This window comes from Pseudomonas sp. TE3552 (assembly GCF_056278945.1).
Genome location: NZ_JBWBQJ010000001.1, coordinates 3,383,253 through 3,439,424, shown reverse-complemented (window position 1 = coordinate 3,439,424; position 56,172 = coordinate 3,383,253). Strand labels below are relative to the sequence as shown.

The window sequence follows — 56,172 nt, the reverse complement described above, 5'->3', positions numbered from 1 at the left end:
GCATTGATGTACCGAGTGGCCGGCGACCGACGGCGCATTGCCAAGCGCAATCTTGAGCTGTGTTTCCCTGAAAAGTCCGCCGATGAGCGCAAGCGCCTGCTCAAGGAAAACTTCGCGTCCACCGGCATCGCCTTCTTCGAGATGGCCATGAGCTGGTGGTGGTCGCGCAAGCGTCTGGCGAAACTGGCCCATGTCGAAGGCCTGGAGCATTTGAAGCAGGCCCAGCGCGACGGCAAAGGCGTGATTCTGATGGCTGTGCATTTCACCACGCTGGAGATCGGCGCGGCGTTGCTCGGTCAGCAGCACACCATCGATGGCATGTACCGCGAACACAAGAATCCACTGTTCGACTACATCCAGCGTCGTGGCCGCGAGCGGCACAACCTCGACTCGCTGGCGGTGGAGCGCGACGACGTGCGCGGCATGCTCAAACTGCTGCGGGCCGGCAGAGCGATCTGGTACGCACCGGATCAGGACTACGGCGCCAAGCAAAGTATCTTTGTGCCGCTGTTCGGGATTCAGGCGGCGACCGTTACCGCCACCAGCAAATTCGCCAGGCTGGGCAAAGCGCTGGTGGTGCCGTTCACCCAGGAACGCCTGGCGGATGGCAGCGGTTATCGGTTGGTGATCCATGCGCCGCTCGAGGGCTTTCCCGGCGAGACGGAAGAAGCTGACTGCATTCGGATCAACCAGTGGGTCGAAAGTGCTTTGCGTGAGTGTCCGGAGCAATACCTCTGGGCGCATCGCCGCTTCAAGAGCCGGCCACCGGGCGAGCCGAAACTGTACGCCAAACGCGGTTGAGTCACCGACCCCTATAAGCACCATGGAGCGTTGCAATGAGTTCTGCTGAACCGGTTACAGGGTTGATTCTTTCCGGCGGTGGGGCTCGCGCGGCCTATCAGGTGGGCGTGCTGGCGGCGATTGCCGAACTGCTGCCGATGGGGGCGGCGAATCCGTTCCCGGTGATCGTCGGCACCTCGGCCGGTGCGATCAATGCGGTCAGCCTGGCCAGTGGGGCGATGGATTTTCGGGGCGCGATTGAGCGTCTGACGACCTTCTGGCAAGGTTTTCGCAGCCATCTGGTATTACGCAGCGATTGGCCGGGGGTGATCCATCAGGCCACCCGTTTTGTCAGTCACAACCTGATGGGCATTGGCTCGCCGGTGCCAGTGGCCCTGCTCAACAGCTCGCCGCTGCGCCGTTTACTCAATCACAAACTGCACATGCCCGGGATTGCCGAAGCAATTGCGCAAAAGCAATTGCAGGCGGTGGCGGTCACGGCGTTCGGCTATGAGTCCGGCCAGGCCGTCACGTTTTATCAGGGCGGCGGCACCATCGAGTCCTGGTTGCGCCATCGGCGAATTGGCGTGCCGACACAATTGAGCGTCGACCATCTGCTGGCCAGTTCCGCGATTCCGTTGCTGTTCGCGCCAGTAAAAATCGGCGAAGAATATTTCGGCGATGGCGCGGTGCGTCAATCGGCACCGATCAGCCCGGCCCTGCACCTGGGCGCCAACCGCGTGCTGGTGGTGGGTGTCAGCGGCAACCCGCGCGGGGTCGATCCGCAACAACCGCTGCAACGCGCCTATACCGGTCAGCAGCCGACCCTGGCGCAAATCGGTGGGCACCTGCTCAACAGTACGTTCATTGACAGCCTGGAAAGTGACATCGAGTTGTTGCAGCGTCTGAACCAGTTCAGCCACCTGCTGCCCGACGGCACATCGAGTCGTGCATTGGGGGCGGCGCCAGTGGAAGTGCTGGTGATTTCGCCGAGCCAGCCGATCGATGAGATTGCGGCGCGGCACCGGCAGGAGTTGCCGGCGGCATTGCGTCTGTTTTTGCGCGGGCCGGGGGCGACGAAGACCAGCGGGGCGGGGGTGCTGAGTTATCTACTGTTTGAGGCAGGGTATTGCAGCGAATTGATTGACCTGGGGCGGCGCGATGCGTTGGCCAAGCGGGATGAGTTGTGTCGGTTTCTGGGGTTGGTGGAGCCTGCGGTTCCGGCTTGAGATTTGTGGTGCGGCTGTTCGCGGGCAAGCCTCGCTCCTACAGGATTTGCGTCGTTCACATGGCCGAAGAACGACAAAAAACCTGTAGGAGCGAGGCTTGCCCGCGAAGCTTTTACGATCAGAAGTGGAACTTCACCAGCAAGCTCGTATTGCTCTGATCTGTCTTGAAGGACTGGCTGTCCTTGATCCCGTACTTGTCTGACCAGTAGTCGTACTCGACACCCACATACAACTGCTTCTCGCCAATGTTCAACGCTTTACCCAGGTCATATTTGATCTGCGGGTTGAAGTGCAGGTTGGCGTGGTAGGTGCCTTTGCTGTTCTGGTCGTTGTCGACCACCCAGTCCATGAACCCGTCGATCAGGATGTTCGAATCGCCCACGGGAATGGTGTAGGACCAGACCGGCGTGATCTGCCAGACGTTGTCACCGGGGCGGCTGCCTTCGGTGTGACGCTGGTAGAAGTTCAGCTGGAAGTAGTCGAAGCCGGGAATCGCCAGGTCGAAACCCGGACCGATCAGGTAGGACTCGGTATCGCCCTCACCAAACTCGTACGTCATGGCCAGCAGCACGTCCTTGACCGGGCCAAATTCCAGTTTCTGGTCGAAGATCTTGCCAAACGACAAGCGCGGGCTGATCTCGCCGTAATAGGTGTTCGAACCGACGCCGCTGTCATCCTTGCCGTTGTAGAAAATCTTGTCGACGAACACGAAGTTGTCGCCGTACTTCCAGGCATCGGCGTGCTCGAAAGTGACGGTTTGCTGAATGCGCGGGTTAACCTGGAAGTCCTTGCCATAGAGGTAGGTCAGGCTGTTGTTCTGCCATTGCAGCAAGTCGCCGGCCATGGCCTGGCCCCCGGCCAGCAAGGATCCCGCGAGCATCAGGCTGGTGCACGTACGTTTCATTCGGTTGCTCCCAAAAAGTAGGTGGTTCCACGTTATTTTTCTAAGGTCGGCGCTCTGGTGTGGCGCCTTTTCTTGCTGCTGTAAAAAATCATCCATCCGGTCAGCTTTGGTGCTGTTAGCAAGAGCTGAGCCAAGGCTTTCAAAAAGCCAAAAAACGCCCATTCGGCTGTTCGAAAACAGTCGATTGAGCGTCATTTCGGGGTGCCTTGGTACTGTCCAGAGCCTGGATAAGTTGTCTTTCTGGTCAGGAATTAAATCCGCGCTTTTTTTTAGAGCGGATTCTGGTGGCCGCGGAGAATACTGACTCCTTGGACAGGTCTCAAGTGCCCCGCAACAGAGCGTCGGGGACAGGTTTGGGGCGCGGTTGTCAGCGGTCAGCCTGGTGTCGCTAAACGACAGGCTTTTCTGGTCATGAATCATCTGTTGCTCCCTTTTGTTTTTATTGTTTGAGGCACAGGTAGCCACTCCTGTGGGAGCGAGGCTGCTGGCGATGGCGTTGGTTCAGTCAACATTGATGTTGAATGTCATACCGTCATCGCGAGCAGGCTCGCTTCCACAGGGGGTGTGTCTTTTAGTGGGTCAGTGCGGGTGGGCGTGGCAGCCGGCTTCCTGAAGAATCTTGATCCCGGTGGCGGCGACCATGCCGAACTTCGCAATCGCCGTGCCGCCCACCGAAGGTGGAATCGACGCCGCCAGGAGCGCCGCTTTCGGCAGTTGCAAGAGGGGTAAACGTTGAATGGCGGGTGCGTCGGGGATGCGGGCTTCGGATAGCTCGGACATGCAACACCTCGGATCTTTTTTATTCTTGTGATTTGTGTATCAGGTGGACCTGTGACGGGGGGGCTTGCTGTGGCCATAAAAGCCCCCTCGCCACAACGGTGTGTTGCTTATTGGGTTTGGGCTCCCTGAACAATCCACGCGCCGATCAGGTCACGTTCCTGCTGGGTCATCTGGGTGATGTTGCCCAGTGGCATGATCTGGCTGGTAACGGCTTGAGCCTGGATGCGGGCAGCGTTTTGGCGGATCTGTTCTGGCGTATCGAACATCACGCCAGCCGGTGCTGCGCTGAACAGTGGGCTGGTGGGTTTGGCCGAATGACAGACGGCGCACCGTTCCTGAATCACACTGTGAACCTTGTCGAACGTCGGGCCCTGATTCGAGGCCTGAGCCTGAGCCGGTGCAGCGGCAGGCGCAGCAGGTTTCACGGCTTCAGGTTTGGCACCACCACCCAAGGCAGTTTCCGGCAGCGGCTGGTACTCGATGGTGCCTGGCGCCTTGGCCACTTCAGGCGCGCTGGACATCGGCGTCGGGCCGGTCACGTATGCGAGGCAAATCATGCCGACCGCCGCAACGGGCAGGGTCCAGGCGAATTTGTGGCTGTCGTGACGGGTGTTGAAGTAGTGGCGCACCAACACCGCCAGCACCGCGATCCCGGCCAGGATCAGCCAGTTGTATTGGCTGCCGTAGGTACTCGGGAAGTGGTTGCTGATCATGATGAACAGCACTGGCAAGGTGAAGTAGTTGTTGTGCCGCGAACGCAGCAAACCTTTGGCCGGCAGCGCCGGGTCGGGCGTGCGGTTCTCGGCAATCGCCGCCACCAGGGCGCGTTGGGCCGGCATGATGATGCGGAACACGTTGGCGACCATGATGGTGCCGATGATGGCGCCGACGTGCAGGTACGCACCACGACCGCTGAACACTTTGCTGAAGCCGTAAGCGGAGCCGATGATCAGCACGAACAGAATTGCGCCGAGCAGGGCAGGGCGTTTGCCCAGGGCAGAGTCGCAGAGGAAGGAGTAGATGAACCAGCCGATGAACAGCGAGCCGAGGCCGATGGCCACGCCTTCAGGGCCGCTCAGGGTGCTGCCAGGTGCCAGCAGGTACAGCGTCGGGTTGGAGTAGAACACCACGCACAGCAGCGCGACCCCTGACAGCCAGGTGAAGTAGGCTTCCCATTTGAACCAGTGCAGGTTGTCCGGCATGGTCGGTGGAGCCAGTTTGTATTTTTCCAGGTGGTAGATACCGCCGCCATGGATCGCCCACAAATCGCCCGCCAGGCCGTTTTTCGGGTTGACCCGGTTGAGGTTGTTTTCCAGCCAGACGAAATAGAACGACGCACCGATCCAGGCCACGCCAGTGATCATGTGAACCCAGCGCACGCTCAGGTTCAGCCATTCCAACAGATGTGCTTCCACAGTCTTTACCTCTCGCCTGTCACTCTGTCGTCGAGTGATCAGACCTTCTCTTATTGGTGGGGGGCGAGGATCAAACACTCATCCTCTTTGAAAAAATGCTCATCGCAGTTATTGCCTGTGCCACTGCGATCAACCACCAGGAAGTCATCCCGCTTTTCGATCGTCAGCACCGGGTGGTGCCAGACGCCGCGATGGTAATTAATGCCCTGCCTGCCGTTGGTGACGAAGGCGCGGACCAAGCCTGATACAGGTTCATCGCCAAGTGGCGCGACCACGATCAGAAAGGGGTTGCCGAGCAGCGGAATGAACGCCTGGCTGCCCAGCGGATGACGCTCCAGCATGCGCACGGTCAGCGGCATGTCCTGCGCGTCGGCGCGGAAGATGCTGATGATCGCCTTGTCCTCTGGCGTAGCGGTTTCCACCGTCGCCAGTTTATGGAAGCGCATGGTTGAACCGTTGTTGATCATGAAGTGATCGCTGCCGTCGGTTTCGATCACGTCACCGAAAGGGGCGAAGGCTTCTTTGGTCAGCGGTTCAATCGTCAATGTGCGCATGCTGGTCTTCTTATCCAAAATTCTGTGTTGTTTGTTGTGGCGAGGGCGCTTGCTCCCGCTGGAGTGCACAGCACTCCCGATTCTTTTTAAACAAAGAGCGGGGCCGCTGCGCAGCCCAGCGGGAGCAAGCTCCCTCGCCACAGGTTCAGCGCTTATTTTGCTACCTTGCCGAGGACGCGCAGGCGGCTCACACCACCATCCGGGAACACGTTCAGGCGGATGTGGGTGATCGGGCCCAGTGCCTTGATCTGCTCGGCGAAGGTATGTTCGGCGTGCATTTCCAGCTTCTGGCTTGGCAGCAGTTCGCGCCAGAACAGCGATTGGGTTTCGATCTGGCTGTCGGTGCCTCCCTTCACGAATGCGCCCTGGATCGAGCAGCTGTCCGGGTAGTTGCCCTTGAAGTGCAGGGTGTCGACGATGACTTTCTCGACTTCACCCGCATGGCCCAGCGCGACGATCACCCAGTCATTGCCTGGCGTGCGACGACGGGCGGTTTCCCAGCCATCGCCCATGTTGATGCCACGGCCCGGATTGAGGATGTTGCTCATGCGGCCGAAGTGTTCGTCGGAGCAGGCCAGCGCCCGGCCGCCGTTCAGGGCTGCAGCCAGGTCGACCTGTTCGTTGTCGCCAACAGCGGACCAGTCGCGGAACGGAATGCCGTACACACGCAAACGGGCCACACCACCATCCGGGTAGATGTTGAAGCGCAGGTGGCTGAACGCCTGGTCGTTGTTGATTTCATAGTAGTGGTGGCTGTTGCCCTGCAGCTCGACGGCCGACAGCACTTCAGTCCACTGGGTGTTTTCGTCCGGCTCGCCCGAGGCCAGGAAGCAGGCTTCCAGGGAGGCCGATGGCGGGTAGTTGCCGGTGAAGAATGAAGTGTCGATGTCCACGCCCTTGATTGAGCCTGGTACGCCCAGGCGGATCACCGCGCTGTCGTAGCCTTCGAAGCGCTTGCGGCGCGACTCCCAGCCGTCCATCCACTTACCGTTGTCATCGAACACGCCCTCCTTCCACACGGCCGGGGTCGGCTGGAACAGACGGTTGGCGTCGGCGAACCAGTCATCGGTGACCGAGATGATTTTGGTGCCCAGGCGGGCGTCGGCCAGGTTGACGAACTTCTCGAAAGGTACAGCGTAAGCTTTCATTCTTCTTGTCTGCCTTTAATAAGTTGGCTTGGGATGCTTGCAGGGCCCGGAGCGTTTTTTGCGTTCGTCAACGTCGGGCCAGGCTTGCTATAGGGTCAGTAATCGGAACAACGCGATCTTGTTGATCTCTGCCAGCGCGCATTTGAATTCGGTGTCGACCGAGTTGTGGATGCGCGTTTCGAACGCCGCGAGGATCTGATGCCGGTTGCTGCCTTTTACCGCCATGATGAAGGGAAACTTGAACTTGGCCTTGTAGGCGTCGTTCAGCTCGGTGAAGCGTTCAAACTCATCGCTCGAGCATTGGTGGATACCGGCGCCAGCCTGTTCGTTCGTGCTGGCTTCGGTCAGTTCGCCCTGGACGGCCGCTTTGCCGGCCAGGTCCGGGTGCGCGACGACCAGCTCAAGCTGGCTTGCGTGATCGGCGCAGAGCAGGATGTCGCTCATGCGCTGGTGCAGGGTTTCGATCTCGTCGATCGATGCGTCCTGGCCCAGGTCGAAGGCCTTTTCGGCCACCCATGGCGAGTGTTCGTAGATGTCGGCGAAGGCGGCGACAAACGCGTCGCGGTTCAGGCTCGACGGTTTGATGGTTTGAAAGGTGCTCATTTCGCGGTCCCTTGGAACGGGTGGGTTTCGTGCCAGTGACGAGCGATGTCGACGCGGCGGCTGAACCACACCTGTTCATGACTTTTAGCGTATTCGATAAAGCGTTTGAGCGAGGCCAGACGCGCCGGACGGCCGATCAACCGGCAGTGCAGGCCGATCGACAACATTTTCGGTGCTTCGGCTCCTTCGGCGTACAGCACGTCGAAAGCATCTTTGAGGTATTCGAAGAAATCATCGCCCTTGTTGAAGCCCTGGACCTGGGTGAAGCGCATGTCGTTGGTATCCAGCGTGTACGGGATCACCAGGTGCGGCTTGCCGGTCGGGTTGTTCGGTTCCCAGTAGGGCAGGTCGTCGTCGTAGGTGTCGCAGTCATAGAGGAAACCGCCTTCTTCCATCACCAGCCGACGGGTGTTCGGGCCGGTGCGGCCGGTGTACCAGCCCAGTGGGCGCTCGCCGGTGATTTCAGTGAGGATGCGGATCGCTTCGAGCATGTGCTCGCGTTCCTGCGCTTCGTCCATGTACTGGTAGTCGATCCAGCGATAGCCGTGGCTACAGATCTCGTGGCCGGCTTCGACCATCGCGCGGATCACGTCCGGATGGCGCTGGGCGGCCATGGCTACGGCGAAAATGGTCAGCGGGATGTCGAATTCCTTGAACAGTTTCAGAACCCGCCAGACGCCGGCACGGCTGCCATACTCGTAAAGGGATTCCATGCTCATGTTGCGCTCGCCTTGCAGAGGCTGCGCCGAGACCATTTCCGAGAGGAAGGCTTCGGACTCTTTATCGCCATGAAGGATGTTGCGCTCGCCACCTTCCTCGTAGTTGAGCACGAAGGACAGGGCGATGCGGGCATTGCCCGGCCAGTGTGGGTGAGGAGGGTTACTGCCGTAACCGATCAGGTCGCGTGGGTAGTCAGCGCTCACTGCAGTCTTCCTTCTTGTTCGTGTCGACTTATTCAAGGTCAGGGTTGTGTGGCGGCCTGGCGATGAGATGACAGCCTGGCGTCACAGCGATGGAGTGATTGTATACAACTTTATGTTAACTTTGTAAGCCTGTTTTTTTGCCTTTTTTGCTCACTGTCCTCTTCGGAGGATACTGCAAGAAACCTGCCTGACTGGTCAGCTAATGGATAAGAGGTCCTTTGATCTTATGGTTTGGCGCAAGATTCGCTGGTAATCCCTGAATGGTGCTGGTGGTGGTAAAAATGTCGTTTTTATTGTGTACAATTTTTTTAAAAAGTGTCTTAATCAGTCGCTCGCCGCAGCTTTTCGTGCTCCGAAACGGTGCGGTCTCCTTTTCAACTGACTTCGGGAGGCGCGAGGTCTGACTGCTCCACGCAGGCAGGCGCGCAGAATCAATGGGACGTTTGACTACACACGTTTTGGACGCTGCACACGGTTGCCCGGGCAGTTCGATCAAGGTCGAGCTGTACCGCGTTGAAGGCTCGCAGCTGGAACTGGTTGCCACTGCAATTACCAACAGCGATGGCCGGGTCGATTCGCCGTTGCTGCAAGGCGATGATTATCGGTCCGGGGTCTATCAGCTTCAGTTTCACGCGGGTGATTACTACCGTGCCCGTGGGGTTCAGCTGCCTGAGCCTGCGTTCCTGGATGTGGTGGTGCTGCGGTTCGGCATCTCTGCCGAACAGGATCACTACCATGTGCCGCTGTTGATTTCGCCCTACAGCTATTCGACCTATAGAGGAAGCTAGGACTTTCCCCCCAGAATCCTGCGCATAAGCTTCTTTGGTCTTTCGCCCGCTCACACTGCGGGCTTTTTTTGCCCTGAGGAATGTGGTGCTTGGGAGGGACCCTTCGCGGGCAAGCCTCGCTCCTACAGAGTGGATGTCGTCCATGTGAACGACTCAAAACCTGTAGGAGCGAGGCTTGCCCGCGAAGCTCTTAGCGACTCAACAACGAAGCCGCACCAGCCCCGCTAAACAATCCCGCACTCACCCGGTTAAACCAGCTCTGCCCCTTGCCGCTGCGCAGATATCGCGCGGCACCATGAGCACCCAGCCCATAAGCCAATTTGCACAGCAAATCCAGCACGGTCCAGGTGGCAATCATCACCAGCAACTGCGGCAGGAAGGGCTGCTCGGCACTCAGAAACTGCGGCAGGAAAGCTGCAAAGAACAAAATGTCTTTTGGATTACTCGCGCCGAGCATGAACGCGCGCCCGAACAGTGCACGAAAGCGCGGTGCTGGCGCGGCCTGGGGCACTTCGGCGCCCTGGGATGGCTGGCGTGATTGCTGCCAGCTCTGCCAGGCGAGGTAGAACAAGTACAGCGCGCCGACAATTTTCAGGGCGCTAAACAGCTGTTCCGACGCCAGCAACAATGCGCCCAGGCCCAAAGCCGACGCACTGAGCAGGCAGATCGAGGCAAACACGCCCCCGAGAAACGCCGGGTAAGAACGGCGCAAACCGTAATTCAAACTGTTGCTGATCATCAGCAAAGACAGGGGCCCCGGGATCAGGATCACCACCAGTGCGGCACCGCTGAACAGCAGCCAGGTTTCCAGACTCATCACTTTGCTCCCTATATGCAAAAGCCTCACCCGACGGGGTGAGGCTGTTTTGAAACACTGTTTTTGAAACGTAGACGGCTTACAAGAAAACGAACTTGGCGATGAAGATCGCGCAGAGTACCCACAGGCTGATGGAAATTTCCTTGTGCTTACCGGTGCAGGCCTTCAGTACCACGTAGGTGATAAAGCCCAGCGCGATGCCGTCGGCGACCGAGAAGGTCAGCGGCATCATGATCGCGGTAACGATCGCCGGAATGCTGTCGGTCGCTTCGTCCCATTCGATGTGCGCCATGCCGCCCATCATCAGCATTGCCACATAAATCAGCGCACCGGCGGTTGCGTAAGCGGGGATCATGCCAGCCAGCGGTGCGAAAAACATCGCGGCTATAAATAGCACACCAACGGTCACGGCGGTAAGACCAGTCCGACCACCTGCGGCGACCCCCGCGGCACTTTCGACATAGCTGGTAACCGGCGGAACGCCAACCACTGCACCGAACACGCTGGATGCACTGTCGGCTTTGAGGGCGCGGGAAAGGTTTTCGATCTTGCCGTCGGCGTTCACCAGGCCGGCGCGCTGGGCGACGCCCATCAAGGTGCCGGCGGTGTCGAACATGTGTACGAAGAGGAAGGCCAGCACCACGCTGATCATGCTGACGTTGAACACGCCGGCGACATCCATGGCCAGCCACGTCGGGGCCAGGCTCGGCGGTGCCGACATAAGGCCCTCGTAATGCACCAGGCCCAGGCCCCAACCGGCCAGGGTCACGGTGATGATGCTGATGAGGATTGCACCGAACACTTTGTGGTAGCTGAGCACGGCGATCATCAGGAAGCAGATGGCGGCGAGCAGCGGGCCAGGCTCGCGCAACGAACCGAGCTTGATCAGAGTGGCCGGGCTATCGACGACGATGCCTGCGGTCTTCAGGCCGATAAGGCCGAGGAACAAGCCAACCCCTGCGCCCATGGCAAACCGCAGGCTCACTGGAATGCTGTTAAGCAGCCATTCGCGAATCCGGGAAAAGGTCAGGAACATGAACAACACACCGGAAACAAACACCGCACCGAGGGCGGTTTCCCAGTTGTAGCCCATGGTGCCGACCACGGTGTAGGTGAAGAACGCGTTCAGGCCCATGCCCGGCGCCAGGCCGACCGGCCAGTTGGCGTACAGGCCCATCAACAGGCAACCCAGCGCAGCAGCGATGCAGGTGGCCACGAATGCAGCACCGTGATCGATCCCGGCGTCGGCCATGATGTTGGGGTTGACGAAGATGATGTAGGCCATGGTGATGAAGGTTGTCAGACCGGCGATCAGCTCGGTCTTCACCGTGGTGCCGTGCAAGCTGAGTTTGAAGATGCGCTCCAGCCAGCCATTGCGTAATGGCGGCGAGAGTTCCAGCGTCGAGGCTTCGGATTTGCGGCTTTCCACAGCGAGTACTCCTCAAGAGTTTTATTGTTATTTCCAGGGCCGGACCCATGAGGGTGGCAGCGACCCTTTGAGGTACTTGCGAATTTGTTGACCTATTGGTCAGGAACTCGCACGAAGCGAATTATGCTTTTGTATACAAATAAAGCAAATAATGTTTTTGATTTTGTAGACGAAAAAAAAGGCAGGCAGGGTATATAGATATGAAATGTGCTGTGTAGCGAGCTTTTGTGGCGAGGGAGCTTGCTCCCGCTGGGGCGCGCAGCGGCCCGACTCAGGCGATGGCGATTTTTCAGGCATACCGGTGTTATCGTTCTTTGCGACTGCTGCGCAGCCGAACGGGAGCAAGCTCCCTCGCCACAGTCAGGTGTCGTCCCGGTCAACTCTGGTTACTTCCCCCAACGCCAGATTCACCGCCAACCACCCATTCACCGCCGTCTCCCCAGCCTCGGCAAACGCCCGCTCCAGCAATTTCACCTGCTCGCGACGCAGCGATTGCTCGAACCGCGCACCTTCAACGGTCAGTTCCAGCAGCCGCTTACGCTTGTCGGTCTGGGACGCGACGCTATTCACCAAATGCATTTCCACCAACTGACGCAGCGGAATGTTCAGCGCCTGCTTGGTCACATCGAGCAACGCCAGCAACTCCTTGACGCTGAGGGCAGGGTAGCGGGCGATGAAAAACACGATGCGTTGATGCACCCGACTCAAGCCGCGACGCTCGAGCATTTCATCGGCCTTGGCGGTGAAAGCCTGGTAGCCAAAGAAAAACGCTTCCATGGCTTGCTGCTGAGTGCTGGGGTTTTTAAGGTCAAGCATATTGACGTATCCGCTCGGTCTGTCGTAATTTCGGTCAATCAGTTTGACTCATTTTCCTCAGGCCTCGCTACCGGTGACCCCATGGCATTTTCCGAACGTGTCTCGCGCCTTAAAAGTTCTTTGATCCGTGAAATCCTCGCCGCCGCCCAGCGCCCGGAAGTGATGTCGTTTGCTGGCGGCTTGCCGGCCGAAGCCATGCTGCCGAACGTCGAGTGGGCCGACATGCCGCTGTCCATGGGGCAATACGGCATGAGCGAAGGCGAGCCGGCGCTACGTGAGGCGCTGGCCGCCGAAGCCCGAGCGTTGGGCGTGCCGTGCGAGGCGAGTCAGGTGCTGGTGGTCAGCGGCTCCCAGCAAACCCTCGATCTGGCGGCCAAGCTGTACATCGACAAAGGCACCGAGATTCTGCTCGAAGCGCCGACCTACCTGGCGGCGTTGCAGATTTTTCAGCTGTTTGGCGCCGACTGCATCACCGTCCCATTGGAAGCCGATGGCCCGAACCTTGTGCAATTGCGCAGCCGTCTGGAAAAGCACAAGCCCGCGTTCATCTACCTGATTCCGACGTTTCAGAACCCGTCGGCGGTGCGTTACAGCGAAGCCAAGCGCGACGCGGTGGCGGCGTTGCTCGACGAATTCGGCGTGACTCTGATCGAAGACGAACCCTACCGCGAACTGACCTTCGACGGCGGCAGTGCCACGCCGATCGTCAGCCGTTTGAACAAGGCCAGCTGGATCTACACCGGCACCGTGTCGAAAACCCTGTTGCCGGGCCTGCGGGTCGGTTACCTGATCGCCAGTCCAGACCTGTTCCCGCACTTGTTGCGGCTCAAGCAATCGGCCGATCTGCACACCAACCGCATCGGACAGTGGCAAGCGCTGCAATGGATCGGCACTGAAAAATACCAGCAGCACCTGAGTGAGTTGCGGGACTTCTACCGGGTTCGTCGGGATGCGTTTCAGTGCGCACTTGAAAGGCACTTTTCCGATCTGGCGGATTGGAACGTGCCGCAGGGAGGGCTGTTTTTCTGGCTCACGCTCAAGCAGCCGCTGGATACCCGCACGTTGCTCAACGCTGCGCTGGCGGCGGATGTGGCGTTTATGCCGGGCGAACCGTTTTTCCCCGAGCCGGACAACAACCTTGGCCATCTGCGGCTGAACTTCAGCCACATCGACCCGGTGCGGCTGGACGAAGGGCTCAAGCGGCTGGCGGCGGTGGTACGTCAGGTACAGAAGGCAGAAGCGGCCTGAAGGGAGGGTATAAACCAATAAACCGGCCAATCGGCCGGTTTATTTTTGTCTGGGAATTGTAGTGCTTGTGCCCGCGATGACGCCGGTCAAAGCACCACAAAACCATCAGGCCGCAGCAAATCGCTTATCCAGATAATCAATGATCACCTTGGACTCATACATCCAGGTGGTCTGGCCATTCTCTTCGATGCGCAGGCACGGAACCTTGATCTTGCCGCCTTGCTCCAGCAGGGTCTGGCGATCCTGTTCACTGTTCTTGGCATCGCGCAGGGCCACCGGCACGTTCAGGCGACGCAGGGTACGACGGGTTTTCACGCAGAACGGGCAGGCGTGGAACTGATACAGGGTCAGGTCCTTGGCGGCCGCTTCGACCTGAGCCTGAGCGGCGGCGGGGCGCTGCTTTTTGCCAGGACGGGTGATGAAGTCGATGAAGATGATCAGTTGGCCGAGGCCGACACGAAGCGCTTTGACGAACACGTTGTAAGCCTCACGGGGCGAATGAAGAAAGGCGCGCAGCTTACCTGATTTTTCGCAGGCGAAAAAAAACCGGCGATCAGTGCCGGTTTTCTTGTGCCGCGAATTACTTGATCAGGCTGAGAAACTCGCTGCGGGTGGCTGCGTTCTCGCGGAACTCGCCGAGCATCACCGAGGTGATCATCGTCGAATTCTGTTTCTCCACGCCGCGCATCATCATGCACATGTGCTTGGCCTCGATCACCACAGCAACGCCCAGGGCGCCAGTGACTTGCTGGACCGCATCGGCGATCTGGCGGCTGAGGTTTTCCTGGATCTGCAGGCGACGGGCGTACATATCGACGATCCGCGCGACTTTCGACAACCCCAGGACCTTGCCGCTCGGGATGTAGGCAACGTGGGCTTTACCGATGAACGGTAGCAGATGGTGTTCGCACAACGAGTAGAGCTCGATGTCCTTGACCAGCACCATCTCGCTGTTATCGGAGCTGAACAAGGCACCGTTGGTGACCTCTTCCAGTGTCTGTTCATAACCGCGGCAGAGGTACTGCATGGCTTTGGCGGCACGTTTTGGCGTGTCGAGCAGGCCCTCGCGGGAGGCATCCTCGCCCAATTGGCCGAGAATCTCGGTGTAATTCTGTTCCAGTGTCACAGGGGCTGATTCCATAAGGGTTTCAGAGGGGTACTGTTTCAGTCTGTACCAATTTTGTACCAATCCAGCTGTTTTCGAGCTTCCCGAGTTCACCCCAGTCGGTGCTGGAGTTTATCCATCGGGCGTAGGTCGATAGCAGCATCTGAACGCTATGACCGAGCTGAGTGGCAATAAATGCAGGGTTCATCCCCGCCATGAGGCACATGGTAGCGTATGTGTGTCGGCAGTTGTATTGCCGGCGGGCGCGAAGCTTCAAATCGGTCAGCGCCACCTGGAAGTGTTTGTCGGTCACACTCGCCTGCTGGATGAACTCGAAGTTCTTGGTGGGCGGGAACACAAACGGCGACTCCGCCTGCTTGCGACGGCTCTGCTGCGTGCGTTGCTTGGCCACCCGCTCGGCTTCCTCTATCGCATGCAACGCGCGACTATTGAGCATGACCTGGCGCTCGGTTCGGGTTTTGGTACGCTCCTCGATCTTGTAGTCCGCGACGATCCGACACACATTGACCAGGCGCTTGTCCTTGTCGACCTCTTCCCAGCGCAGTGCCGCCATTTCGCTGGGACGCATGCCGGTATAGAAGGCGAACTCAAAATACGCCGCGTAGATCCGCATCGAATGGGTCAGCGTCTTGTACAGGTGATCGATGATGGCGTCGGCTTCGTCCACCGTGAAGGGGTCGATCGGCTTCTTGGCCCTCGCCGGCAGTTCGATGGAGTCCACCGGGTTGCGATTGATCAGCCCGTCTTTCACCGCGGTACCGAACACCATGGTCAAACGCTGGATCGCCGAGCGCTTCACGCCTGGTGATGGCCATTCGGTGTTGGCCACCACCTTGCGCAGCATCACCGACGTGATGCTGTCGATGGGCAGCATTGCCAGATAAGGCATCCAGTACAGATTGAGGGAGCCGAGATAGTTCTTGCGTGTACCGGCCACGATCTCCCGACTGTTGAGCCACTCCTGGGCATACTCCCCGAAACGGGGAGTCGCCGAGTAGGTGGCATAAGCGGAGTTGGGGAACAGTTCGGTATAGCGCTGATCATCCAGCACGCCATGCTTGATCAGACTGATTACGTTAGCGCGTAGGTCGGCGGCAGCCTTAATCCCCTTCGGCGTTTGGGGATAGGGGAGGGTTTCGCAACGGCGTTGCCCGTTCCAGGTGAAGCGAATGCGGACGGACTGTCCAGCAAATTCAACTCCGGTGGGCAATCCCATTGGCTTTCGAGCCATGCCTCGTATCTCCTGATGCTGTAGTAAATGCGGCTGTCGATGGTGTTCCAAACACCTTTGGGGATAACCCCTCTGGCGCGCTTGCCTTGCAATGCTCGGCGGGTCGTGCCGACCAGTTCGGCCATCTTGTCTTCCGGAATTTTGTCGACCTGGTAGGTCTGGGGCAGTGCTTCTGCTGCGTTGTCGAAGTGCGTATACCCCATGACAGGCTGCGCGGGCGGGCGATCCCAAGCGTTTAGCGTTGCATTGGGTGTGGCTGCCCGGCGCAGCGTTTGGTGGGGTATAAGTGCCTCGGTGGCGGCACAAGGAAAAGCAGTAATGCCTGCTGCTGCGCAGCAGAGACTCTTTGTTCCTGGTGCATCGACCCCATTAGCGTGGCGGAGCAAAGCGGTCATTGTTTGGGTGGTATGCCGGTTGGTCTTCATGCCGCTTTCCTCCGGTGTTCGATAGCGAGTTGGTCCATCAGGCGCTGGTTGAATTGAAGTCATGTGGTGTGCTCCTGGTATCACTTGGCTGGTGGTGGCAGCCATTCGGGTTGCTGGTCTTACTCGGTTGGTTCGTCCTGCGGTCGCAGCATTTCTTCATCCGCCTTGTAGGCACGGATGTCGATCAATGAGGCGACATGCCGGATGTGGGCGTACTTCGGTGCCTTGCGGCTGGTGTCCAGCGTGGTGATGGGAAGCTGAATCCGGCCGCTGTTGATCTCGGCCACAAACGATTGTTCGTTGAGATTGCGGAAGTACTGCTCGCGCACTTTTTCCAGCGGGATCAGCACGTCGCCGAAAGTGCGGTAGAGCAGTTCTACGGTGGCCGACTCTGGTGCGGGCAGCAGTCGGAGTGGTGTTTGACCTGCATTAGTCATTGGCTTGCGCAGCCTCCTTGCGTCGTGTTTTTGCCGGATGGTTCCAGGCGTTCAGGCAGTGGGTTTTGGTCAGCTCGCGCAGATGTTCGGGCACTTCGAGGAGCGCGGCGTTGCGCTCCTCTCGTGTCCGCATGGCAATGATCTGGCGGGCGTATTCCCTAGGCCACATCACGGTTATCTGTCGGGATGGCAGGTAGGTCGATGCCCAACTGATCGGCCAGCCAGCGGATGCCGGGTTGTTTGACTCGGGTCGATTGGCTGTACTGCATGCCGAGCTGTTCGTGGTACCACTGGCCGTCCTTGACCTTTAGGTACTCGCGATCACGGTTGGGGTAGGCCGGCAGGTTCCGTTCGTTGAGCAGACCCTTCTCCCGCATCTGGCTGATGAGCTTGGGCCGGGTCAAGCCGAGGTGGATTGCGGCTTGGGCGAGTGTGCGATCCATGGCATCCCCCTCAAGCGGCGTGTGCGGCAGGGGTTGCCGCTGCAGCCAGGTGGTTGATGGACTCGGTGACCTTGCCGTAGATCTCAGCATCGGTGCCGCACACGGTGAGGCGGTGAAGCCGTTCCCGCACTTGCTGATCATCCAGCCCAAAGACCCCAAGGCGCAGCCGTATTTCTTCAATCTAGACACGGCGGCTTTTGACGAGCTGCGACGCTCGACCGAGTTCCGCTGGGCCTCGCAGGAACGCCTGTCGCGCCGGCCGGCGCAGCAAGCCGTGGGCATGGGCGACGAGAAGATTACGCTCAAGGGCGCGATCTTCCCGGGTTTCAAGGGCGGCCTGAAGCAGCTCGACACGTTGCGCGCGATTGGCGCCAAGCTTGAGCCGTTGAGCCTGGTCACGGGTTATGGCGACGTGCTGGGGAACTGGTGCCTCAAGAGCATTGAAGAAGAACAGAGCGCGCTGATGCAGGGTGGCATCCCGCGCAAACAAGGGTTCACGCTGGAGTTTGTACGCTATGGCGACGACATGCAGAACGTCTGACGGGGATTTGTTGGACACCATCTGTCACAACTACTACGGCCATTTGGTCGGCAGTGTCGAGGCGGTGCTGGATGCCAATCAGGGGTTGGCTGACGAGCCTCAACCTTATCGCGCAGGGGTACTCATTACGCTACCGGATCTGCTGGCCCCTGCTACGGAGCAGGTAACGCTATGGGATTGATGATCTACACTCGTTTCGTTCATCGCTTCAAATTCCTTACTTTCTTGCCCGCCTTGTGCGGGTATTTTTTTGGAAAAAATTCATGACGCCCATCTTTCGTATCGTGGCGGATGGGGCCGATATCACGAGCCTGATCAACGATCGGCTGTTGCAGCTCAGCACCACGGACAAACCCGGCATGGAGTCGGACGAATTCGAATTGCGTATTGATGACCGCGACGGGCTGGTGACGCTGCCCCGTAAGGGCATCGGCATCGAGATCTACCTGGGCTATGCCGAGACGAGCCTGGCGCGCTTGGGCCTCTATGTGGTGGACGAGGTCACGGTATCCGGTCCGCCGGATGTGATCGTGATCAAGGGCAAGGCCAGCGACATGCGCGGCAGCGGCAAGACCATCCGCAGCGGTAGCTGGGAGAACGTGCCGCTGTCCAAGATCGTCAGCGATGTCGCCACGCGTAATGGCTGGCAGCCGGTGTGCCCGGTCACGACGAAGGTCGCCCGGGCCGACCAGCTCAGCGAATCCGACTTCAACTTCATCACGCGCCTGGCCAAGCAATACGACTGTACCGCCAAGGTCGGCGACGGGAAGCTGTTGGTGATGCCCCGTCAAAGTGGCCAGACGGCCAGCGGCAAGGCGTTTGGGGCCGTCACCCTGACCCGCCGTGACGTCAGTCGCTGGCAGTTTCGCTTTGGCGATCGCAGCGCACACAAGGCGGTGGCCACCAAGCACCAGGACAAGAAGACCGGAAAGCTCGCGGTCGTCTCCCTGGACAATGACGACGTGCCGGACGGCCTGCCGGCGGTGCATACCGATCGGCACATTCATCCGAACAAGACCGCCGCGGAATCGGCGGCCAAGGCGCGCTTGGCGGCGTTCAACCGCTCGAGCGCGGATGTTCGGTTTGAAATGCCCGGGCGCACGGACCTGTTTGCCGAGCGGACGATCAACGCCCAGGGATTCAAGGTCGGGCTTGATGGCGAGTATCTGGCGGACTCGGTGGAGCAGGTCTACACCCAAGCCGGCTGGTCGACCACCGTGGAATGCAACGGCGGCAAGAACGGCAAGGCCAAGGGCAGGAAAAAGAAGAAAGAGGCGAGGCCGGTCAAAGTCGTGTCCCTGAAGTAACGCTACAGAGAACCCATAGCCGCCGAGAGCGGTTTTTTTATGCCTGGAGTTTGTATGTCTTTAACCGAGCAACAGCTGCAACGCATCATGCCGAACGCCCGCCGCCAAGCGGGCGTTTTTGTATCCGTCCTAAACACCGCCATGGCCCACCGGCTAATCAACACACCGAAGCGGCAGGCCGCATTCCTGGCTCAGGTCGGGCACGAGTCCGGCCAACTGCAGTACGTCCGCGAACTGGGCGGCGACCAGTACCTGAGCAAGTACGACACCGGCAGTCTGGCGGCGAAACTGGGCAATACGCTCGAACCAGATGGTGACGGTCAGCGCTATCGCGGTCGTGGTCTGATCCAGATCACCGGCCGCAACAACTACCTGCGCTGCAGCTTGGCACTGTTCGGCGACGAGCGATTGCTGCGCACCCCGGAGTTGCTCGAGCTGCCGCAATGGGCTGCCGAGTCGGCCGCGTGGTTCTGGTGGGTACGCGAACTGAACGCCTTGGCGGATCGGGATGAATTCAACGCGATCACCCGCAAAATCAACGGCGGACTCAACGGCCTGGAGGATCGGCTGCAATTGTGGGAGCGGGCGAGGGCGGTGCTATGCGTCTCTTCGACCTGATCCCGGCGCCGTATCGGTTGCTGGGCATCGGCGTGCTGCTGGTCGTATTGGCCGGAAGTTCCGCCATGGCGGCTTGGCAGGTTCAGGGCTGGCGCTATGGCCGACAGCTTGAGCAACAAGCTCGCCTGCAGGCGGAAAGCCTCAACCGACAAACGCTGGCAGCTGCCGCGCAGCAACAAGCCGAGCAGGACAAACGTCTGGCCCTGGAGCAGCGGCTTTCAGTCAGTGAACAAATCCATTACCGAGCTCTAAGCGATGTCCAACGTGATCAAGGTCGCCTGCGCGACCGCCTTGCCACTGCTGATCTGCGCCTGTCAGTCCTACTCGACGCCACCGATGCAGCCAGTAGCCGAACAGTGTCAGCCGCCACCGCAACCGGCGGCGTGGTTCATGGCGCCACAAGAGCCCAACTTGACCCAGCGCATGCTCAACGAATTATCGGCATCACCGATGCCGGCGACCAAGGATTGATCGCATTGGCAGCCTGTCAGGCCTATGCCAAAGAAGTCTCAACACCGAAGTGAAAAAGAGCGGTCGGAGTGGATGCGTCAACATCCAACCCGACCGCCGTCCCTGCAGATTGGCCCTGCAAGTCCAGCCTAGGCTCTTACTCCGTGCACGAAGCGCGGCGAGCCTAGCACCTGTTTATCCATACAGTAAAGGTCTTGCTCTCAATGTCTTCACCCATCATCCCCTGGATGGGCGGCAAACGCCGCCTGGCCGATCGCCTCATCCCGCTTTTTCCACCCCACGAATGCTACGTTGAAGTCTTTGCCGGCGGTGCCGCACTGTACTTCATGCGACCCCAGGCCGCGCCCGTGGAAGTCCTCAACGACATCAACGGCGACCTGGTCACGCTCTATCGCGTCGTGCAGAACCACCTCGAAGAGTTCGTGCGCCAATTCAAATGGGCGCTCAGCTCGCGGCAGGTGTTCGAGTGGCAGAAGATGACCCGCCCCGAAACCCTCACCGACATCCAGCGCGCCGCCCGATTTTTCTACCTGCAGCATCATGCCTTTGCCGGCAAGGTCACCGGGCAGACGTTCGGTACCGCCACCACCGGCCCTGCCATCAACCTGTTGCGGATCGAGGAAAACCTCTCGGCCGCTTGGCAGCGTCTGTCCGGCACCTACGTCGAGAATCTGCCCTGGCTCGAATGCGCCGAACGCTATGACCGTGCCCATACCTTCCATTATATGGACCCGCCTTACTGGCAGACCGCCGGGTATGGCGTGGACTTTCCTTTCGAAAACTACGAACGGATGGCAGACTTCATGCGTCGCTGCAAAGGCAAGGTGATGGTCAGTATCAACGACCATCCCGACATCCGCCGCGTGTTCGAAGACTTCCATTTCGAAACTCTGGACATCCGCTACACCACGACCAACCAGCGGCAAGGAAAGGCCGAGGTCACTGGCGAACTGGTAATCATGAACTGGGAGCCGGTGGCGTTGGGAGGGCTGTTCTGAGGCCGGGAGGCAAGGAAGTTGCGGTATCGTCCGCCACAGCTGCTGCTACACATTGTAATGCCTCCGCGTTCATCAATGGTGCAGCCACCTCAATGCTGCTGAGCAATCAGACAAAGCCGATTACACTAAAAATCAACCTTACGCTCGCCACTTTGCCTTTTCGGCAATCCCAGGTACAAGATGATCTCAGAATTAGGGACATTTTCGGTGCGCGCTCATGTTAGACAGAGTTGAAGAGCTGGAACTAAACAAAGAGTATTTTTTTGACGTGGTTTATAGAGAGGGGGATGCTGGTTATGCGGCTACCCTGCATCTCACCCCTGAAGCGATAAAATTTAAGGTTACTTCTGAGCGTCGTTTTAATCTGTCTTGGGGGGCAGTCGAGGCGATTTGCGAAGACCGTCACAATGTCTTCATGCTGAAAGGGTTGTATTGCATTGCATCCAAAGATGCAACTATAAGTCACATTCCATCTGTTGGGATTCATGAAGCTGAGTTTGCCGTTGATGCTGTATATTTTTGCCCCGCAGGCGCTCCTGAGGATGGAAAGTTCGAATCGCTAAATATATTTTCGACTACAGTGAATGAATGGGTTGGGTATACGACAACACAGCAGAAAATATTCGAGGCAAGCTACAAGCGTGAAGATGTTGAGTCGCTTTTAATAGAGTTTTCCGCAACGGCGAACGAAGGAGAAGAAATAGGAGTGCAATACAACGGCAAGTATCGTCAGTCGCATCTTTTATATGAGCAGGGCTTCACTTTTGTACCTTCATTGTTTTATTCGTTGTCAATTCCGGAAAACGCTTCCGATCCTTTCTCTGTTTATACGAAGATTCACAATCTTCTCGCTTTTTTAACTGGCGTTGAACCTTCCGTGCAGTCCATCGCAATACATTATGATCTATATGGGTTTGCACGCAAGGGCTCGCTTTACTGTCCAAATAACAGTATGCGTTCTAAGAGAAGCGACACTTATGCAATGTTTCCGTTAGGTAAAGATCCTCGGTTCGACGATTGGGGTATTGCGCCCTTTCCTCTAACGTCGTTTGAACTGTACTTCAATTCGGAATCTGAACTGCCTGACTTGTTATCGAAGTATGTGAAGTATAGAAATATGGGTAACGCGGAAGATAGGCTTTTAGGCTATTTTCGATTGTTGGAAAAGCACTGCTATAACAGGAAGTATTATCTACCTGAGGATTTGTTTGTTCGTTTTTCTCGGCTTGCAAAGCGGTGGGTGAAAGGTAATAGTGAATTAACGACAAAGCAAGTTAGTAGCTTTGAGGGAGGGTTGAAAAGATTTAATGGGCAAAAATACAATACGGAAAAATGCGTTACCGACTTTCTTCGTTCATTGCCTGAGCCTATTCAAAAGGGGGTGGGTGTAACCAGTGATCTATTAAAAGAGATATGTACGCTTCGCAACAATATTACTCATGCGAATGCATATCATATTGAAGAGGTTAGGCTGCACGCACTAACAGCCTATGTTCACCATTTGTTGATATTTGCAATATTAGATAAGTTGAGTGTTGATTTGAACGGTGTCGCAAATCTCACAGGTCGTCTCAGGAATTATTGACCTCTGTCATGTAGGAAAGGGCGGCGCCCAGCGCATTCAGCAGATTGATGCTTTAGTCGCTTAACCTTCTCGACACCACCATGACTGTGCGTAAGCACAGCCATCAATGTATTCGATGCCGCTCAAGACGAACCCGGTCCAGGATGCGGCAGGCACTGCCTGCTATTGGCGCCGGCAGGTCATCCCCCGTTGCACACAATGCAAGGTTTGGCAGAAAAATGTCATAGGTTTGCTCAGGTCGCCTCTGGCTGCTGCAGGCGATCGACTCAGCCAAAGGCCCAGCCCGCTTGAGCGGAAAACAAAAAAAGCGACGATAAGGGAGTTTTTGGATTTCTGAATGGCTCTGGACTGGCTGTAATTGCAGTCCAGAGTTGCTGTCGGCGATGGAAGGGGTAGCCCTTTGTTTATAAGGCCTGCATCAGGATCTACTCAAAATTCTGATTGCACAGAATTGCATCGCACAACCTACAGAGTTCCATCATTGGAGCTGGCTTGGAGCGGGACGGCTACCTGTTCCGTTGCTGGTGCTAGTGCCTGAGGTTGCGGTTGGGGGAAAATAGAAGTCCGTCCACCGTGAGGGTCTTGCACAGTGATTCCCCAGCGTCTTTGACCGTTCTCTGAGCAGTGGTACTGAAGAGCCTTGATGCGTCGCGAGTAGCGCTGGACTATCGCATCATAGTTGGGATGGGTGTGGACATTGTTGAACGGCCCATCACAAACGGTGCGACCAGCTATTGGGTAAAGGATCGTTGAACAGATTAGGTCAGCTATTTGCAGGCAGGCGTGGTTATCGCTGATCCCGAAAACAGCGGCTTCCTCAATAGAAGGATAGGCGTCTCCGCCTCCGCCCAATTTGTGCTTCTGCGTGAAGATGGAGTGAGCCACGTAACGGTTTCGAGCAGGGTCACGAAAATCCGCGATGATCATGCCGCGTGATTCACGATCAATAAGGAAATGCTGGAAGCGCTTGGCAATGTGCTGAGCGGTGATGGTATAGATGGATTGGTCTCCGAGAGCCTGGCCATACTGCTTGACCCATACTCGCGAAACCACCTTGATGTCGTTAGCCTTGCAGATGCTCAGCACGCCATCGATGAACTTGAAATGGTGTTGGATAAGGGCGTGGGTCGCGGGATGACGTCTGATGTCGCTTCTCAGATCCGATCCTTTGATTTCCCTGAGTAGCACGTTAAGAGCGTGCCGCTCATTTTTGAATAGCTTGGGGTAAAACTGGCGCTTGAGGCAGATGAACTCATCGGTAATCCGGCTGATGCGTTGTGCATCAACAAAGAGCCCTGCAACGATCAGCATTGGTTGCTTGTCGTCAATGGCACTACGGATAGGTTGTGAATCGCCAGACTCGTCGATATAGCAGATGTGCATTAACGAACCCCAGAAATAGAACAGCCACCTTGAAGGTGGCTGTGGTCTGCTTTCGCAGTATCTTGCATCGGACTTAACCGACACTTAGGTCAACCGTTCGACGGCTGTGAGCGGATATTGATCAGATTCTGCTTGCTTGTCAACCCTTGTAGCCCCTTGTGTAAACCGCGAACTGAGCTCAAATCAGCCATAACTGCGACGGTTTATTTTAGCCTGCTTTCGGGCAACCATGGGCTCACTGGCCAGCCTCATTGGGCTATCAGGGCTCTCAAATCATGGGTATTCAAGCTGCCTGTTAGTCTCTCAGCTCAGCCTCGGCCTGGCACTGATTACGATGCCAATTTTGCCAAGCCTCCTCCTCGCTCTTGTACGTCTCCGGACATACGAGCCGAGGCCGAATCAGGTTAACGTCGCTAGGGTCTCGGGAAAAGATGTAACGATCCGCGTGTTCAATGATGATTTTTCGCAAAAATCGCGTCATCCCTTCGTCCAGCACCGTGCCGCGCAGCCAGGAACGCTTGCCAATGCTCGTATGAAGAAGATGTTTCGGGCTCAGGGGAAGGAGTATGTCGGTGTTCTTGACCCCCCAGCCTCCACCAAAGTCATAGTTCTTAGCGTCCTTATAATTCAGTCGGATAAGCGGGTTGTCTGATGTCGGCCAAGAAATTCCCGCCGGGGCGTGAAGCACCGTCCATCGTTGTCGGGGGAGGCTGCTTAAGGTGCTTGTCAGAAGATGTTTTATGTTCCAAAGCCACAGCCCCCTACCGACAACGGTCTTGGCCTGCACCTGTCCGTTCCCCTCTGGTAATTCCTCAATGGTAATTTTCATAGGGAATTCGCCGGCCCCGGCCATCTCGGTAACTTGAAGTGGCTCGTTATGTCTGACGGCCCGTTCCCACTTATTCACGGTACGCTCAAGTGTCTCATTCATCATCGGCTGTAACGTCTCACTTTGTCGGGCGAGAAACTCCTTGAGTCGTGCTGGAGTGCGCACATCTTGGGCCACAGCAAAGCGCACCAAGTGCCTCCAGTGATCAGGTGTAAGGCGCTGCTCGCTGATGACGCGAGCTATCGCCTCTTGCGCCGGATTTTCAAATTCACTATCGAGCCAGCGTTCAATCTCATCCGTTTCCTTTTGCCCGGCCAGAGAGGTATAGAGGTGCCGCCGATAGGCAATACTTTTCAGTGGTGATTCTTCCCAAAGAGGGAAATTGTCATGTGGAACCAGCAGTCGGTAAGTGGAGATGCTGCCCTCATGCTCCCACTGCTTTAGATAGAGTTCCGGAACGTAATGGTTTCTAACGCGAAGCTGCTGCATTTACATCCTCCGTGCTCGACGGTCTCGTCACTGAGTGGGGCAAAAATGGGGCAAACCGTACGCCAAACCATGCCATTCAATGCTCACTATGCATTTATGCAAGCAGGCAAGAGGGGGCGTTACAGTCAGTAAACACGGGCCTCTAGCGCCAAAGCCACCACATACCCAAGCACAATCGGCGTGTGGTCCTGCCCTTTGCCGCACGCCCGACACAGTTGGCAGAAAATACATACTGTCGATACTAACGGGATCAAGAGGTTGTTTGCTTCATCGAAGTCGGATTTCGCTACTGGGTTACTCCGCTGCCGGGCGATGTGTCGAGTAGATCTTGTTTAGGGTGCGCTCTGTCGGCCGCAGTCATCAAATCCTCCAACGAAAGTCCTCCTTTAGCCTCTGTCACTTCGATCATCGTTTCAACTGCCTTCAGTTCAGCAGTATTGCTTATGTCATCTAAATTACTAGATATTTTAATAAATACTGAGTCTTTGGTCTGAATGCACTTGTCCGTCACCTTACAGGGGGTGCCAGGAATTAAATAGCCCCATCTCGGCCCGAACGCGTATACAGCGTAGAACATCAGTTTGGCTTTACGAGGCTCAAGACCACTCGCAATCATTGCACTGTAGAAAACTTTATGGGTGGCTTTCCAGGGGCGAACATGACGGTCGCAGTACCAATCGTGAATGACGGCCGCGCGAATGTAACCATCCTCCCAGGGCGATCCCACAAACGACTGTAGGAGGGGTGGGATCGATGCGCCATCGGTTTTCGTCCCTTTGTTTGTTTGCCACCCTGTGCCAGATGAGTCAATGTAACCAAAGTCCGCCTCAAGAAGTTTGTGCTTTGGATCATCAGGTATGCTGACTACACCGAAGGTTCCAGTAAAACAGTTTCGGTCTTGGGTGCGTTTGCAAAATGATGCATCGGAAGCTTGTGAGCTAAATGCTATCAGCATCATCGTGCCAAATGTAAAGGATGTCGCGATTTTCAAGATCCACCTCCATTTGTGAAGCCTAAATAGCGTCAGCGCTTTATCGGAAAACGGTAACCGACATCCATACCTATTCGCATATTTTTAGGTACTAATACGGAGCGTAGACGTATTCTTTACTGTCGCCCAGAAGTTCTCTAAACTTATGCAAAAAAGGCGGTGATGTTTGCTAACGAACCAAACTGGCCGGTCGTGTTGTCTACCAGGGGTAATTCACCATGTGTCTGGCCGAACGCTTAGGGGTATTCTGGATAAGGTAGTGCGGCACCCGCTTCGTAGAAGCTGTCATTAGCCCTCATCTTCTTAACCATTAGGTCATAGTTCGCCGTTACGATCTCTTCTTTTGCTCCTTCTGCGATCGCTTTATCGAGCTTGGCGAGTGCTAACTCTACATCAGTTTGGCTGACTATCATTTTTTGCTTCTGAGTTCGCGAGGCAGAACGTTCTAATTCTGCTGCTTGGCGTCGTGATGCAGGCAGTTTAGTAGCTGCCAAAGTTGCCAGGTCTTTGGACGAATCACTTACAATTTTAGCTAATGCAAGGCCAAACTTGCTGGCATCGCGTGTGTGTGTAACTGCTGCAGTTGTGACTATGTATCCAGCAGCAGTACTATCTTTACCTGCAAAGCAACTCGGCATACCTATGCGTGGATTGTACTTTGGGCATGCCTTTTCAGCCCAAGCAATGCGTGCTGCCTTCAGCATCGGATCGTTATTGGCTCGCCACATTTGTTGTTTTAAGGAGGTCCTTATAGGGTCTAGGCTCTCCCAGTTATCGCAAAGACTGTCGTGGCTTGTGTCTTTTAATGATTTGCAGTACCGAAAAAGTGAAAGCCTTATTTGTGGTAACGAGATCAAGCTTTTCGGATCTGATGTTTCGAGTTCGTCATCTCCTAAGCCTAAGTTTTTCTTATAGGTGGCTGCTAGCAGTAATTCCTTAGCTTGTGTGCCTTTTTGAGCCTGAAGTTTCGATGCGTCCTCAAGTTTTGGTGCGGCGAAGGATTTACTTATATTTGCGAGTCGCACTCGGTCGTCGGGAGTTTCTGCTGTGATTTCGAAGCCTTTTGAAATATTGTCAAATGTGAATATTGCTGATGCGAAAGAGTTTTCCTCGTATGTAGATTGGAGGGTTATTTGCACATCCACTCGTCGCTTTTTCGACCAAATACTTGAGTCTTCAAACGATCGAATTTTTACTACGAGGGGCGACATCTTCAAAAAGGAGCGATCTTGGGTGGCTGCTTCGAGCTTAAATTCGAAATACATTTGATCATTTTCGATGTCTTTAGTGGCCGTACCATTTTTGCTTAGATTGGCGAACGTTTTTGGATCATAGACGCCCTTACGCACTATGAGACATTTGTTTTTTGGGGTTAGCTCTGCACGCGGACTAATCTCATAAAAAAACGAATAATTAGGCTCCGATTTTTTGATAACGGTGTTAGTGTTTGCGGATGCTTGAATAGCCGCGCCAACAGCATCGAATGCGACCTCCGCTGCCTTAGGGACCAAAATCGCCGCCAATAGGGGGGCGCCCTCCGCTCCATGCTCAGAAGGGCATTGAGGGGCCCAAGAGGTGATTGTTTGCGTAGACTCTTCGGCGATTGCAGGCATGCTTGTCCAAAAAAGAAAGAGACATACCACGTGCAGCTTTATTTTTGTCATGACAGCACCAGTCATTGGCGCCTGCTTGCACAGCTGTTAGCGAAGAAGGCAGTAATTTTGGGACGTTAAGCTAAGCTAAGCTGTAGCTGGTGGCGACTGTCCTGTCAAGGGCGGCCAGAACAAGGAGCTCTGATTATGGCAAGAGACAGGATTACTGTGGCGTTAGCAGAGGCGACCACTATAGCGCGCAGCCTTCCTGCTTCTATCGGAGTTGATTATGGAGTCGTATATAAACTTGGAAAGCCGTTGTCGCGGCTAGGTATTCGCTTTCATGTACCTAGGAAACTTCCTGAGGCTTTTCTTGGGGAGTTAGTTTTGCCAAAAAAAATCAACGGAGTTAGATGCGATGTGATTGAGCGAGTTTACTATGCGCAATCACATAATGATAAGTTGGATCCTCTATTGTCAGGGATGTGTATAGGTAATTTTAGTCAAGCTACCAGCGGTACGCTTGGTTTTTTCGCAAAAGATAAGTTGGATGGAGCGATTGGGCTCGTCAGTAATTGGCATGTGTTAAAGAACCATGTGAATAGTGACCCAAAGTCCATTGATTGGATTCAGCAGCCGGTCGAAGGCATAGATGTGGCGAAGGTAAGGACAGCTTTTTCGCCAGACTCCGGTTACGACTTCGCCTTTGCTCCACTGGAAAGCAATAATTTTTGGAGGAACTGGGTTGATAAGCTAGGTATCGAGATTCGTGGTACTGAACCTCCCAAAGTAGAAACAACTCTCGTGAAATATGGGTGTGGAACTGGTGAAACCACAGGCATAGTTGAGTCTAAGCTTAGTTCTGGCTTGCCGGTGCTGTACGAGTCTGGCCCTGACATTCTAACATTTTTTCTTAATGCCTTTTGCATTAGGCCAAATCCGCAAGGAGACTTGGTTAGTGATAGAGGCGACTCTGGCAGCGTATGGATCAATCCCGAAACGAACAATATCGTGGGATTGCATGTGGGAGCGCAGAAAGGGAAGCCTGAGTTCGCTATTGCTCATAGTGCTGCAGATGTCATCAAGCTGCTTGGCATCGACCTGATGATAAGCTAGAACAGGCAACTAATGTAATGCGAGAATTGGCGTAATATGTAATTCTTACGTTGGGCTAACGCTCCGCCCGAAGGCCCGAAGCGACCGCAATGGCAAAGGGTTCTAGCCATTGAGAACGGCTAATTCACGCTTTTCTGTTTCTTCATTTTCCTACTCTAAACGTCCGCTCTTGGTCATAGCCGCCTGTGAGGTGAACAGAATGGTACCCAGAATTCACCCCGACGTAACTTAACCGATATCCAATTTCTTCAATCGCGCCAAGCCTTGTTTGATATAGCCGGCGTTTTCACCCATGGTCCACAGTGCTCCCCGGACATTTCCGCCCACTTCCTGCGCCCCTTGCTCCTCAACCAGAAGGGTTAATTCCATAATGGCCGCCTGCAGAGTCTGCTGGTTTTCGTACAGCCTTTCCAGTACATCCGACAGTGAATAATCACCAGGCATGACGTCGACTCCTTTCGAGAAAAACACAAGCATAGTACCGGCAGTGCCCCTGTCAGACATTAATTGCAGCTTGCTTAGAAATTGCTACAAAGCGAAGAAGTCGTAGCGGGATTAGCCGGTCTGGCTGGGGCGTTGGAGGAGTGCTAGGCCCAATCCATCATGGGGCTGCTTTCGACCGAGGCTGTGTAAAAACGTTTTTGAGCGCGACAGGTACTCAGAAACGGACTGAAAATCGTGTTCTACGCGAAATTCACATCTGCTGACGTGCCGATAAATTTCAGATTTAACGTAGACGCGCACACTTCAATTTTGGCGAAGCGTTTTTACACACTCTGGACCCGAAGCGGCCATTCAACTCTTACGAAAGACGTGCACCATCAGGACGAACCCCCGCGAAAATGTGCAGCATGCACCGATTGGTGAAGTCTCTGCTTGCGATCGGGTAAGCGCATCACTTTCCACCGAAAAAATCGCTGATCCGTACCGTTAGACTTTCGTGTTTACTTCGAGCCACCGTGTAGTATGTGGCCATATGTGAAAGGAGAGCCAAATGACGAGATGGATTCAGGAGTTTAGTCAACACCCGTTTAAGACCATCTGGACATCCTTGCTCGAGGTCATTGAGCCGCTAGACGTCGATGATAAAACAGTAACGACTACGGTGGAGGAACTGGCGAGATTGAAAAAAGTTCTCGTCTTCGTCGATAGCATCATCGTCAACGTAGATCTCGAACTAACTCCCAAATCCGTTTGGGGAAATTGTCACGGCCAAGCCGACGCATGTTTGCAGCAAGTTCGATCGTATGCCGCAAATCGGAATGCGGCGCACCTCGTTCAGGCGAACGAGCACGCCGATAACCTCCTGACGTACGTGCGCCCCTACATGGTCCCTCCAGAGCAAGCGCTGGAAGCGTATGGAGAGGCTGTGCGGACATTTGCAGATCAGATCTCGCAGTATGTAGGCTCATTCCAAGAGCGAACCTCACAAGTTCAAACGACCCTCGCGACTGCCGTTGATAAAGCCATCAGCCAACAAGGTGAAATCGAGGCTATCGAGCTGCGTGCAAAGCAGTTCGACGAATACCTTTTCGTCGGTATTGAGGGGAACGATTCAGCAGAGAAGTACATCAAGCAGATGCTTTCCACTGTAGAGGCGAGACACATAGCAGTGGAGACTCTGCATCAAAAGCTCCTCGAAGGACCTGATTCAACATCTGCAAAAATCACGATTTATGCGAAAGAGGTCCATCAGCTGCACGACTCACTTAACGAGTTGCTGGATTCAGCCACGTCTAGGCACAAAGAGTTGGAAAGCTTCTACGAACGAATCTTCGGTCGTTCGATGGCTGATGACGACGAAATGCAAGAGGGAGGGTTGAAGCGAGAGCTCGACGTTCGGCTCGAGCAGCTTGGCAGGCACGAAACAGAGCAAAAGACACGTCAAGAAGCGTTGTTCGAAAGCATAGAATCCTTGTTGCCTGGAGCCACGAGCGCGGGGCTAGCCTCAGCCTACAAGACACTTAAGGATCATTTCAAAACACCTATCATCAGGTACACGCAAGCTTTTTACGCCTCAATGTTAACCTTGCTCCTGGGCGGGTTAATGCTAGTGTTGGATAGTATTACTCTTACGCCATTCCACGTTGAATTCGTGAAAACGAGCGGCTGGGAGGAGGTGCTACGCACGCTCCTTACGAGAGCTCCGATCGTCCTACCCGTGGTTTGGATCGCAATATTCTCAGCGACTCGACGCAGCCAGTATGAAAGGCTACAACAAGAGTACGCCCATAAAGAGGCTTTTGCTTCTTCGTACGAAAGCTACAAGAAGCAGCTTCAGGAACTCCAAGTCGATGCAGATGGTTTGCAAAAAGAGTTAATTGCGAAAGCTATCGAAGCTATTTCCTTCAACGCGTCCAAAACGCTGGATGGCAAACACACGGAGAAGCTGCCCACACACCAGTTGCTCGAAAAGCTCAATTTTGAAGAACTTAAGAAACTAGTGGACTTGGTAAAAGGGAAATAGCCGGCATAGGCTCGCAACGAAGCAAGTTTTTCTGCGCGAGCACCTTTCGGCCTCCTTGGATTTGAAAAAGAATCATAGCTGCTTCAGATCGATTATTGCCCTTCGCGACAGGCAGCAATCGACCGAGGGTGTGTAAAAACGTTTTTGAGCGCGACAGGTACTCAAAACTGGACTGGAAATCGCGCTTCTACGCGAAATCCACATCTGCTGACGTGTCGATAAATTTCAGATTTAACGTAGATGCGCCCCCTTCAATTTTGGCGAAGCGTTTTTACACACTCTGGACCCATTGCAGCCGGTCAGCATAGACCAAAACCGGGCAAAAACGGCCCCACCACCAACGATGGCCCTTAGCTGCCACATTGCATGGACACGATGCTGATTCCCCTTTAGGGTATGCCCATACATGGCATGTCTCACTTGTCGTCAGGCCCCTGATATGCACTCAAGGTCGAGTGGAGTGGAGCGGTGGCGAAAAAATGGATGCAATTACGGAACTTGCCTCGGTCGATTCGCGATCGACTCAACAGAAGAAAGCCTTAATGAGGCTAATATAAGGAATTAGTAATGACTGGAAATAAAGCGAGTTTGGTTGTTGTGGATGCTGGGCAGTTAGTTTCACCTATTGGCGAGCTAAATGCTCAACTTGAGGGGTATCTTGCAAGCATTGGACTTCCAGTCATTGATGTTGTGGCGCCAATTTCTGAAAGAAAAAAAATTATAACTCAGCTCTCCGATGCACTTGAAATACTTCCATATGAGGATCGGGCGAAGTCATATTATTTGTCGCGCTTCACAATAGCCATTGCCGCCGGATTATTTGATGGCGCCCTAAACTACTTATGGGACGAAACGGTAAAGGCGTTGAGACTTCAAGTCATTAGCTTTGACGTTCAGTATTTTTATTCGGTCGCTGAGAAAATTAGCTCTCGTTATAAAAATCTGTCAAAACCAGAAGAGATAGATCAAGTTAGCGAGCATGACCTTTTGGAAGGCTGCCGACGAATAGGCCTGGTGACAGACGTCAATTACCAGAGGCTTGAGCATGTAAATTATATGCGGAACCATGCTAGTGCTGCGCACCCAAATGACAACGTCATCGATGGCTATGAAATGCTGGGCTGGCTGACAGTCTGCTTGAAGCATGCAATAACAGCAGAGCCCGATCATTCGCTAATTTCAATTAAGCAGTTACTGCAAAATATTCGTACAATCGCACTGCCGGCCGATGACTTTCTTGCAATTTGTGATGATCTAGCGAAGCAGCCCCAAGAGCGCATTGATGACTTCCTCTGGACGTTATTTGGAATCTACATAGACGATAAAGCAGCCCAGCATGCCCGAGATAACATTGAAGGTATCAGCCCTAGAGTCTGGGCAGCAGCTACAGAGGATCGAAAGTACGAGATTGGTGCAAGATTTGGAACGCTGCGGAAAAATGGAGAGGTTTCAAAAAAAGAGGCCTGCCACAAGTTTCTGGAGACGGTCGGAGGCTCAGCGTACAAAGACGAAGACAGTCTAGCCGGTGAGTTAATTGAAAAGTTGGACAACCTTTATCGGGCCCACTTTGGCTCTAACAATTTTTACAATGAATACCCGCACGCGAAAGCCCTTAAGGAAAGCTTACCTGCAACAGGAAAAATTCCGCGAGCCGCTAGAGCTAAGTGGGTAAAGATTATTTCTATCTGCTACATTGGCAATGGACATGGATACAGGCAAGGTGTCGACGAACAGGCCGTTCCCTACTATAGTGCTTATGTAGGTAATTTTACTGACAGCGAAGCAGTTGAATTCGTCAAGCTTTTCCTAGACCCAGAATTTACTAGCCCGCTGACGCGCTCTACACCAGACAACCGGGTGAGAGATTTGGCCGTTGCGCTAAAATCTAAACACACAAATGTGCATTTGCAACGAGCGCTTGATCTAGTAATTACTGCTCCTGCCACAACTCTTTATGGGCTTCACAATACGTCCGACTTTAAAAATGTTATCACGAACTTGCCAGCCTAATAGTTCGTTCCATGGAATGGGTTGTTACCTATCCATTAATGCCTATAGAAGTGATCGTGACACCTGATGAGCAAGGGGTACTTCCCCCCCTTGCTTTGCCCTGCTTGCAATTTAGAAGGGGCAGTGGTTTGCTGGAAGCAAGGGCGATGTTATCGCATTCGGCACCAAGGTTAGGCAGTAAGCTTCTTCACGTTTAGCTAGTCCCGCCGGATCATTGAAACCCATTAAGGGTCGCTAAGGCTTAGATTCAGAAAAAGTAGACCCTCCCTATAAATCTGCCATATTGCCACCCAGCGACTCACTCCACCAAGGAAGACATATGTTAAACATGCATATACCAACAATTGAAAATTACTCCGAAATACACGCCGATTGGTATAAAGGATTTTCGACGGCATTCAACTTATGCCAACTCAGTAACTACCTGCTACTTAGTTATCTGACAAGCTACATCGAAACGATATCACGTCCAATAATCGAGGAGTCCGGCGACTATAGGTGCGGTATAAAAAGCTGCAAAAATGAAGCAGAGCGAGATGACTTGCTGCGAAGTATAGATATCATGGACATGCTCCAACAGATCGCAGCGGATTTCGCGGCAACACATCAAGCGCACAAGGAAATATTATTCTTCCGCGGCCTAGAGATTAATGGGTATCACGACAAAAACGTAAGCCTGAACTTAAATGAAATCAGAGAATCAACTACAGCAAAAAGCTGGAATCAAGTCATAAAAGGACTGGTAAACGTTTTTGAATTTCTGTATTTGTTCTCCGTTACGGAAGACCATTTAAAGAGAGTTGTAAGCAGCGATAAGACAGCTGGGGTTGTGGGTAAGGTCCTGAAAGATAAGTCCGGCATCATCCAGCACTTTGATGAAGAGTTCAAATTCCCAAGAAGTTTCATGATTAGACTTTGGGAGTTCTTCGTCGATATCCGAAATCTTTACGCTCATAGCTTTGGATACATCAATGAGAAAGACAAGGGCTCCATTTCTAAAAATAGGGAAGCCTTTGCTGATGCATACGATAAACTCCCGATTGACTGGCATCTTTTTGATCACGAAATGATAGATGACTTTTTCAGCGAAGATAGATTAATAGTCGGCAAAATGTATCTGATTAGTGATAGCGAAATTTGCGTCTTCAGAAATTTTGTAAGAATTTTTGTTCCTGAGCTTTCTAAATGGGAAAGACGAGAGGCTGAGCAAAAAAACGATAACTAAGATGGTAACTCTGAGGCTTCAAGCATCACAGTACCGGCGATGAAAATTGGCCCTTCAAGGTAGGGTTGACCACGCTTTACCGGTCTAGCGTTCGGGGGGTACAAGCGACAACCACCCTGCTGGCTACGCTTCGACTCTAGTAGCCGGAGGGGCGGCGGTGAAAGGCTGCTTCTGGCCCGATAGCCGCCTTTCAGCTAGCGTTCAGAGCATCAGTTCTAGTTGAAAAAAGCCCCGCACGGTACAACCGGAGCGGGGCTTTTTATGTGTTGCGTGAGGAGAGAATCCCGTACCAATTTTTGTACCAATGACTGCGTTTTGGCAGGAAATTCTGAGTTGGCCTGGGTGTTAAGTCCTTGATTTCATTGCCCCTGATAACTTAGTAAACACCTCTGAACATGTCGGTGTAATTCTGTTCCAGGGACATGAAACTACCTGTGGGATTTTACGCAAAGGACAAGGGTACGGTGGCGGACACAGCGCTGCAAGCGTGAAGCGACAGCTTTACTCGTCGCGGCCTTCCATCATGGTTCGTTTGAGCATCACATACACCGCCCCGGCGCCGCCGTGTTTCGCTTGGCACGATGTGAAGCCAAGCACCTGTGGATGCTGACGCAGCCAGGTGTTGACGTGGCTCTTGATCATTGGCCGTTTGCCATCCAGGCGCACCGCTTTGCCGTGGGTAACGCGCACGCAGCGGATTTCGAATTTGGTCGCTTCGGCCAGAAAGGCCCACAGGGTTTCACGGGCCTTTTCCACGTTCATGCCATGCAGGTCGAGGCTGCCTTCGAACGGAATCTGTCCGATCTTGAGCTTGCGCATCTGGCTTTCCTGGACGCCGTCACGGGCCCACATCAGCTCATCTTCGGGACCGACATCAATTACGAATTGATCGGACAGCCCGTCAACGGTGGTGGCGTCGGTGCGCACGGTGGCGGCTTGGCGCAGTTTGGCGATTTGCGCGCGGTCGGCCTTGGGTTTGCCGGTTTCGGCGCGATCGTGCTTGATCGGCTTGACGCCTTGGATCGCGCTTTTGAACAGGGAAAAATCGTCGTCTTGCATGTCAGCCTCCGCGAAGGGCGGCCAGTTTACCCAAGTCGAAGCGAATGAGGGCGCGACAAAACGCGCGGCGTTCGGCTCAGTCGTGTTTTTTCATCAGGTGCGGGGACATGTTCAACGCCTGCGACTGCCGCGAACGGCGCCGACAGCGACGCCACAACCACACGCCGAGGTACAGCACGAACAGGCCAATCGCCAGAATCACCGCCGCACCGGCCCGGTTGGTGTTCAACTCGCCCAGGGCAGGGGCGTGGCCAAGCAGGCTGGCTGCGCCGGCCATTGTCAGCAACACACCGCACATTGCCAGCAACGCAGCAAACGCTGCGCCGAAGCGAAAACGCCAGCTGCTTTGGCCTTTGGGCCGCAGGCGACGTGCATCAAAACCATCGGATAACTTCATTCCGACCTTCCTCAATGGGTATCGGCCCTTCGACCGGGAGTTGACCGGGATGTTCCTGAGGCTAGGGCAATTACGGCAAATGAGAGGCTTTTGCGGATGAGCGGCGGCATGGGCCGCTCATCGACGGTCGATCAGATCAGATCGTGAGTCAGGGCGAGGGTGGCGAAGTTGTCCGCCATGATCGCCATTTCGGTCTGCTGAACGTGTTCGGCGCTGAGGATCCCGCCCTTGCAAGGCAAATCCCGCGTCGCGCAGGCATCTTCCACCAGGGTGCAGCGAAAACCCAGGTTCTTCGCCGCACGCACCGTGGTGCTGACGCTGGAGTGGCTCATGAAACCGCACACGATCAGGTCCAGCGAGCCGAGATCCTGCAGGCGGTCATACAGTTCGGTGCCGTGAAAGGCGCTCGGCAGCAGTTTGCCGATGATGGTTTCGCCGCTCTGTGGCTCCAGGCCCGGAATGAACTCACCGCGTTCGCCCTGAGGATCGAACAGCCCACCGACGGTGCCGAGGTGACGCACGTGCACGATCGGGCGACCGGCTGCGCGGGCAGCGGTCAGCAGTTGCTTGATGTTCGCGACGGCAGCATCCATGCCGCTCAGTGCCAAGGGGCCGCTGAGGTATTCTTTCTGGGCATCGATGATGACAAGGGTCGCATGACCCAGATTGGCCGCTGCGTAACCACGGCCGCTGAGTTGAAACATCGTTTTTGGAACGGACATTCTGGGGCTCCTTCGAGTGGGGCTTTTGCGACATTCTCCTCTGGCTGAGCGCTTCTGTGAATCGCTACCATCGTAGGCACCGCCGTTGCTGGCTCGCAGCCTTGTCAAGATACTCGTTCTGTTCAATAGCTTGCTGAAAAAATAGAAGAGTCCTACATCTGATCCGGTGTTTTTCCTGCGTCGTCGCGGCGTCGTTTGGCTGTTAGAATCGTCAGTCGTTTTTTCTGGAGTTTGCCCCGTGATCACTTCCCGACTTCGTACCCTGCGCGACCATATCCGTTGGGCCGTCAGCCGCTTCCATGGGGAGGATCTGTTTTTCGGCCATGGCACCGACAACGCCTGGGATGAAGCCCGTCAACTGGTGTTGGGTGCGCTGCACTTGCCGTGGGAAATCGCCGATAGCTACCTCGACTGCAATCTGGAAGAGGACGAACTGGTCAACTTGCAGCGCCTGCTCAAACGTCGCATCGAGGAACGCATTCCTACTGCTTACCTGCTGGGCGAAGCCTGGTTTTGTGGCATGTCGTTCATCGTCGACGAGCGTGTGTTGATCCCGCGCTCACCGATTGGCGAGCTGATCGAAAAACGTTTCGAGCCGTGGCTGGGTGCCGAACCTGCGCGCATTCTCGACCTGTGCACCGGTTCCGGTTGCATCGGCATCGCCTGTGCCTACGAGTTCCAGAACGCCGAAGTGGTATTGGCTGACCTGTCGTTCGAAGCGCTGGAAGTGGCTAACCAGAACATCGAGCGCCATGGTGTCGACGAGCGGGTGTTCACCGTTCAGGGCGATGGTTTCGATGGCTTGCCGGGGCAACGTTTCGACCTGATCGTGTCGAACCCGCCCTACGTCGATGCGGAAGATTTCGCCGACATGCCGGATGAATATCAGCACGAACCCGAACTGGGCCTGGCCTGTGGCGACGATGGTTTGAACCTGGTACGGCGCATGCTCGCCGAAGCCGCGGATCATCTGACCGAGAAGGGCTTGTTGATCGTTGAAGTGGGTAACAGCCAGGTTCACGTCGAGGCGTTGTACCCGGAAGTCGACTTCGCCTGGCTGGAGTTCGAACGTGGTGGGCATGGGGTGTTCATGCTGACAGCAGAGCAGTGCCGCGATCATCAGGCGCTGTTCGCTTCCCGCGTCTGACCCCGATTCTTGTGGCGAGGGAGCAAGCTCCCTCGCCACAGTTGGGTTTGATGTCGGTTACCGGTGCGTGGCAATCCAGATCAACAACCCGGCCTGAAACACCGCAAACGCCACCAGACACGTAATGGTAAAGCGCAGCCCGGCGTCTTCACGCTTGTACTTGCTGACCTTTTCTTCGTGTTTCTTCAGTTTGACTTCCTGTTCCGCCAGGTTCTGCTCGGCTTGCTGGAGCATTTGCGCGGCTTCGAGGATTTCCACCTGTTGCAGCTTTTCGCTGTTCCAGTCGCCCAGCAAATCACCGACCTGCACCTCTTTAACGCTGCCTTTCAAATGCTGGGCATCGGCGTAGACCACATCAAAGCCATGCACCCGCAAAAAGTGATCGCGGCGCAAGCGCGTGTCTTCGTTCAGCGCATCCTTGTTGTTCAGGTCGGTACCGTCGACGGTATAGGCAGGCCATTTTTTCTTCGCCCAGGTAATGCCCTGAGCCGCCATGTAGCGCCCGATGCCGCGGTTCAGCGGCTCGATTTGCAAGCCGCTTTCCGGCCCGAAATGCACGCGTTTGGCAGTGTGATCGACCCACACGTCCAGATGGTTCTGTTCTTTGCGCACCCGCTGGCCTGGCAGCTTGATGGCCATGCGCAGCAGGCTGTGTTCCTTGCTATGGCGTTCGGCGTAACCGAATTCGACAAAGCGCAACGGCCGCCCGCCAGTGTTGCGGTCGGTTTGCAGCGGCGCCAGGCGGAGCATCTTGTGGTGCTCGACGTGGACGTCCGCCCACGGCAGCTCGACCGCTGGCGGTGCGTCTTTTTCAGCGGTGGTGTCGGGTGAAGTCTGGGTATCAGTCATAACGGCGAGATCCTGTCCAAGCTCTGCTTGCCGCCAGTCATAGCGCTGGCGACAAAGGCTTATCGGCCGTTTTTTTCAGGACTGGAGGGCCAGGGGGCGCTTAACTAGTGCGAAGTCCGTCAATAAACCCGAGGATTCGCGCACCCAGTTCGGCCGCCAGCGGTAATTGCGGATCTTTATAGGAGGCTAATTGCCGCTTCACGTCGATGGGCACGATGCGCATTACGTGGTTCATGCCTTCGATCAGCGCCAGTTCGGCGTCCGGTTTGGCGGCTTTGAGCGCCTTGGCGTCACCCACGCCGACCTGGATGTCGTTGCTGCCCTGGATGATCAGTGCCGGCATCTTCAGTTTGGCGAAGGCCGCCGCCGGGTCCTGGCGGAACAACGAAATCAGGTACGGCTGCACGCTGGGGCGGAAAATCACCTGTAACTGCGGTGGCACGTTGTCGTCGGTGTGGCCGGCCTTGAGGCTGTCGAGCAGTTCATTGCTGCGCAGCATCAATGCCGGCGGCAGGCGATTGCTCAACTGCTGGCGTAGCACCTGATCGATCGGCCGGGCGCTGCCGGACATGGAAATCACTGCGGCCGCATCGACGCTTGGCGCCGCCAGGCTGGCAATCAAAGCCCCTTCGCTGTGGCCCAGCAGGATCAGCTTGCCAAAACGCGGGTCGGTTTTAAGTTTCTGGCCCCAGGCCACGGCGTCGGCCACATACGCTTCGACCGACAGATTGCGTTCGTCCGGCGTGGCGGCAAGGCTCGCTGCCACACCGCGCTTGTCGTAACGCACGCTGGCGATGTTGTGTTTGGCCAGCACCCACGCCAGCCGTTTAAGGCTGTCATTGCGCCCGCCATCGGGGTTGTTTCCGTCACGATCGGTAGGACCGGAGCCGGAAATGATCAGGACAACCGGTACCGGCGTGTCGGACTTGGGCAGCAATAGCGAGCCGAAAAGCTCGCCACTGCCGGTGTCCAGTGTGATCGGGCGTTGCAGGACGGAGGCCTGTACAAAACCGGTAAACAGGGTAAGGCTCAAGGCTAGAACTCGCAGCATCATCACGCCATCATCAACAAGGTGCCGGTTGGACTCACAGGCACCCATAAGGTTCGAGGATGAACTAGTCGGGTAGCCTGCGTATACTGGCGCGCATTACGTATTTTAGGTTCGATTTCACGGAGCGTCCGCATGTCCGGCAATACTTACGGCAAGCTGTTCACTGTCACCACCGCGGGCGAAAGCCATGGCCCGGCGTTGGTCGCCATTGTCGATGGCTGCCCGCCGGGCCTGGAGATTTCCCTGGAGGACCTGCAGCGTGACCTGGACCGCCGCAAGCCCGGCACCAGCCGTCACACCACTCAGCGCCAGGAAGCCGACGAAGTCGAAATCCTCTCGGGCGTGTTCGAAGGTCGCACTACCGGTTGCGCCATCGGCCTGTTGATCCGCAACACCGACCAGAAGTCCAAGGACTACTCGGCGATCAAGGATCTGTTCCGCCCGGCCCACGCCGACTACACCTATCACCACAAATACGGTGAACGCGATTACCGCGGTGGCGGTCGCAGTTCGGCGCGGGAAACCGCCATGCGCGTGGCTGCAGGCGCCATTGCGAAAAAATACCTGGCCACCCAGGGTATCGTCATTCGTGGCTACATGAGCCAGCTCGGCCCGATCGAAATCCCGTTCAAGACTTGGGATTCGGTGGAAGAGAACGCTTTCTTCAGCCCCGACCCGGACAAAGTGCCGGAGCTGGAAGCCTATATGGACCAGTTGCGCCGTGACCAGGATTCGGTTGGCGCGAAGATCACCGTGGTTGCCGAAGGCGTTATGCCGGGCCTCGGCGAGCCGATCTTCGACCGCCTCGACGCCGAACTGGCCCACGCGCTGATGAGCATCAACGCGGTCAAAGGCGTGGAAATCGGTGCCGGTTTTGCCAGCATCGCCCAACGCGGCACCGAACACCGCGATGAAATGACCCCGCAAGGTTTCCTCAGCAACAATGCCGGCGGCATCCTGGGCGGTATCTCGTCCGGTCAGCCGATCGTGGCGCACCTGGCTCTCAAGCCGACATCGAGCATCACCACGCCGGGCCGTTCCATCGACATCCATGGCAATCCGGCGGAGGTCGTCACCAAGGGCCGTCACGATCCGTGCGTCGGTATCCGTGCCACGCCGATTGCCGAAGCGATGATGGCCATCGTGCTGATGGATCACTTGCTGCGTCACCGCGGGCAGAACGCCAATGTGCGCGTGAGCACCCCGGTGCTGGGTCAGCTCTAATGGCTGACCTGATAGCCGCTGCGGTCTGACTGTGGCGGCGCTCCCGTACTGGCGACTCTCCAGTTTCTATCTGTTCTATTTCGCCTTGCTCGGTTCGACGGCGCCGTTTCTGGCGCTGTATTTCGATCACCTGGGTTTTTCCAGCGCGCGTATTGGCGAACTGGTGGCGATCCCGATGCTGATGCGCTGCGTGGCGCCGAATATCTGGGGCTGGCTCGGCGACTACACCGGGCGGCGGCTGGCCATCGTGCGTTTCGGCGCAGTCTGTACGCTACTGACCTTCTCACTGATTTTCGTCAGTAAAAGTTACGCGTGGCTGGCGATGGTCATGGCCTTGCATGCCTTCTTCTGGCATGCCGTGTTGCCGCAGTTTGAAGTCATCACCCTGGCGCATCTGCAGGGGCAGGCCTCGCGCTACAGTCAGATCCGGCTGTGGGGTTCCATCGGTTTCATCATTACCGTGGTTGCGCTGGGCCGGTTGTTCGAATGGCTCAGCCTGGACATTTATCCGGTGGCGCTGGTGCTGATCATGGCCGGGATCGTGGTCAGCAGCTTGTGGGTGCCCAACGCGCAACCGGTGCAGAGTGAACGGTTGGCCGGGGAGGGATTTCTCCAGCAATTGCGTAACCCCGGGGTGTTGGCGTTCTACGCTTGCGTGGCGTTGATGCAGATGAGTCACGGGCCGTATTACACCTTTCTGACGTTGCACCTTGAGCGACTGGGTTATACCCGTGGCTTGATTGGTATGCTCTGGGCCTTGGGCGTGGTTGCCGAAGTCTTGGTGTTCCTGGTCATGAGCAAGATTCTCGCGCGCTTCTCGGTGCGTCGGGTGCTGCTGGCGAGTTTCCTGTTGGCGGCCCTGCGTTGGTTATTGCTTGGTTCATTTGCTGAATTCCTCTGGGTGCTGCTATTCGCCCAGGTGTTGCATGCCGCGACCTTCGGCAGCTTTCACGCCGCTGCCATCCATTTCGTGCAACGCAGCTTCGGGGCACGCCAGCAAGGGCAGGGCCAGGCGTTGTACGCCGCGCTGGCCGGCACCGGCGGCGCACTGGGCGCGTTGTATTCCGGCTACAGCTGGAATGCCCTCGGCGCCACATTGACCTTTAGTATTGCCAGCCTCGCAGCTTTCGCCGCCGCCGTTATCATTGCCACACGCATGCAAGAGGCTACCTGATCCGCGGCCATGGCCTCTACACGTGGGGCGCGCGCATGAGCGATGCGCTGCGACAGATCGATGCTTTTGAATTTTTGTTCGAGTGCGAGTTGAAGACGCGCTCGCTCTTGAACCGTTAAGGAGTTGCCCAGATGAGCAGCCTGTCCGTTTATCACGTCTCCAGCCCTGAAATACCGAACAAAGTCCTGACCCACCTCGAGGACATCGCCTCGACCCTGGCCGAGCAGGGCGTGCGCTTCGACCGTTGGCAAGCCACGGCGAAAATCCAGCCAGGCGCCAGCCAGGAAGAAGTGATCGCCGCGTATCAGGAGCAAATCGACAAGCTGATGACCGAACGCGGTTACCTCACCGTCGATGTGGTCAGCCTGACCAGCGATCACCCGCAAAAAGCCGAGTTGCGTGCCAAGTTCCTCGATGAACACCGCCATGACGAAGACGAAGTGCGATTTTTCGTCGCCGGCCGTGGCTTGTTCACCTTGCACATCGGCGATTACGTCTATGCCGTGCTTTGCGAGAAAAATGACCTGATCTCGGTACCTGCCGGTACACCGCACTGGTTCGACATGGGCGAAAACCCCCATTTCGTTGCGATCCGCCTGTTCAACAACCCCGAAGGCTGGGTGGCCAATTTCACCGGCGATGACATCGCCAGCCGCTTCCCGTTTCTTGAGGATTGAACCGAGTCGATCAAAGCGATTCTCGCCGACATCGAAGGCACTACCAGTGCGGTGAGGAAGCGCAGTCCAACAGGGATGACACAACAGGCCGTGAAGCGAGCGCTTTCACGGCCTGTTTGTTTGTAGCGTTTTAACGATTTACATCGAGTGGTAGGTCGGCAGGGCAAATCGCTGCTGGCTTTGCAGCATGGAAATCTGCGGCAGTTCGCTCGGCTGTTCGGCGAGGTCTCGGCGAATCGCGCTGATCGCCCACGACAGCTGATCGCCGGCATGTAATTGCTGGTAGGAAATCGAACGTTTGAAGACTTTGCCTTCCTGACTGCGCAATGTCAGCAGAATGCCACCGTCAGGTCGTGGCTGGGTGGTCACTTCGAAGTTGGAGAACAAAGACGAAAATTTTTCCTGGATCAGGCTCATGTCTATCAGCTCCGTTTGCGCTTGAAGGGTAAGCATGCAAAAGGAGTTGCAGTGATTGTGCCAGCACCTGATTTTGTAAAAGTTGATAAAAATCAATAAGTTATGTTTTCAGTGTTTTTGAGGTGTCGTGCAATCTGCATGAATGGCCATCGTGCATCCTGCATTTTGCGTGGTCGCCGTCTATTCGATGGAACCAATCGCAACGCCGGGGTTCCGCTTTTCGAAGCTCGATCGAATGCTTCGGTCGCGGATACAAAACATTGCAAAAACCGCGTGTACAGCTCAAGAACCGCTGACGTATTTTCGGCCTCAATCACCGCCACCCGACAATAAGAAGAGCGAACGGGAGCCACATGAGCCATACGTCGAACGACACGATTACCTGGGGCATGATGCTCCGCAAGCTGCCTTCTATCGCCAAAGCTATTCCCCGCGTGGTGAAGGGCATGAAAGTGGCCAACGTCAAGGACCCGACCCAACCGTGTGGCCTCGGCTGGAGCTTCGAGCAGGCGACGTTGCGCAATCCCGATGGCCCGGCATTGCTGCAGGGCGAGGTGGCGCTCACCTATAAACAGGTCAATCAGTGGGCCAATCGCATCGCTCATCACCTGATCGCCCAAAACATCGGCAAGGGCGACGTAGTGGCGGTCTTTATCGAGAACCGTGTGGAACTGCTGGTGACGATATTGGCGGTGGCCAAGGTCGGCGCGATCAGCGCCCTGCTCAATACTTCCCAGACCCGCGATACCCTGGCTCATAGCCTGAACCTGGTGGCGCCCGTGGCGATCGTTGTCGGAGAAGAACTGGTCCCGGCGTTCAATGTGGTCCGCGAGCGAGTATCCATCGATGCGGCGCGCACCTGGTTTGTCGCCGATCAAGATACCTACCGGCAACCGGGCAATGCCCCCGATGGCTTCCTCAACCTGATGGCAGCCAGTGCCGAAGCATCCAGCGACAACCCCACCAGCAGCCGGCAGGTTTTTCTCGACGACCCTTGTTTCTATATTTACACCTCGGGCACCACCGGTTTGCCCAAGGCCGGGGTGTTCAAGCACGGCCGCTGGATGCGCAGCTCCGCCAGTTTTGGCCTGATCGCCCTGGATATGCAGCCGCAGGATGTCGTCTATTGCACCTTGCCGCTGTACCACGCCACCGGGCTCTGCGTGTGCTGGGGCTCGGCGATCAGCGGGGCGTCGGGGTTTGCCATCCGCCGCAAGTTCAGCGCCAGCCAATTCTGGAGCGATGTGCGCAACTATCAGGCGACCACCCTCGGATACGTTGGCGAATTGTGCCGCTACCTGGTGGATCAACCGCCCAGCGCCGACGATAGCCGGCACGGCGTGACGAAGATGATCGGCAATGGCCTGCGCCCCGGTGTGTGGAGTGAGTTCAAGACCCGTTTTGCCGTTGACCATATTTGCGAGCTGTACGCCGCCAGCGACGGCAATATTGGCTTCACTAACATCCTCAACTTCGACAACACCCATCGGTTTTTCCCTGATGTCCTGGGACCTGGTGGCATACGACCACGACGCCGGCGCCCCCACGCGTGATGCCAAGGGCTTCATGCGCAAAGTGGCCAAGGGCGCCCGATCCGCAGAGAACCGCAAAAGTCGTGCTGCATGACGTATTCAAGAAGGGCGACCGTTACTTCAATACCGGTGACCTGCTGCGCAACATCGGTTTTGGCCACGCGCAGTTTGTCGATCGTTTGGGTGACACCTATCGCTGGAAGGGCGAAAACGTCTCCACCACCGAGATCGAGAACATCCTCCTGCAACACCCGCACATCGCCGAGGCCGTGGCCTATGGCGTGGAAATCCACAACACCAACGGGCGGGCGGGGATGGCGGCAATTACCCCGGCCGAATCCCTGGCGACCCTGGATTTCGGCGAGTTGCTGGCTTTCGCCAGACAGCAAATGCCCGCCTATGCGGTGCCGCTTTTCCTGCGGGTAAAAGTGAAAATGGAGACCACCGGAACCTTCAAATACCAGAAGACCCGGCTCAAGGACGAAGCCTTCGACCCGAGCAAAACCGGCGATGACCCGATCTACGCCTGGCTGCCGGGTACTCAGACTTACGTGCAAGTCACGGAACAGGTGCTGGCGGATATTCATGGGGGCAGGTACCGCTATTGAATATGGCTATGGCCATCCATGAGAAAAAACAAGTGACAGGTTTCGGGGCGCTCGGGAAACTGTCGGCTTTCCGATTGACCGAATGTGGAGTTCCCAATGTCAGACAAAAGCCGCCAGATGACGCCCGAAGAAGCTGCTGAATTTGCCGAACAGGTGTTCAACAAAGCGCGCGAGGGCGATGCGGCCATGATGGCTGCGCTGCTGACCAAAGGCCTGCCGCCGAACCTGCGCAACCACAAGGGCGACACCTTGCTGATGCTCGCTGCGTACCACGGCCATGTCGACACGGTAAAAGTCCTGCTTGAGCACAAGGCCGATCCTGAAATTCGCAACGACAACGGCCAGAGCCCGATTGCCGGCGCGGCGTTCAAGGGCGACCTGGCAGTGGTCAAGGCGCTGGTGGAGGGGGGCGCGCAAGTGGAAGGTTCGTCGTTCGACGGTCGCACTGCACTGATGATGGCGGCGATGTTCAACCGCGTCGAAATCATCGACTACCTGATCAGCAAAGGCGCCGACCCGAAAGCCAAGGATGCCAACGGCGTATCCGCGCTGGATGCGGCCAAGACCATGGGCGCGGCGGATACCACAGCTCAGTTGCAGAAACTCCTGGCCTGATTCCCTGTGGCGTTGCGGGCTTTTGTGGCGAGGGAGCTTGCTCCCGCTCGGCTGCGAAGCAGTCGTAAACCCGGCGAATGTGGTCTATCTGAATGACCGCGATGGCTGATTTTGGGGCTGCTTCGCAGCCCAGCGGGAGCAAGCTCCCTCGCCACAGGTTTGTGCCAGGTTCCGCAATCCACCCTTGAATGCGTTATCCTTCGCGCCCTCAAAATTCCCTCGCTACAGGATCCACCCCATGAAAGCCGCACTCGTCGAACTCATCAGCAAAATCAGCTCCGGGTGCATGAGCGAGGACGAAATCCTGAAAGTCGCTGATGAAGCGGCCCAGGCCTACGCCGATCCAGAGGCTTTTCTGACGGCCAATCCGGACATCAACTACGACGACACCTTCCCGATCCCGTTGGGTGAGTGGGTCGTCGTCGGCAGCTTGCCGGAAACCGTGCTGTTCCAGGCTGACACCTACATGGACCTGTTTGCGCAGATCGTCGCTTCGTTCGGCCCCGGCGTCGATTTCAACATCAAACCCAAGCAACTGGCCAAGACCGAAGCCCTGACGGCACTCAACCGCATTCAGGTGCAGATGGGCAGCATGACCAAGGAAAACGGCGGTTACACGCTGATGAACTTCAGCCAGTTGCTCGACGACGAACTGCAAGTGGTGCTGGTCTACGGTAACGACGTGCCACGGGTTCTCGAATTGTGCGCCGAAGTCGGCATCGCCGCCGCGCCCTCCCTGGAAGCCCTGAAAGTCGCGATCCACGTCTGAAGCCGTCTACGACGCTAATAAAACGGAACCCTCGCAAGGCCCGACTATCCTAAGAGGGCATACCACTCTTCGGGAGCGTCACCATGGGTTCCACGTTCAACAGCCTGGTTGGCTTGATTATTCTTGCCCTCGACATCTGGGCCATCATCAACGTGCTTAAAAGTGGCGCCGAGACCGGGATGAAAATCATCTGGGTGCTATTGATCCTGCTGCTGCCGGTCCTGGGCCTGATCATCTGGGCCATCGCCGGGCCACGAGGCAATGTGCGGATCTGACAGACTGACACTTTTTCCCTGTAGGAACGCCGGACCCTGTGGGAGCGGGCTTGCTCGCGAAAGCGGCTTATCATTCAACATTGATGTCGACTGACAGTCTGCATTCGCGAGCAAGCCCGCTCCCACAGGTTTCTGTGTTTTTTTCATGCCGACATGCGGTAATCCGTTGAACGATCAGTCAGGGGTAAAGTCCAGATAGAAGTAAGCCCATACATGGGTTTTATCGAGGAGGCACCGATGCAAAAGTGGAAAATCACTTTCGTGGATGATCACGGTGAAACAGTGGACGAACTCTTCGAGTGCGAGGAATGCCCGAATAGCGAGCAAGCCGCCAAACTCATTCGTGCCCGGTGCCTGCCGGTCGCTGCCGAACTGGATCTCAATGATCTGGAGGGTCGTACCGATGATCCGACCGTCAAAAGTCTGAAATCCCAGAACAGCATTGAAATCATCAGTATTACCCCGATCTGATACACCTCCTGTCACATTCACAACCAGACCTTGGCAGCAGCTCTATCTTGGGGCTACTCTGCAAGCGAGATCAGCGAATGACTCGCTAAGGTCTGGTCTTGTCAGCTACATGCTTGTTTCCCGTCTGCAACCTCTGTTGCCGCATCGCTCTCACCAATCGGTTGAAAGTGCAGGGAATACGGAAAGTCTATCCATCAGTCTGAGGGGGACGTTTCATGAGCACAGCCTATCAAGAAGACATCAGCAGCAGCGTGCTGCGCCGCATGAAAGAAGGCGGTTTCGACTTTTCACGGTTCCATCCCATCGAGTTCTACGCGATTTTCCCGGACGAGGAGCGGGCACGCAGGGCGGCAGGTCATTTCTGTGGTGAATCCTTGAATGCCCAGATCAGCGTGCGCGACGACGGCGCGTGGCATCTGGAACTGAGTAAAGTGATGTACGCCACCTACGACGGCATCGGCGACTTTGAGCAGGACTTCGAGGCGGTGGTCGAGCCTCTGGGCGGTATCATCGAAGGATGGGGCGTCAAGCAGGAGGTACGAGGGCTACTCGCATAACCTTATGAACAGTGACAACACTCAGCAACGGCTGACCTTTGGGTTGGCCGTTTTCGTTTTCGCGGTTTGAAAAGGCCAAAGATCGTGTTTTTGATTCATAACGTTTCAAAAACGCAAAAAAAAGCCACCTAAACAGGCGGCTAAAAGGGAAGAACGATAGGTTTTCCAGCGAATGCGCGGATTATCCGCATCGCCCCCCGGGCAGTGAAATCAACTCTGGCTATGCTGCTGATAGGCGACAGCATTGCTTCGCCATGAAGCGGGGGCGATCAGGTTGGGGCATTTACCGCACAGGATTGGTGCGGTGTTTGTGTGTTGATTATCCAACCGATTGATATTTAAGCGTTTATGCCGATGGCACGGGCCTTGCGAAGGCCTGTAGGTCCGGGTGACAAGGAGTACGGCATGATCCGCACCTGTTTTGATGAGATGTACGATGCCGGCGGCCAGGTCCGCCCGCATTATCGGGAGTTTGCCCGTTGGCTGGCCGAAACGCCTGACGAGCTTTTGGCCCAACGGCGACGCGAGGCCGATCTGTTATTTCATCGTGCCGGGATTACCTTCACGCTCTATGGTGATGAGCAAGGGACAGAGCGCCTGATTCCCTTCGACACCATTCCCCGCAGTATCCCCGCCAGTGAATGGCGGGTCGTCGAGCGCGGCTGCATTCAGCGGGTCAAGGCATTGAACATGTTCCTTGCCGACCTCTATCACGAGCAGCGCATCATCAAGGCCGGCATCATCCCGGCTGAGCAAGTGCTGGCCAACGAGCAATACCAGTTGGCGATGCAAGGGCTGGATCTGCACCGCGATATCTATTCGCACATTTCCGGCGTCGACCTGGTGCGCGATGGCGACGGCACGTACTACGTACTCGAAGACAATCTTCGTACACCCAGCGGTGTGAGCTACATGCTCGAAGACCGCAAGATGATGATGCGCCTGTTCCCCGAGTTGTTCGCAGCCCAGCGCATCGCACCGATCGACCACTACCCGAACCTGTTGCTCGATACCCTGAAAAGCTCCAGCCCGATCGATAATCCGAGCGTGGTAGTGCTAACGCCGGGGCGCTTCAACAGCGCGTTTTTCGAGCATGCGTTTCTGGCCCGGGAAATGGGCGTTGAACTGGTGGAAGGCGCGGACCTGTTCGTGCGCGATGACAAGGTGTTCATGCGCACCACGGACGGGCCGAAAGCGGTCGACGTGATCTATCGCCGTCTCGACGATGCCTTCCTCGACCCGCTGGCGTTCAATCCGGACTCGATGCTCGGTGTACCAGGGCTGTTGTCGTCCTATCGCTCCGGCAACGTGGTGCTGGCGAATGCCATCGGCACTGGGGTCGCGGACGATAAATCGGTGTATCCCTTCGTCAAGGACATGATTCGTTTCTACCTCGATGAAGAGCCGATTCTGAAGAACGTGCCGACATGGCAGTGTCGTAATCCATCTGAACTGTCCCACGTGCTGGCCAACCTTCCAGAGCTGGTGGTCAAGGAAACCCAAGGCTCCGGCGGTTACGGCATGCTGGTGGGGCCTGCGGCGACGGCGGCGGAGATCGAGTCTTTCCGCGAGCGGATCAAAGCCAAGCCCCACGCGTATATCGCCCAGCCGACGTTATCGCTGTCGACCTGTCCGACCTTTGTCGAAAACGGCATTGCTCCACGCCACATCGACCTGCGCCCGTTTGTATTGTCTGGCCGCGAAACCCGGGTTGTGCCCGGCGGTTTGACCCGTGTCGCCTTGCGCGAAGGCTCCCTGGTGGTGAACTCCTCTCAGGGCGGCGGAACCAAGGACACCTGGGTGGTCGAGGATTGAAGGAAGCCAGCCATGTTAAGTAGAACTGCCTCGGATCTGTATTGGATGTCGCGTTACCTGGAGCGGGCGGAAAACCTCGCACGGATGCTCGATGTCAGTTATTCGCTGTCACTGATGCCTCAGGACGGTCGTGGCGACGGCTTGCACGAACTCGCCATGCCGCTGCTGATCACCGGCACCCTCGACGATTATCTGGGGCGTCATGGTGAGTTGCATGCCGAACGGCTGCTGCATTTTTTCGCCCTGGATGCCGCCAACCCGGCGAGTATCTACAGCTGCCTCGGTGCCGCGCGAGCCAGCGCCCATGCGGTGCGTGGGCGAATCACCGCCGACATGTGGGAAAACATCAACGCTACCTGGCTGGAAATTCGCGGGATCGCCGAGCAGGGCTTGAGTCGCTACGGCATGAGCCGTTTCTGTGAGTGGATCAAGGAACGTTCCCACCTGTTCCGCGGCGCTTGCTACGGCACGATCATGCGTAACGACGCGTTCCGCTTCATTCGTCTGGGCACCTTTATCGAAAGGGCCGACAACACCTTGCGCCTGCTCGACGCCCGTTACGAAATGGCCGGCGATCAGGCCGAAGCGGTCAGCGACGGCACGGCCCACGCCTACTACCAGTGGAGCGCCTTGCTGCGGGCCTTGTCGTCGTTCGAGGCCTACACCGAGATCTATCGCGACGCCCCTGGCGCCCGGCATGTGGCCGAGTTGTTGCTGCTGCGCGCCGACGTGCCGCGATCCCTGCGGGCCTGCACCGAAGAAATCGACCAGATCCTCGCCAGCCTGTCGGGGGCCAACGGCCGTCCTGCCCAGCGTTTGGCGGCGGAGCTGGACGCACGCCTGCGCTACACCGGTATCAACGAAATCCTCGACGAAGGCCTGCACGCCTGGCTCACCGAGTTCATCCCGCTGGTACGCCAGTTGGGCAACGCCATACACAGTTCCTACCTGGAGGCTGCATGAGACTTTCCATTAGCCACGAAACCACCTATCGCTACGAAGATCAGGTGCGGGCGAGCATCCAGTACTTGCGACTGACTCCCCACGACAGCGAGCGCCAGCACGTACTCAGTTGGCAACTCGATCTGCCGCGCCCGGTGCGCGCGCAACTCGATCCGTTCGGCAACATTCTGCATGTGCTGACCCTGGACGAACCTCATGAGGCGATCATCATCGGCGCCCGTGGCCAGGTCGACATCGACGAACTGCGCGAAGCCGAGCACGAGAGTCAGTCGGCGCTGCCGTTCCTGCGTTTCACCCGGCTGACCGAAGCCGACGAAGCCCTGCGTGCATTTGCCGAGAAGGCGTGCAAACAACGGCGGGATCGCACGGCGCTGATCGATTTAATGCATGGCCTGAACCAGCACATGACCTACACGCCGGGCTCCACTGAAGTGGACACCAGCGCCGCGCAAGCCTTTGCCGGGCGTTCCGGGGTCTGTCAGGACCACACCCATGCATTTCTCGCCTGCGCCCGCAGCCTGGGGGTTCCGGCGCGCTATGTGTCGGGATATTTGTACAGCGAGAACAGCGAACACCTGGCCAGCCACGCCTGGGCTGAAGCCTGGCTGGATGACGCCTGGTACAGCTTCGACGTGACGAACGAATTGTCCCGCCCTGAGCGTCACCTGAAACTGGCCGTGGGCCTCGACTACCTTGATGCCTGCCCGGTGCGCGGCATGCGCCGTGGTGGTGGGGGAGAGCAGATGCATGCCAAGGTGTTTGTCTCGCCGACGCCAGCGCCTGTGATTTCGGTCCAACAGCAGTAGCAGCGATTCATTTGGCGAGGGAGCTTGCCTGTGGCGAGGGAGCTTGCTCCCGCTCGGCTGCGCAGCAGTCGCAATTCAGGCGAATGCGGTTTGCCTGACGGATCGCGTCGCCTGATTTGAGGGCCGCTTCGCGCCCCAGCGGGAGCAAGCTCCCTCGCCACAGGTGTGTGCTTACTTGGCCGAAGACACCTTGCGTCCCGCCATGTGCTTCAAATACCCCACCAGCAACTCCAGATCCCCCTCCGGCAAAACCGCCGTCGAGAACGCGGGCATCTTCGCCTGCGGCCACTGGCGCAAGCTCTGCGGATCGCGAATGTAACGCTTGAGGAAATCCGCGCCGAAGTATTCGGTCGGGTTGAACGGAATATTCAGGTCCGGCCCGAACTGCGCATCCCCGGCGCCATTGAGTCGATGACACGCCAGGCAGTTCTTCTGAAACAGTGCAAAGCCCTTGTTCACCGGATCGTCCGCCTTCAGCGCAGGATCGGGCAACAGGGCAGGGAAGCGCTCGGCCACCGGGGCCATACGCTTGATGCTCGCCACTTCGAACGGCCATTGCTCGGGGCTGATGTTGCCCGCCTGTGGGTCGGTCCAGACCAGATAGAACGGCCCTGCACTGTGTTTGCCCTCCGACAATGGCGGCCACGGTTTGGCCGGATCTTCAATTGCCAGCCAAGCCTGCGCGCCCTTGGCATTGAGCAGCGGCGCGGCGGCCAGTTCGGCGGCAAAACCGTCCAGGGCAACGGCTTGCAGATGATCGTCAGGTTTTATGCCCGTCAATAACGCCGCCAACGGCACGGCGCGATAGCTCATGTCCTGTTTGTAGGAAACGTCGTTAGTGATCGTGATGGTCTGAACCTGAGGATGCTTGAGCAATTCCTCGGTCTGCCAGGTGCGAGAACTCGCGCCCAGCTCAAGATTCAGCTGTGCGGCAGACAGAGGCATGCTGAGCAGCAAGGCCCCAAACACAATGAGCGCTTTCAAATGATCGCCGTCCATGTCGTGGAAGTGCCGCAAAGGTTGGCACAGCCGCGCCGGCCCGAATAGCGAGCCAATCACATTTTTAATCAGGCGAAACGAAAACCCTGATGCTCGATCAGCCGATCACCTTGGTCAGGTTCGGCAAAATCAACAACAGCGTAGTGGCAAATAGAATGAGCCCGGCTTGACGTACTTTCGAATGTTTGAACATGGCTTGACCGCCTTTTTTGTTATTTCCTGATGCCTGCCTGCCTATATCCATGACGGCAGAGCGCTGCACTTCCCTGTAGGACGAGTGCCTCGGCAAAACCCGACGACAACTTCGTACAAGGTTTACCTTAGGGCCCGCGTCACGCTTGGTTTAGATCCATTTCGTATGGACCGATCACAAATTGCTGTTAAAAAAGTATGAGGCTTATGGCCAGCTACTTGGGCGCCCGTTGGCTAGACAGCTTGGTGACATGAATCGGTTAATCCGATAGCTGACTACCGTTCGTCTGAGCGTGACCGTCAACACCAATGAGCACTGTGGTCATTGAATCCATGGCTGCTCGGCATAAGGTGAAGCTTCTGCATTTACTCACCTGTACAGCGGTTCGAGGACGTCATGACCCAAGCTTTGATATTCGACGCGTTACGCACGCCCCGTGGCAAAGGCAAGGCCAATGGCGCCTTGCACAGCGTCAAGCCAGTGAACCTGGTGGCCGGGCTGCTGACGGCGTTGCAGCGGCGCACGTCCCTCGATACCAGTCAGGTCGATGACGTGGTGCTTGGCTGCGTGACGCCCATCGGCGATCAGGGTTCCGACATCGCCAAGACGGCCACACAGGTGGCCGACTGGGACGTCAGCGTGGCCGGTGTGCAGCTCAATCGCTTCTGCGCTTCGGGGCTGGAAGCGGTGAACCTGGGCGCAATGAAAGTGCGTTCCGGCTTCGAGGATCTGGTGGTGGTCGGTGGTGTCGAGTCGATGTCCCGCGTGCCCATGGGCAGCGATGGCGGGGCCTGGGCGCTGGACCCGGAAACCAACCTGCACAGCCATTTCACACCCCAGGGCGTGGGCGCCGACCTGATTGCCACGATTGAAGGCTTCAGCCGTCAGGATGTCGATACCTTCGCGTTGCACTCCCAGCGCAAGGCTGCGCGGGCGCGGGCGGATGGCTCGTTCAACAAGTCGCTGGTGCCGGTGCAGGACCAGAACGGCATCATCCTGCTCGATCACGATGAGTTCATTCGCGCCGATTCGACCCTGGAAGGCCTGGGCAAGCTCAAGCCGAGCTTCGAAATGATCGGGCAAATGGGCTTCGATGCCACGGCCCTGCGGGTTTACAGCCAGATAGAGCGAATCAACCACGTTCACACGCCGGGCAACAGCTCCGGAATCGTCGATGGCGCGGCGCTGATGCTGATCGGCTCCGAGGCAAAAGGCCGGGCGCTGGGCTTGCAGCCACGGGCGCGCATCGTCGCCACGGCGGTCACCAGCACTGACCCGACCATCATGCTCACCGGCCCGGCGCCGGCCACCCGCAAGGCGCTGGCCAAGGCCGGGCTGCGGATCGAAGACATCGACCTGTTCGAAGTCAACGAAGCGTTCGCCTCGGTCGTGCTCAAGTTCATCAAAGACATGGCCATCGACCCGGACAAGGTCAACGTCAACGGCGGTTCCATCGCCATGGGCCACCCACTCGGCGCCACTGGCTGCGCGATTCTCGGCACGCTGCTCGATGAACTGGAAACCCGGCGCCTGCGCTATGGCCTGGCGACATTGTGTGTCGGCGGCGGCATGGGCATTGCCACCATCATCGAACGCCTCTGAGCCTGACTTTAAGAAAATCCGACTCAAGGAAAATTGCCATGACCGAAGCCATCCGTTACGAAAAGGGCCAGGACCAGATCGTCGTCCTGACCATCGACATGCCGGGCCAGAGCGCCAACACCATGAACGCGGTCTACCGCGAGGCCATGGCCACCTGTGTTGCACGACTGGTCGCCGAAAAGGACACCATTGCCGGCGTGATCATTACCTCGGCCAAGAAGACCTTCTTTGCCGGCGGCGACCTCAATGAACTGATCAAGGTCGGCAAACCCGAAGCCAAAGCCTTTTACGACATGGTGCTGACCCTCAAAGGCCAGCTTCGCACCCTGGAAACCCTCGGCAAACCGGTGGTCGCCGCGATCAATGGGGCGGCGCTCGGCGGCGGTTGGGAAATCTGCCTGGCCTGCCATCACCGTGTGGCGCTGGACAATCCGTCGGTGCTGCTTGGCCTGCCGGAAGTCACCCTCGGCCTGTTGCCGGGCGGCGGCGGGGTGGTGCGCATGGTTCGCATGCTGGGCATTGAAAAAGCCCTGCCGTACTTGCTTGAAGGCAAGAAGATCCGGCCACAACAGGCGTTGCAGGCGAAACTGATCGATGAATTGGCAGCCGATCACGATGAGCTGATGGCCAAGGCGCGGGCGTGGATCGTCGCTCATCCAACCGCTGTGCAGCGTTGGGACGTGAAGGGTTATCAGATTCCCGGCGGCACGCCATCGGATCCGAAAGTCGCGCAGATACTGGCCATCACGCCGTCGATCCTGCGCAGCAAAACCCAGGGCTGCCTGCCTGCGCCGGAGAAAATCCTCTGCGCCGTCGTGGAAGGCGCCCAAGTGGACTTCGACACGGCGCACCTGATCGAAACCCGCTATTTCACTGAGCTGACCACCGGCCAGGTGTCGAAAAACCTCATCGGCACTTTCTGGTTCCAGCTCAATGAGATCAATGCCGGCGGCTCGCGCCCTCAAGGCATCGCGCCTTACGTGACGAAGAAAGTCGGCGTGCTGGGCGCCGGAATGATGGGCGCGAGTATCGCGTTTGTCAGCGCATCAGCCGGCATCGACGTGGTGCTCAAAGACATCAACCTCGCCGCGGCCGAAAAGGGCAAGGCCCATTCGGCGGCACTGCTGGACAAGAAGGTTGCGCGGGGCCAGCTGAGCCGGGAGCAGTGCGAGGGGATTCTGGCGCGGATCTGTACCACTGAAAACGATGCGGATCTGGACGGGTGCGACCTGATTATTGAAGCGGTGTTTGAAGACCGCGAACTGAAAGCCAAAGTCTCATCGGCCGCGCAAGCCATCGTTGGCCCGAATGCGGTGATCGCCTCCAACACCTCGACCTTGCCGATCAGTGGCCTGGCTACCGCCGTGCCGGACCAGACGAAATTCATCGGTCTGCATTTCTTCAGTCCTGTGGAGAAAATGCCGCTGGTGGAAATCATCAAGGGCGCCCATACCAGCGACGAAACCCTGGCTCGCGGTTTCGATTTCGTCCTGCAAATCAAGAAAACACCGATAGTGGTCAACGACAGTCGC

General features: G+C 56.5%; 56 protein-coding genes and 4 pseudogenes (2 of these 60 running past the window's edge). 31 read left to right on the top strand and 29 right to left on the bottom strand.

The genetic code is table 11. From position 1 onward, the window contains the following. Both ACZ9BB_RS15360 and ACZ9BB_RS15355 read left to right on the top strand, forming a co-directional pair. Positions 1-801 carry the 3' portion of a lipid A biosynthesis lauroyl acyltransferase gene (locus ACZ9BB_RS15360; RefSeq protein WP_476214487.1) on the top strand. 132 nt of this gene lie to the left of the window's left edge, so the window shows 801 of its 933 coding nt (coding positions 133-933); its start codon lies off the left edge, out of view; the stop codon is at positions 799-801. Positions 802-836: 35 nt separating this feature from the next. Continuing rightward, positions 837-2,009, top strand: a complete 1,173-nt coding sequence (locus ACZ9BB_RS15355; protein ID WP_476214486.1) for a patatin-like phospholipase family protein — start codon at positions 837-839, stop codon at positions 2,007-2,009. A 118-nt stretch (positions 2,010-2,127) separates the two neighbouring features. On the opposite strand, the gene ACZ9BB_RS15350 is transcribed toward ACZ9BB_RS15355, so the two are convergent. The 7 genes and pseudogenes from ACZ9BB_RS15350 to puuE all read right to left on the bottom strand — a co-directional run bounded on the left by ACZ9BB_RS15350 (position 2,128) and on the right by puuE (position 8,336). Next, positions 2,128-2,913, bottom strand: a complete 786-nt coding sequence (locus ACZ9BB_RS15350; protein ID WP_476214485.1) for an outer membrane protein OmpK — start codon at positions 2,911-2,913, stop codon at positions 2,128-2,130. A 603-nt stretch (positions 2,914-3,516) separates the two neighbouring features. Beyond that, a pseudogene (locus ACZ9BB_RS15345) lies at positions 3,517-3,627 on the bottom strand (hypothetical protein); the annotation flags it as partial. Between the two features lie 173 nt (positions 3,628-3,800). Continuing rightward, the gene (locus ACZ9BB_RS15340; protein WP_476214484.1) at positions 3,801-5,108 is read right to left on the bottom strand and encodes a urate hydroxylase PuuD; all 1,308 of its coding nucleotides are present in this window, start codon (positions 5,106-5,108) and stop codon (positions 3,801-3,803) included. A gap of 50 nt (positions 5,109-5,158) precedes the next feature. Next, positions 5,159-5,662 (bottom strand): ureidoglycolate lyase, encoded by a 504-nt coding sequence (locus ACZ9BB_RS15335; protein ID WP_476214483.1) that lies wholly within the window; start codon positions 5,660-5,662, stop codon positions 5,159-5,161. A 152-nt stretch (positions 5,663-5,814) separates the two neighbouring features. After that, entirely contained in the window at positions 5,815-6,810 is a 996-nt protein-coding gene (alc, locus tag ACZ9BB_RS15330; protein WP_476214482.1) for an allantoicase, read from the bottom strand. An 87-nt stretch (positions 6,811-6,897) separates the two neighbouring features. After that, the gene (gene uraD / locus ACZ9BB_RS15325; RefSeq protein WP_476214481.1) at positions 6,898-7,413 is read right to left on the bottom strand and encodes a 2-oxo-4-hydroxy-4-carboxy-5-ureidoimidazoline decarboxylase; all 516 of its coding nucleotides are present in this window, start codon (positions 7,411-7,413) and stop codon (positions 6,898-6,900) included. Continuing rightward, positions 7,410-8,336 carry an allantoinase PuuE gene (puuE, locus tag ACZ9BB_RS15320; protein ID WP_476214480.1) on the bottom strand — a complete coding sequence of 309 codons (927 nt, stop codon included), beginning with the start codon at positions 8,334-8,336 and terminating at the stop codon, positions 7,410-7,412. The genes uraD and puuE overlap by 4 nt, the downstream gene beginning before the upstream one ends. Before the next feature lie 434 nt (positions 8,337-8,770). Between puuE and uraH the strand changes: the two genes are divergently transcribed. Next, positions 8,771-9,124, top strand: a complete 354-nt coding sequence (gene uraH, locus ACZ9BB_RS15315; protein ID WP_218394262.1) for a hydroxyisourate hydrolase — start codon at positions 8,771-8,773, stop codon at positions 9,122-9,124. A 190-nt stretch (positions 9,125-9,314) separates the two neighbouring features. On the opposite strand, the gene ACZ9BB_RS15310 is transcribed toward uraH, so the two are convergent. The 3 genes from ACZ9BB_RS15310 to ACZ9BB_RS15300 form a co-directional block, all read right to left on the bottom strand. Then, positions 9,315-9,941, bottom strand: coding sequence for a LysE family translocator (locus ACZ9BB_RS15310; RefSeq protein ID WP_476214479.1), 627 nt, complete (start codon positions 9,939-9,941; stop codon positions 9,315-9,317). A 79-nt stretch (positions 9,942-10,020) separates the two neighbouring features. Continuing rightward, positions 10,021-11,370 (bottom strand): NCS2 family permease, encoded by a 1,350-nt coding sequence (locus tag ACZ9BB_RS15305; protein WP_476214478.1) that lies wholly within the window; start codon positions 11,368-11,370, stop codon positions 10,021-10,023. Between the two features lie 360 nt (positions 11,371-11,730). Further along, positions 11,731-12,186, bottom strand: coding sequence for a MarR family winged helix-turn-helix transcriptional regulator (locus ACZ9BB_RS15300; RefSeq protein ID WP_476214477.1), 456 nt, complete (start codon positions 12,184-12,186; stop codon positions 11,731-11,733). 81 nt (positions 12,187-12,267) lie between these two features. On the opposite strand from ACZ9BB_RS15300, the gene ACZ9BB_RS15295 reads away from it, so the two are divergent. Then, the gene (locus ACZ9BB_RS15295) at positions 12,268-13,434 is read left to right on the top strand and encodes an aminotransferase-like domain-containing protein (protein WP_476214476.1); all 1,167 of its coding nucleotides are present in this window, start codon (positions 12,268-12,270) and stop codon (positions 13,432-13,434) included. 105 nt (positions 13,435-13,539) lie between these two features. Here the strand turns inward: ACZ9BB_RS15295 and ACZ9BB_RS15290 are convergent, their stop codons facing one another. From ACZ9BB_RS15290 to ACZ9BB_RS15260, 7 genes are all read right to left on the bottom strand, one after another. Then, positions 13,540-13,911, bottom strand: a complete 372-nt coding sequence (locus ACZ9BB_RS15290; protein ID WP_218394266.1) for a glutathione S-transferase N-terminal domain-containing protein — start codon at positions 13,909-13,911, stop codon at positions 13,540-13,542. A gap of 103 nt (positions 13,912-14,014) precedes the next feature. Beyond that, on the bottom strand, positions 14,015-14,560 hold the full coding sequence (gene folE / locus ACZ9BB_RS15285; RefSeq protein WP_320394541.1) for a GTP cyclohydrolase I FolE: 546 nt from the start codon (positions 14,558-14,560) through the stop codon (positions 14,015-14,017). A gap of 22 nt (positions 14,561-14,582) precedes the next feature. Then, the gene (locus ACZ9BB_RS15280) at positions 14,583-15,731 is read right to left on the bottom strand and encodes a tyrosine-type recombinase/integrase (RefSeq protein WP_476218322.1); all 1,149 of its coding nucleotides are present in this window, start codon (positions 15,729-15,731) and stop codon (positions 14,583-14,585) included. Next, positions 15,632-16,279, bottom strand: coding sequence for a hypothetical protein (locus ACZ9BB_RS15275; protein WP_476214475.1), 648 nt, complete (start codon positions 16,277-16,279; stop codon positions 15,632-15,634). Before ACZ9BB_RS15275 ends, ACZ9BB_RS15280 begins: the two co-directional genes overlap by 100 nt. Before the next feature lie 56 nt (positions 16,280-16,335). Then, entirely contained in the window at positions 16,336-16,653 is a 318-nt protein-coding gene (locus tag ACZ9BB_RS15270) for a pyocin activator PrtN family protein (protein WP_201257050.1), read from the bottom strand. Continuing rightward, positions 16,646-16,786 carry a hypothetical protein gene (locus ACZ9BB_RS15265; protein ID WP_476214474.1) on the bottom strand — a complete coding sequence of 47 codons (141 nt, stop codon included), beginning with the start codon at positions 16,784-16,786 and terminating at the stop codon, positions 16,646-16,648. The genes ACZ9BB_RS15270 and ACZ9BB_RS15265 overlap by 8 nt, the downstream gene beginning before the upstream one ends. A gap of 25 nt (positions 16,787-16,811) precedes the next feature. After that, positions 16,812-17,096 (bottom strand): phage antirepressor KilAC domain-containing protein, encoded by a 285-nt coding sequence (locus tag ACZ9BB_RS15260; RefSeq protein ID WP_476214473.1) that lies wholly within the window; start codon positions 17,094-17,096, stop codon positions 16,812-16,814. Between the two features lie 106 nt (positions 17,097-17,202). On the opposite strand from ACZ9BB_RS15260, the pseudogene ACZ9BB_RS15255 reads away from it, so the two are divergent. The 7 genes and pseudogenes from ACZ9BB_RS15255 to ACZ9BB_RS15225 form a co-directional block, all read left to right on the top strand. Then, a pseudogene (locus ACZ9BB_RS15255) lies at positions 17,203-17,637 on the top strand (phage tail protein); the annotation flags it as partial. Next, positions 17,612-17,818: a tail protein X gene (locus ACZ9BB_RS15250; RefSeq protein WP_476214472.1), complete on the top strand. Its 207-nt coding sequence runs from the start codon at positions 17,612-17,614 to the stop codon at positions 17,816-17,818. The pseudogene ACZ9BB_RS15255 and the gene ACZ9BB_RS15250, both read left to right, overlap by 26 nt. Positions 17,819-17,900: 82 nt before the next feature. Beyond that, entirely contained in the window at positions 17,901-18,944 is a 1,044-nt protein-coding gene (locus ACZ9BB_RS15245; protein ID WP_476214471.1) for a phage late control D family protein, read from the top strand. Positions 18,945-18,998: 54 nt separating this feature from the next. Continuing rightward, positions 18,999-19,562, top strand: coding sequence for a glycoside hydrolase family 19 protein (locus ACZ9BB_RS15240; protein WP_476214470.1), 564 nt, complete (start codon positions 18,999-19,001; stop codon positions 19,560-19,562). Next, complete coding sequence (locus tag ACZ9BB_RS15235) at positions 19,544-20,086, top strand: lysis protein (protein WP_476214469.1); 543 nt, start codon at positions 19,544-19,546, stop codon at positions 20,084-20,086. Before ACZ9BB_RS15240 ends, ACZ9BB_RS15235 begins: the two co-directional genes overlap by 19 nt. 150 nt (positions 20,087-20,236) lie before the next feature. After that, entirely contained in the window at positions 20,237-21,031 is a 795-nt protein-coding gene (locus ACZ9BB_RS15230) for a DNA adenine methylase (RefSeq protein WP_476214468.1), read from the top strand. Between the two features lie 217 nt (positions 21,032-21,248). After that, positions 21,249-22,616: a HEPN domain-containing protein gene (locus tag ACZ9BB_RS15225; RefSeq protein WP_476214467.1), complete on the top strand. Its 1,368-nt coding sequence runs from the start codon at positions 21,249-21,251 to the stop codon at positions 22,614-22,616. 465 nt (positions 22,617-23,081) lie between these two features. Here the strand turns inward: ACZ9BB_RS15225 and ACZ9BB_RS15220 are convergent, their stop codons facing one another. The 4 genes from ACZ9BB_RS15220 to ACZ9BB_RS15205 all read right to left on the bottom strand — a co-directional run bounded on the left by ACZ9BB_RS15220 (position 23,082) and on the right by ACZ9BB_RS15205 (position 27,987). After that, positions 23,082-23,999: a DUF3800 domain-containing protein gene (locus tag ACZ9BB_RS15220; RefSeq protein ID WP_476214466.1), complete on the bottom strand. Its 918-nt coding sequence runs from the start codon at positions 23,997-23,999 to the stop codon at positions 23,082-23,084. 295 nt (positions 24,000-24,294) lie between these two features. Continuing rightward, positions 24,295-25,317, bottom strand: coding sequence for a DUF4238 domain-containing protein (locus tag ACZ9BB_RS15215; RefSeq protein WP_476214465.1), 1,023 nt, complete (start codon positions 25,315-25,317; stop codon positions 24,295-24,297). A 286-nt stretch (positions 25,318-25,603) separates the two neighbouring features. Beyond that, positions 25,604-26,308 carry a DUF1353 domain-containing protein gene (locus tag ACZ9BB_RS15210; RefSeq protein WP_476214464.1) on the bottom strand — a complete coding sequence of 235 codons (705 nt, stop codon included), beginning with the start codon at positions 26,306-26,308 and terminating at the stop codon, positions 25,604-25,606. 236 nt (positions 26,309-26,544) lie between these two features. Further along, positions 26,545-27,987: a hypothetical protein gene (locus ACZ9BB_RS15205; protein ID WP_476214463.1), complete on the bottom strand. Its 1,443-nt coding sequence runs from the start codon at positions 27,985-27,987 to the stop codon at positions 26,545-26,547. 120 nt (positions 27,988-28,107) lie between these two features. Here ACZ9BB_RS15205 and ACZ9BB_RS15200 point away from each other — a divergent pair, with 120 nt between their 5' ends. Then, on the top strand, positions 28,108-29,016 hold the full coding sequence (locus ACZ9BB_RS15200) for a hypothetical protein (protein ID WP_476214462.1): 909 nt from the start codon (positions 28,108-28,110) through the stop codon (positions 29,014-29,016). A 228-nt stretch (positions 29,017-29,244) separates the two neighbouring features. Here ACZ9BB_RS15200 and ACZ9BB_RS15195 read toward each other — a convergent pair whose 3' ends face one another. Further along, positions 29,245-29,460 (bottom strand): hypothetical protein, encoded by a 216-nt coding sequence (locus tag ACZ9BB_RS15195; RefSeq protein ID WP_476214461.1) that lies wholly within the window; start codon positions 29,458-29,460, stop codon positions 29,245-29,247. Positions 29,461-30,010: 550 nt separating this feature from the next. Between ACZ9BB_RS15195 and ACZ9BB_RS15190 the strand changes: the two genes are divergently transcribed. The 3 genes from ACZ9BB_RS15190 to ACZ9BB_RS15180 all read left to right on the top strand — a co-directional run bounded on the left by ACZ9BB_RS15190 (position 30,011) and on the right by ACZ9BB_RS15180 (position 34,718). Then, a complete protein-coding gene (locus ACZ9BB_RS15190) occupies positions 30,011-31,483 on the top strand; it encodes a hypothetical protein (RefSeq protein ID WP_476214460.1) in 1,473 nt (490 codons plus the stop codon). Between the two features lie 567 nt (positions 31,484-32,050). Then, positions 32,051-33,493: a hypothetical protein gene (locus tag ACZ9BB_RS15185; protein ID WP_476214459.1), complete on the top strand. Its 1,443-nt coding sequence runs from the start codon at positions 32,051-32,053 to the stop codon at positions 33,491-33,493. Between the two features lie 319 nt (positions 33,494-33,812). Then, entirely contained in the window at positions 33,813-34,718 is a 906-nt protein-coding gene (locus ACZ9BB_RS15180) for a hypothetical protein (RefSeq protein ID WP_476214458.1), read from the top strand. A gap of 501 nt (positions 34,719-35,219) precedes the next feature. On the opposite strand, the gene ACZ9BB_RS15175 is transcribed toward ACZ9BB_RS15180, so the two are convergent. The 3 genes from ACZ9BB_RS15175 to ACZ9BB_RS15165 form a co-directional block, all read right to left on the bottom strand. Further along, entirely contained in the window at positions 35,220-35,777 is a 558-nt protein-coding gene (locus tag ACZ9BB_RS15175) for a Smr/MutS family protein (protein WP_095059191.1), read from the bottom strand. Positions 35,778-35,853: 76 nt separating this feature from the next. After that, positions 35,854-36,174: a hypothetical protein gene (locus ACZ9BB_RS15170; protein ID WP_476214457.1), complete on the bottom strand. Its 321-nt coding sequence runs from the start codon at positions 36,172-36,174 to the stop codon at positions 35,854-35,856. Positions 36,175-36,305: 131 nt separating this feature from the next. Next, positions 36,306-36,896 (bottom strand): cysteine hydrolase family protein, encoded by a 591-nt coding sequence (locus ACZ9BB_RS15165; RefSeq protein ID WP_476214456.1) that lies wholly within the window; start codon positions 36,894-36,896, stop codon positions 36,306-36,308. A 238-nt stretch (positions 36,897-37,134) separates the two neighbouring features. Between ACZ9BB_RS15165 and prmB the strand changes: the two genes are divergently transcribed. Further along, the gene (prmB, locus tag ACZ9BB_RS15160; RefSeq protein WP_008005645.1) at positions 37,135-38,043 is read left to right on the top strand and encodes a 50S ribosomal protein L3 N(5)-glutamine methyltransferase; all 909 of its coding nucleotides are present in this window, start codon (positions 37,135-37,137) and stop codon (positions 38,041-38,043) included. A 57-nt stretch (positions 38,044-38,100) separates the two neighbouring features. On the opposite strand, the gene ACZ9BB_RS15155 is transcribed toward prmB, so the two are convergent. Next, on the bottom strand, positions 38,101-38,892 hold the full coding sequence (locus ACZ9BB_RS15155) for a hypothetical protein (protein ID WP_476214455.1): 792 nt from the start codon (positions 38,890-38,892) through the stop codon (positions 38,101-38,103). 100 nt (positions 38,893-38,992) lie between these two features. Then, positions 38,993-39,991 (bottom strand): alpha/beta hydrolase, encoded by a 999-nt coding sequence (locus ACZ9BB_RS15150; RefSeq protein ID WP_476214454.1) that lies wholly within the window; start codon positions 39,989-39,991, stop codon positions 38,993-38,995. A gap of 84 nt (positions 39,992-40,075) precedes the next feature. Between ACZ9BB_RS15150 and aroC the strand changes: the two genes are divergently transcribed. The 4 genes and pseudogenes from aroC to ACZ9BB_RS15130 all read left to right on the top strand — a co-directional run bounded on the left by aroC (position 40,076) and on the right by ACZ9BB_RS15130 (position 43,018). Beyond that, positions 40,076-41,167 (top strand): chorismate synthase, encoded by a 1,092-nt coding sequence (gene aroC, locus ACZ9BB_RS15145; protein WP_476214453.1) that lies wholly within the window; start codon positions 40,076-40,078, stop codon positions 41,165-41,167. A gap of 25 nt (positions 41,168-41,192) precedes the next feature. Next, on the top strand, positions 41,193-42,341 hold the full coding sequence (locus ACZ9BB_RS15140) for an MFS transporter (protein WP_476218320.1): 1,149 nt from the start codon (positions 41,193-41,195) through the stop codon (positions 42,339-42,341). Continuing rightward, positions 42,317-42,460 (top strand): annotated as a pseudogene (locus ACZ9BB_RS15135) (class II aldolase/adducin family protein); the annotation flags it as partial. The gene ACZ9BB_RS15140 and the pseudogene ACZ9BB_RS15135, both read left to right, overlap by 25 nt. Before the next feature lie 12 nt (positions 42,461-42,472). After that, the gene (locus ACZ9BB_RS15130; RefSeq protein ID WP_476214452.1) at positions 42,473-43,018 is read left to right on the top strand and encodes a 1,2-dihydroxy-3-keto-5-methylthiopentene dioxygenase; all 546 of its coding nucleotides are present in this window, start codon (positions 42,473-42,475) and stop codon (positions 43,016-43,018) included. A gap of 138 nt (positions 43,019-43,156) precedes the next feature. On the opposite strand, the gene ACZ9BB_RS15125 is transcribed toward ACZ9BB_RS15130, so the two are convergent. Next, a complete protein-coding gene (locus tag ACZ9BB_RS15125; RefSeq protein WP_476214451.1) occupies positions 43,157-43,435 on the bottom strand; it encodes a DUF3509 domain-containing protein in 279 nt (92 codons plus the stop codon). A 353-nt stretch (positions 43,436-43,788) separates the two neighbouring features. Between ACZ9BB_RS15125 and ACZ9BB_RS15120 the strand changes: the two are divergent. The 9 genes and pseudogenes from ACZ9BB_RS15120 (at position 43,789) to ACZ9BB_RS15080 (ending at position 51,846) form a co-directional block, all read left to right on the top strand. Beyond that, positions 43,789-45,575, top strand: a pseudogene (locus ACZ9BB_RS15120) (long-chain-acyl-CoA synthetase). A 96-nt stretch (positions 45,576-45,671) separates the two neighbouring features. Next, positions 45,672-46,190, top strand: a complete 519-nt coding sequence (locus ACZ9BB_RS15115) for an ankyrin repeat domain-containing protein (protein WP_476214450.1) — start codon at positions 45,672-45,674, stop codon at positions 46,188-46,190. Positions 46,191-46,428: 238 nt separating this feature from the next. Then, positions 46,429-46,959 carry a hypothetical protein gene (locus ACZ9BB_RS15110; protein ID WP_476214449.1) on the top strand — a complete coding sequence of 177 codons (531 nt, stop codon included), beginning with the start codon at positions 46,429-46,431 and terminating at the stop codon, positions 46,957-46,959. Positions 46,960-47,042: 83 nt separating this feature from the next. Then, a complete protein-coding gene (locus tag ACZ9BB_RS15105) occupies positions 47,043-47,234 on the top strand; it encodes a PLDc N-terminal domain-containing protein (RefSeq protein ID WP_007902193.1) in 192 nt (63 codons plus the stop codon). A gap of 237 nt (positions 47,235-47,471) precedes the next feature. Next, positions 47,472-47,705 (top strand): hypothetical protein, encoded by a 234-nt coding sequence (locus ACZ9BB_RS15100; protein WP_038979787.1) that lies wholly within the window; start codon positions 47,472-47,474, stop codon positions 47,703-47,705. A 215-nt stretch (positions 47,706-47,920) separates the two neighbouring features. After that, a complete protein-coding gene (locus ACZ9BB_RS15095; RefSeq protein ID WP_007902188.1) occupies positions 47,921-48,262 on the top strand; it encodes a ribonuclease E inhibitor RraB in 342 nt (113 codons plus the stop codon). Between the two features lie 405 nt (positions 48,263-48,667). Continuing rightward, a complete protein-coding gene (locus ACZ9BB_RS15090) occupies positions 48,668-50,077 on the top strand; it encodes a circularly permuted type 2 ATP-grasp protein (protein WP_476214448.1) in 1,410 nt (469 codons plus the stop codon). A gap of 12 nt (positions 50,078-50,089) precedes the next feature. After that, complete coding sequence (locus ACZ9BB_RS15085) at positions 50,090-51,040, top strand: alpha-E domain-containing protein (protein ID WP_476214447.1); 951 nt, start codon at positions 50,090-50,092, stop codon at positions 51,038-51,040. Beyond that, a complete protein-coding gene (locus ACZ9BB_RS15080) occupies positions 51,037-51,846 on the top strand; it encodes a transglutaminase family protein (RefSeq protein ID WP_476214446.1) in 810 nt (269 codons plus the stop codon). The genes ACZ9BB_RS15085 and ACZ9BB_RS15080 overlap by 4 nt, the downstream gene beginning before the upstream one ends. Positions 51,847-52,017: 171 nt before the next feature. Here ACZ9BB_RS15080 and ACZ9BB_RS15075 read toward each other — a convergent pair whose 3' ends face one another. Then, positions 52,018-52,845, bottom strand: coding sequence for a c-type cytochrome (locus ACZ9BB_RS15075; RefSeq protein ID WP_476218318.1), 828 nt, complete (start codon positions 52,843-52,845; stop codon positions 52,018-52,020). A 589-nt stretch (positions 52,846-53,434) separates the two neighbouring features. Here ACZ9BB_RS15075 and ACZ9BB_RS15070 point away from each other — a divergent pair. After that, positions 53,435-54,640: an acetyl-CoA C-acetyltransferase gene (locus ACZ9BB_RS15070; RefSeq protein WP_476214445.1), complete on the top strand. Its 1,206-nt coding sequence runs from the start codon at positions 53,435-53,437 to the stop codon at positions 54,638-54,640. A 38-nt stretch (positions 54,641-54,678) separates the two neighbouring features. Next, positions 54,679-56,172: the 5' portion of a 3-hydroxyacyl-CoA dehydrogenase NAD-binding domain-containing protein gene (locus ACZ9BB_RS15065; RefSeq protein ID WP_476214444.1), read on the top strand. The gene runs 651 nt beyond the window's last position; the window shows 1,494 of its 2,145 coding nt (coding positions 1-1,494); its start codon is at positions 54,679-54,681; its stop codon lies beyond the right edge, outside the window.

Coding starts and splice junctions, on each gene's coding strand:
- ACZ9BB_RS15235 (WP_476214469.1), top strand. CDS start 19,544: ATGCGTCTCTTCGACCTGATCCCGGCGCCGTATCGGTTGCTGGGCATC.
- alc (WP_476214482.1), bottom strand. CDS start 6,810: ATGAAAGCTTACGCTGTACCTTTCGAGAAGTTCGTCAACCTGGCCGAC.
- aroC (WP_476214453.1), top strand. CDS start 40,076: ATGTCCGGCAATACTTACGGCAAGCTGTTCACTGTCACCACCGCGGGC.
- ACZ9BB_RS15100 (WP_038979787.1), top strand. CDS start 47,472: ATGCAAAAGTGGAAAATCACTTTCGTGGATGATCACGGTGAAACAGTG.
- ACZ9BB_RS15260 (WP_476214473.1), bottom strand. CDS start 17,096: ATGGATCGCACACTCGCCCAAGCCGCAATCCACCTCGGCTTGACCCGG.
- ACZ9BB_RS15155 (WP_476214455.1), bottom strand. CDS start 38,892: ATGACTGATACCCAGACTTCACCCGACACCACCGCTGAAAAAGACGCA.
- ACZ9BB_RS15175 (WP_095059191.1), bottom strand. CDS start 35,777: ATGCAAGACGACGATTTTTCCCTGTTCAAAAGCGCGATCCAAGGCGTC.
- ACZ9BB_RS15225 (WP_476214467.1), top strand. CDS start 21,249: ATGTTAGACAGAGTTGAAGAGCTGGAACTAAACAAAGAGTATTTTTTT.
- ACZ9BB_RS15200 (WP_476214462.1), top strand. CDS start 28,108: ATGGCAAGAGACAGGATTACTGTGGCGTTAGCAGAGGCGACCACTATA.
- ACZ9BB_RS15265 (WP_476214474.1), bottom strand. CDS start 16,786: ATGCGGACACGAGAGGAGCGCAACGCCGCGCTCCTCGAAGTGCCCGAA.
- ACZ9BB_RS15215 (WP_476214465.1), bottom strand. CDS start 25,317: ATGCAGCAGCTTCGCGTTAGAAACCATTACGTTCCGGAACTCTATCTA.
- ACZ9BB_RS15080 (WP_476214446.1), top strand. CDS start 51,037: ATGAGACTTTCCATTAGCCACGAAACCACCTATCGCTACGAAGATCAG.
- ACZ9BB_RS15095 (WP_007902188.1), top strand. CDS start 47,921: ATGAGCACAGCCTATCAAGAAGACATCAGCAGCAGCGTGCTGCGCCGC.
- ACZ9BB_RS15220 (WP_476214466.1), bottom strand. CDS start 23,999: ATGCACATCTGCTATATCGACGAGTCTGGCGATTCACAACCTATCCGT.
- ACZ9BB_RS15085 (WP_476214447.1), top strand. CDS start 50,090: ATGTTAAGTAGAACTGCCTCGGATCTGTATTGGATGTCGCGTTACCTG.
- ACZ9BB_RS15350 (WP_476214485.1), bottom strand. CDS start 2,913: ATGAAACGTACGTGCACCAGCCTGATGCTCGCGGGATCCTTGCTGGCC.
- ACZ9BB_RS15335 (WP_476214483.1), bottom strand. CDS start 5,662: ATGCGCACATTGACGATTGAACCGCTGACCAAAGAAGCCTTCGCCCCT.
- ACZ9BB_RS15310 (WP_476214479.1), bottom strand. CDS start 9,941: ATGAGTCTGGAAACCTGGCTGCTGTTCAGCGGTGCCGCACTGGTGGTG.
- ACZ9BB_RS15250 (WP_476214472.1), top strand. CDS start 17,612: ATGGCGACGACATGCAGAACGTCTGACGGGGATTTGTTGGACACCATC.
- ACZ9BB_RS15125 (WP_476214451.1), bottom strand. CDS start 43,435: ATGAGCCTGATCCAGGAAAAATTTTCGTCTTTGTTCTCCAACTTCGAA.
- ACZ9BB_RS15180 (WP_476214458.1), top strand. CDS start 33,813: ATGTTAAACATGCATATACCAACAATTGAAAATTACTCCGAAATACAC.
- ACZ9BB_RS15355 (WP_476214486.1), top strand. CDS start 837: ATGAGTTCTGCTGAACCGGTTACAGGGTTGATTCTTTCCGGCGGTGGG.
- uraH (WP_218394262.1), top strand. CDS start 8,771: ATGGGACGTTTGACTACACACGTTTTGGACGCTGCACACGGTTGCCCG.
- ACZ9BB_RS15245 (WP_476214471.1), top strand. CDS start 17,901: ATGACGCCCATCTTTCGTATCGTGGCGGATGGGGCCGATATCACGAGC.
- ACZ9BB_RS15205 (WP_476214463.1), bottom strand. CDS start 27,987: ATGACTGGTGCTGTCATGACAAAAATAAAGCTGCACGTGGTATGTCTC.
- ACZ9BB_RS15240 (WP_476214470.1), top strand. CDS start 18,999: ATGTCTTTAACCGAGCAACAGCTGCAACGCATCATGCCGAACGCCCGC.
- ACZ9BB_RS15105 (WP_007902193.1), top strand. CDS start 47,043: ATGGGTTCCACGTTCAACAGCCTGGTTGGCTTGATTATTCTTGCCCTC.
- ACZ9BB_RS15070 (WP_476214445.1), top strand. CDS start 53,435: ATGACCCAAGCTTTGATATTCGACGCGTTACGCACGCCCCGTGGCAAA.
- ACZ9BB_RS15185 (WP_476214459.1), top strand. CDS start 32,051: ATGACTGGAAATAAAGCGAGTTTGGTTGTTGTGGATGCTGGGCAGTTA.
- ACZ9BB_RS15190 (WP_476214460.1), top strand. CDS start 30,011: ATGACGAGATGGATTCAGGAGTTTAGTCAACACCCGTTTAAGACCATC.
- ACZ9BB_RS15090 (WP_476214448.1), top strand. CDS start 48,668: ATGATCCGCACCTGTTTTGATGAGATGTACGATGCCGGCGGCCAGGTC.
- ACZ9BB_RS15165 (WP_476214456.1), bottom strand. CDS start 36,896: ATGTCCGTTCCAAAAACGATGTTTCAACTCAGCGGCCGTGGTTACGCA.
- ACZ9BB_RS15150 (WP_476214454.1), bottom strand. CDS start 39,991: ATGGGTGCCTGTGAGTCCAACCGGCACCTTGTTGATGATGGCGTGATG.
- ACZ9BB_RS15115 (WP_476214450.1), top strand. CDS start 45,672: ATGTCAGACAAAAGCCGCCAGATGACGCCCGAAGAAGCTGCTGAATTT.
- ACZ9BB_RS15275 (WP_476214475.1), bottom strand. CDS start 16,279: ATGACTTCAATTCAACCAGCGCCTGATGGACCAACTCGCTATCGAACA.
- ACZ9BB_RS15170 (WP_476214457.1), bottom strand. CDS start 36,174: ATGAAGTTATCCGATGGTTTTGATGCACGTCGCCTGCGGCCCAAAGGC.
- ACZ9BB_RS15230 (WP_476214468.1), top strand. CDS start 20,237: ATGTCTTCACCCATCATCCCCTGGATGGGCGGCAAACGCCGCCTGGCC.
- ACZ9BB_RS15130 (WP_476214452.1), top strand. CDS start 42,473: ATGAGCAGCCTGTCCGTTTATCACGTCTCCAGCCCTGAAATACCGAAC.
- ACZ9BB_RS15110 (WP_476214449.1), top strand. CDS start 46,429: ATGAAAGCCGCACTCGTCGAACTCATCAGCAAAATCAGCTCCGGGTGC.
- uraD (WP_476214481.1), bottom strand. CDS start 7,413: ATGAGCACCTTTCAAACCATCAAACCGTCGAGCCTGAACCGCGACGCG.
- ACZ9BB_RS15300 (WP_476214477.1), bottom strand. CDS start 12,186: ATGCTTGACCTTAAAAACCCCAGCACTCAGCAGCAAGCCATGGAAGCG.
- ACZ9BB_RS15270 (WP_201257050.1), bottom strand. CDS start 16,653: ATGACTAATGCAGGTCAAACACCACTCCGACTGCTGCCCGCACCAGAG.
- ACZ9BB_RS15295 (WP_476214476.1), top strand. CDS start 12,268: ATGGCATTTTCCGAACGTGTCTCGCGCCTTAAAAGTTCTTTGATCCGT.
- ACZ9BB_RS15195 (WP_476214461.1), bottom strand. CDS start 29,460: ATGCCTGGTGATTATTCACTGTCGGATGTACTGGAAAGGCTGTACGAA.
- ACZ9BB_RS15075 (WP_476218318.1), bottom strand. CDS start 52,845: ATGGACGGCGATCATTTGAAAGCGCTCATTGTGTTTGGGGCCTTGCTG.